20 protein-coding genes and 2 pseudogenes (1 of these 22 running past the window's edge) are annotated in these 57,671 nt (G+C 48.1%); 13 read left to right on the top strand and 9 right to left on the bottom strand.

Features of this window, described 5'->3' with window-relative positions; translation table 11 throughout:
• The 5 genes from ACGF7G_RS11815 to ACGF7G_RS11795 all read right to left on the bottom strand — a co-directional run.
• Positions 1–20,244 carry part of the coding region annotated (locus ACGF7G_RS11815) for a non-ribosomal peptide synthase/polyketide synthase (RefSeq protein WP_387465690.1) on the bottom strand (this coding region is incomplete at its 3' end). The annotated region extends 5,620 nt beyond the left edge of the window, so 20,244 of the 25,864 annotated nt are shown.
• A gap of 1,142 nt (positions 20,245–21,386) precedes the next feature.
• Positions 21,387–21,764 (bottom strand): hypothetical protein, encoded by a 378-nt coding sequence (locus ACGF7G_RS11810; RefSeq protein ID WP_387465688.1) that lies wholly within the window; start codon positions 21,762–21,764, stop codon positions 21,387–21,389.
• Positions 21,765–22,009: 245 nt separating this feature from the next.
• Positions 22,010–22,750, bottom strand: coding sequence for a hypothetical protein (locus tag ACGF7G_RS11805; RefSeq protein WP_387465686.1), 741 nt, complete (start codon positions 22,748–22,750; stop codon positions 22,010–22,012).
• Positions 22,751–22,790: 40 nt separating this feature from the next.
• Positions 22,791–23,528 carry a hypothetical protein gene (locus ACGF7G_RS11800; RefSeq protein ID WP_387465684.1) on the bottom strand — a complete coding sequence of 246 codons (738 nt, stop codon included), beginning with the start codon at positions 23,526–23,528 and terminating at the stop codon, positions 22,791–22,793.
• Positions 23,525–25,411: a lipase family protein gene (locus tag ACGF7G_RS11795; protein ID WP_387465682.1), complete on the bottom strand. Its 1,887-nt coding sequence runs from the start codon at positions 25,409–25,411 to the stop codon at positions 23,525–23,527. Before ACGF7G_RS11795 ends, ACGF7G_RS11800 begins: the two co-directional genes overlap by 4 nt.
• 831 nt (positions 25,412–26,242) lie before the next feature.
• Here ACGF7G_RS11795 and ACGF7G_RS11790 point away from each other — a divergent pair.
• Positions 26,243–26,416, top strand: coding sequence for a type II toxin-antitoxin system RelE/ParE family toxin (locus ACGF7G_RS11790; protein WP_339959306.1), 174 nt, complete (start codon positions 26,243–26,245; stop codon positions 26,414–26,416).
• Positions 26,400–26,723, top strand: a complete 324-nt coding sequence (locus tag ACGF7G_RS11785; RefSeq protein ID WP_387465680.1) for a helix-turn-helix domain-containing protein — start codon at positions 26,400–26,402, stop codon at positions 26,721–26,723. The genes ACGF7G_RS11790 and ACGF7G_RS11785 overlap by 17 nt, the downstream gene beginning before the upstream one ends.
• 76 nt (positions 26,724–26,799) lie before the next feature.
• On the opposite strand, the gene rtxA is transcribed toward ACGF7G_RS11785, so the two are convergent.
• The 3 genes from rtxA to ACGF7G_RS11770 all read right to left on the bottom strand — a co-directional run bounded on the left by rtxA (position 26,800) and on the right by ACGF7G_RS11770 (position 39,286).
• Positions 26,800–37,419 carry an MARTX multifunctional-autoprocessing repeats-in-toxin holotoxin RtxA gene (rtxA, locus tag ACGF7G_RS11780; RefSeq protein ID WP_387465678.1) on the bottom strand — a complete coding sequence of 3,540 codons (10,620 nt, stop codon included), beginning with the start codon at positions 37,417–37,419 and terminating at the stop codon, positions 26,800–26,802.
• A gap of 668 nt (positions 37,420–38,087) precedes the next feature.
• Positions 38,088–38,825 carry a cyclase family protein gene (locus ACGF7G_RS11775; RefSeq protein WP_387465676.1) on the bottom strand — a complete coding sequence of 246 codons (738 nt, stop codon included), beginning with the start codon at positions 38,823–38,825 and terminating at the stop codon, positions 38,088–38,090.
• 80 nt (positions 38,826–38,905) lie between these two features.
• Positions 38,906–39,286 (bottom strand): hypothetical protein, encoded by a 381-nt coding sequence (locus ACGF7G_RS11770; protein WP_387465674.1) that lies wholly within the window; start codon positions 39,284–39,286, stop codon positions 38,906–38,908.
• A gap of 835 nt (positions 39,287–40,121) precedes the next feature.
• Between ACGF7G_RS11770 and ACGF7G_RS11765 the strand changes: the two are divergent.
• The 7 genes and pseudogenes from ACGF7G_RS11765 to ACGF7G_RS11735 all read left to right on the top strand — a co-directional run.
• Positions 40,122–40,390: pseudogene (locus tag ACGF7G_RS11765) on the top strand (hypothetical protein); the annotation flags it as partial.
• A gap of 87 nt (positions 40,391–40,477) precedes the next feature.
• The gene (locus ACGF7G_RS11760) at positions 40,478–42,613 is read left to right on the top strand and encodes a type I secretion system permease/ATPase (protein ID WP_387465672.1); all 2,136 of its coding nucleotides are present in this window, start codon (positions 40,478–40,480) and stop codon (positions 42,611–42,613) included.
• Positions 42,614–42,717: 104 nt separating this feature from the next.
• Positions 42,718–44,133: an HlyD family type I secretion periplasmic adaptor subunit gene (locus ACGF7G_RS11755; protein WP_387465670.1), complete on the top strand. Its 1,416-nt coding sequence runs from the start codon at positions 42,718–42,720 to the stop codon at positions 44,131–44,133.
• 121 nt (positions 44,134–44,254) lie between these two features.
• On the top strand, positions 44,255–44,770 hold the full coding sequence (locus ACGF7G_RS11750) for a DUF5625 family protein (protein WP_387465669.1): 516 nt from the start codon (positions 44,255–44,257) through the stop codon (positions 44,768–44,770).
• 126 nt (positions 44,771–44,896) lie between these two features.
• Positions 44,897–45,427, top strand: coding sequence for a DUF5625 family protein (locus ACGF7G_RS11745; protein ID WP_387465668.1), 531 nt, complete (start codon positions 44,897–44,899; stop codon positions 45,425–45,427).
• Positions 45,428–45,485: 58 nt separating this feature from the next.
• Positions 45,486–46,016, top strand: a complete 531-nt coding sequence (locus tag ACGF7G_RS11740) for a DUF5625 family protein (protein ID WP_387465692.1) — start codon at positions 45,486–45,488, stop codon at positions 46,014–46,016.
• A 34-nt stretch (positions 46,017–46,050) separates the two neighbouring features.
• Positions 46,051–52,338: a S8 family serine peptidase gene (locus tag ACGF7G_RS11735; protein WP_387465666.1), complete on the top strand. Its 6,288-nt coding sequence runs from the start codon at positions 46,051–46,053 to the stop codon at positions 52,336–52,338.
• Between the two features lie 41 nt (positions 52,339–52,379).
• On the opposite strand, the pseudogene ACGF7G_RS11730 reads toward ACGF7G_RS11735, so the two are convergent.
• A pseudogene (locus tag ACGF7G_RS11730) lies at positions 52,380–52,469 on the bottom strand (hypothetical protein); the annotation flags it as partial.
• Between the two features lie 230 nt (positions 52,470–52,699).
• Between ACGF7G_RS11730 and ACGF7G_RS11725 the strand changes: the two are divergent.
• The 4 genes from ACGF7G_RS11725 to ACGF7G_RS11710 all read left to right on the top strand — a co-directional run.
• Positions 52,700–52,909 carry a YbfA family protein gene (locus tag ACGF7G_RS11725; RefSeq protein ID WP_387465665.1) on the top strand — a complete coding sequence of 70 codons (210 nt, stop codon included), beginning with the start codon at positions 52,700–52,702 and terminating at the stop codon, positions 52,907–52,909.
• Between the two features lie 181 nt (positions 52,910–53,090).
• A complete protein-coding gene (locus ACGF7G_RS11720) occupies positions 53,091–53,834 on the top strand; it encodes a type 2 GTP cyclohydrolase I (protein WP_133815382.1) in 744 nt (247 codons plus the stop codon).
• Between the two features lie 590 nt (positions 53,835–54,424).
• Positions 54,425–56,104: a ShlB/FhaC/HecB family hemolysin secretion/activation protein gene (locus ACGF7G_RS11715; protein ID WP_387465663.1), complete on the top strand. Its 1,680-nt coding sequence runs from the start codon at positions 54,425–54,427 to the stop codon at positions 56,102–56,104.
• 62 nt (positions 56,105–56,166) lie between these two features.
• Positions 56,167–57,671 (top strand): filamentous hemagglutinin N-terminal domain-containing protein (locus ACGF7G_RS11710; RefSeq protein ID WP_387465661.1); only part of this gene is annotated, 1,505 nt, incomplete at its 3' end.

The following is a 57,671-nucleotide window of genomic DNA, read 5'->3' as shown; positions in this document are numbered from 1 at the left end:
AGCAAACGACTGCTGAGACGGACGGGGCCGGTCAGTAGGTAAATCCAGCAATACCGGCGCATCAGCCAGCCTAGTGCGCCAATAATCAGATTGGGACTGTATGCGTTCAGCGGACAGCCACTGACGTTGCCAGGCGGCGTAATCAGGATATTGAATCGTCAACGGCGGCAGCGGATCTGGCTGTCCTGCCCGGAAAGCGGTGTAAAGGGCGCTCAATTCACGCATTAACACGCTGACAGACCAGCCATCGAAAACAATATGATGCTGAGTCAGCAGGAAGACGTGTTCATCATTAGCCAGTTGCACCAGCGCGGAACGAATTAATGGGCCACAGGCCAGATCGAACGGTACCTCCGCCTCTTGCGCGCACAGATACTTAAGTTGTTCATCGACCTCCAGCCCTTCACGCAGATCATATTTTTTCATCGGCAGACCCAATTCAGCCGGCAACAATTCCACCTGTGGCTGACCGTCAACCGCAACAAAGACCGAGCGCAATGCTTCATGGCGGGCAAACAGCGTATTGAATGCCTGCTGCCAGGCCGCGATATCCAGTTGACCACATAAACGTAATGCCACCGAAATATGATAGGTATCACTCACCCCATCAAACTGAGCCAGGAACCACAGACGTTGTTGAGCAAATGACAGCGGTAATTTGCCTTGACGGGATAACGGTATAATGGCGGGTAATCCGCCACTTTGCTCATCAAACCGGGCGCGCATTGCTTCAGCAAAAGCGGTCAAAGAAGAGAATTTGAACAGCGCGGACAGCGGTAATTCAATCCCCAAAGCCGCTATCCGGTTCATCATCCGCACAGCCAGCAACGAATGGCCGCCCAGGGCGAAAAAATTGTCATAGCGGCTAATTTTCTCAACGCCCAGTAATTCACGCCAGATAGCCGCCAGGGTGGTTTCCATCTCTCCCTGAGGAGCGGCGTAAATCTGCCGGGCAAAAGCCTCTTCCCCCGGTACGGGTAGCACCCGGCGATTCAATTTACCGCTCGGCGTCAACGGGAAGACATCCAGACGCACAAACGCCGCCGGCACCATATAATCCGGTAAAATCGCACTCAAATGAGTACGCAGACAGTTAACCAACTCTTCATCTGCTTCTGCAACCACATAAGCCACCAGTCGCTTATCCTGACCATCACCCTGCGCCAACACAACCGCTTCACTCACCCCTGGGTATTCCATCAGCTGGGCTTCAATTTCTCCCGGTTCAATGCGGAAACCACGGATTTTCACCTGTTGGTCATTACGTCCAATGAACACCAGATTGCCGTCCGGCAAGTAATGGGCTAAATCTCCGGTTCGGTACAGGCGGGCATCAGATTCACCGCTAAACGGATCAACCAGAAAACGTTCAGCGGTCAGTTCAGGGCGATTGAGATAGCCACAGGCAACTCCATCTCCGCCGATATAAATCTCTCCGATCACGCCTATCGGCACCGGCTGACCATAAACATCTAGCAGATAAACCTGGGTATTAGCTATCGGCTGACCAATCGGGATCCGGGTCACTCCCGGTGATAACTCTGCGATACGGTAGGTGGTGGTAAAGGTGGTGCCCTCACTCGGTCCGTAAGCCTGTAATAATTGTTGTGGCGGGCTATCACGCAAAACCTGTGCAATCACATGCGGATCCAGCACATCGCCGCCGACAATCAGGATGTTAATTTGTGGCAGAACCGCGGACAATTCTGCCGCCAGCCGGTTAAACAACCCGACAGTCAGCCACAGCACCGTGACACGATGCGCCTGTAAAACCTGCACTAACTTGTGTGGCATTAGTAACGTGTCATGGTCGATAACCACCAGCGCACCGCCGTTAAGCAACGGAGCCCAGACTTCAAACGTACCAGCATCAAAAGCCGGATTAGCGATAAAGGCAACCCGATCATCCGGCCCGATTTCGGCATATCCATTATTAATCACCAGTCGAACCACGGCACGATGCGGTACCATTACCCCTTTTGGGGTGCCAGTTGAACCAGAGGTATACATGATATACGCCAGCTCAGTACTGGAACGCGGTAAGTCAGGATTAAAGTGATCTTCTTCCGTAATAGCGCTCATCTCGCTGGCCAGGAAAAACAGGGGAATCGCCAGGTCAATCGGGATATTGGTGAGCAACAATTTGGCGGAGCAATCGTTTATCAGCCAATGTTTCCGTTCGTCCGGCACACGGGGATCGATCGGCACATAAACAGCTCCGGCCTTGAGGATAGCCAACTGAGCCACTACCAGTTCAATGGATCGTTCTAACATCACCGCAACCCGATCATCCGGACGGATCCCCTGCTCGATCACCCGGCGAGCCAGACGGTTGGCGCGGGTATTTAATTCGGTATAGCTGAGTCGATGTTCTCCATACTCCAGCGCTATCGTATCAGGGGTTTTCTCTGACTGTTGCTCAAATAGTTGGTGAATACAACATTGATCAGGATACGGTGCCTGAGTTGCGTTCCAAGTCTCCAACAACCGCCGCTTTTCTGCTTCCGGCAAGATATTTAGTGCCCGAACCGGTGTCTCCGGCCGCTGCTCAAGCACCTCAGCCAGACTTTCCAGCGCCTGTTGCATATAACCACATATCCTCTCCGGATCAATCGGTTGAGCGATTTGCGCCGTCAACCCCAGCGCATCACCAAAATCCTCCACCGACAGAGCAAATGGGTAGTTGGTCCGCTCCTGCGCGCCAAGAAATTCAACACAATGCATGATTTCATTCGAAGTCGCCGATAACGTACTGTGCCGATAGTTTAACAAGGCGCTAAAGAGGGGAATTTCACTTTGCACTCCACTGCAACGTTGAGCCAGCGCCAGTGAGGCGTGTTCATGCGTCAGCAATTTAGCTAACCGGGTATGTGTCAGTCGTACACTGTCCTGCACCGGGGTATCATCCATATCCAACCGCAACGGCAAAGTATTGATAAACAGCCCCATGCTGCTGTCAGCCCCTTCCCCGGCCTGCATCCGCCCAAACAGCACGGTACCGAATACCACTTTCGCCTGTCCGCTGGTGCGTGACAACACCTGCGCCCAGGCCAGATGACACAACGCCGCCAGACTGACGCCCAGACGCCGGGCTTGACTGCGCAGACGGCTATTCAGCGTAGCAGGCAACATCCGGTGCGATGGGGTCACCTGCGAACCATCCCGATATACCTCCGTTAACCCGAACGGCAACGTCGGCTCACCCACCTCTGCCAACATCTCGGTAAAGAAACGGGTATGTTCATCCTGACTCACCCCTAACCGGGCCTGCGCCACTAGGTTGCGGAAAGGGACCGGTGCAGGCAGACTGTTTTCCTGCCCGGCAAAGTACGCCAGAACTTCGCGGTTCATCACCTCCATGGTGGTATGGTCGCCAATCAAATGATGCTGCAATTGCTGTGCAATCCAGCGGCCATTGCTCTCCTGCGCCACCATAAAGTACAACAACGGTGCCTGATGCAAATCAAGACGATAATGACGGGGATTAAAACGGTGAGCCAATTGCTCGCCAACCGGCCCATCAACCGGATCTAATGTCAGTTCAGTGACCAACAATGGTGCCTCACGCCAGACCACCTGTACCGGCACGGATAATCCTTGCCAGATAAAAGCGGTCCGCAGGATGTCATGGCGGTTTATCACCCGTTGCACCGCTACCAAATAACTGTCCAGCAGCGCCCGGTCAGCAAAGGCCATCTGACTGACTAACAGATACGGATCCCCTTCATTTGCCAGTAGATGATGGAACAGGATACCGTCCTGCAACGGTGACAGGGCATAGATATCCTGAATATTCTCCATCCCGCCCGGCACCTGTTCGACGATACGGTCAATCTCTGGCTGAGTCAGATCAATCAACGGTAACATCTCCGGTGTGAGTGCCGTAGTCGCCGGGGTAATGACATTAGCCGGCACCACCACCGCCCGGAACTGCCCGGCTGTCTGGGCAAATTCGGATAACACCGGGGATTGGAATAAATCACGCACCGCCAGTGTTAACCCCGCATGACGCAGACGGTCAATCATCCGGACCGCCAGCAATGAATGGCCGCCCAACACAAAGAAACTGTCATGCCGGCTGACTTGTTCAATGCCCAGCAACTCACCCCAGACAGCCGCCAATGCGATCTCAACCTCCCCTTGCGGCGCTTCATAAACCTGCCGCGCTAAGGCCCCCTCCCCCGGTGCCGGCAATGCCCGGCGATCCAGTTTGCCATTCGCGGTCAACGGGAAGGTATCCAGACGCACAAACGCCGCCGGCACCATATAATCCGGTAAAATCGCACTCAGGTGAGTGTGCAGCCGATTAACTAACTCTTCATCCACGGCGGCCACCACATAAGCCACCAGCCGTTTATCTTGGTCATCCCCCCACGCCAGCACCACCGCTTCACGCACCGCCGGGTGTTCCATTAGCCGGGCTTCAATTTCCCCCGGCTCAATGCGGAAACCACGGATTTTAACCTGCTGGTCATTACGGCCCAGGAATGCCAGATTGCCATCCGGCAGATAGCGGGCCAAATCCCCGGTGCGGTACAGGCGGGCATCGGGTTTACCACTAAACGGATCAGTCAGGAAACGTTCTGCCGTCAGCTCAGGACGATTGAGGTAGCCCCGGGCCACACCGGCCCCGCCAACATACAATTCACCCACGGTACCCAACGGCACCGGCTGACCATATTTATCCAGCAGATAGAGGGTTAAATCCGGGATACGTGTACCAATAGGACTTATGATCTGCTCCACATCATGGTAAGAGAGCGCCCGGTAAGTGACGTGAACTGTGGTCTCGGTGATACCGTACATATTCACCAACTGGGGCGATGTCTCTGCCCGCCGGGCATACCACGGTTTCAGCATACCGGGATCGAGGGCTTCCCCGCCAAAGATGATATAGCGCAAACCATCCGGTAAGGGATTGGCGATATCACTGGCAATGAAGGCTTTGAAAGCACTGGGGGTCTGATTTAACACCGTGATACCGTGCCGACACACAAATTGATGCAGCTCCTGAGGCGAACGAGCAATCGCGTGCGGTACCAGCACCAATTTAGCGCCGTAGCGTAAAGCTCCCCACAATTCCCAGACGGAGAAGTCAAATGCAATGGAATGAAACAGGCACCAGATATCCTGCCGGTTAAAGTGATACCGGGATTCAGTCGCCTCAAACAAACGCAGGATATGACGATGCTCCACCATCACCCCTTTCGGCGTGCCGGTCGAGCCGGAGGTGTAAATCACATACGCCAGATGCCGTGCCGTCAATGCCGGTACTGGCAAGTTACTGTCCGGCTGATCAGGTAGGTTATTCGGGTCAAGTACCGTCAGCCCAGCCAGCGCGTCCTCTCCCAGCGCATCACGTCCGGCACTATCCGCCAGCAAAATAGCGGGGGCCGCATCGGTCAGAATATGGGCCAGACGCTCACCGGTGTAGATCGGATCCAACGGCACATATGCGCCCCCGGCTTTCAGCACCGCCAATAATCCCACCACCATTGCCGGTGAGCGTGATACGCAAATCGCCACCCGCTGGTCCGGCGCCACACCCAACGCCATCAGTTGATGGGCCAGCCGGTTAGCGCGGGCATTTAATTCGGCATAGCTGAGGATATGTTCTTCATACACTAATGCTATCGCATCAGGGGTTTTCTCCACCTGTTGTTCAAACAGCTGGTGAATACAACCCGGCTCAGAATTCGGAGGTTCAATCGCATTCCAGGTTTCCAGCAACAACCTGCGCTCCGCCGGTGCCAGAATATCAATTTTTCCGACCGGCTGTTGCGGGTTAGCCGCCATCTCCCGTAGGACAGTATGGAGATATGCCCTATGCCGCTCAATGGTGGGTTGATCAAACAGGGCGGTAGAATAATTCAGATAACCGACAATCCGGCCCGCCACCTCGGATAAATTCAGCTCCAGATCGAACTTAACCACATCAACAATTTGCCCGACAGGCGACACGGCCAGTCCCGGCAGGCTCCATTCCGTACTCTCATTGTTTTGCCAGGCAAACATCACCTGAAACAGCGGGGGATGCGCCAGTCTGCGCGGCGGTTGCACAATTTCCACCACCTGCTCAAACGGCAAATCCTGATGCTCTTGCGCCGCCAGCGCAGTTTGCCGTGTACGCGCAAGCAATTCGACCACATTCGGCGCACCAGATAAATCCATCCGCAACGCCAACGTATTAACAAAGAAACCGATCAGGGATTCCACTTCCTGACGACCACGACCGGCACTCGGTGTACCGATAATCAGATCTTCCTGACCTGACAGGCGCGACAGAACCGTTGCCCAGCCCGCCAGCAAGGTCATAAATACGGTGACGCCCTGCTGCTCACTCAGACTCTTAAGGGATTGGGTTAACTCCGCATCCAGACTGACAGGCAAGAGAATCCCGGCAAATGACTGCTGAGACGGCCGGGGCCGGTCAGTGGGCAAATCCAGCAATACCGGCGCATCAGCCAGCCGCGTGCTCCAATAGTCGGATTGGGTCTGTATGCGTTCCGCCGACAGCCACTGACGCTGCCAGGCGGCATAATCAGGATATTGAATCACCAACGGTGGCAATGGATCCGGCTGGTCCACAAGAAAAGCGGTGTAGAGGGTGCTCAATTCATGCATCAATACGCTGACAGACCAACCATCGAAAACAATATGATGCTGGGTCAGCAAGAAAACATGATCATCATTAGCCAGCTGTACCAGACTGGAACGAATTAACGGGCCACGGGCCAGATCAAACGGGGCCTCAACTTCCTGAGCAGAGAGCGCCGCAAGCTGGGCATCCACATCAGGCACCTCACGCAGATCATATTTTTTCATCGGCAAGCCCCATTCCGCCGGTAATAATTCCACCTGCGGCTGGCCGTCAACCGCAACAAAGACCGAACGTAACGCTTCATGGCGAACAAACAACGCATCAAGTGCCTGCTGCCAGGCACTCACATTAAGCTGACCACGTAAACGCAATGCCATCGGGATATGATAAGTCTCACTCACCCCCTGAAACTGAGTCAGGAACCACAGACGCTGTTGCGCGAATGACAACGGCAGCTTACCCTCACGGGATAGTGGCATGATGACGGGTAATCTGCTGCCTTGTTCATCAAACCGGGCGCGCATTGCTTCAGCAAAAGCAGCCAAAGAAGGGCATTTGAACAGCGTGGACAGCGGTAATTCAATCCCTAAAGCTGCTATCCGGTTCATCATCCGCACCGCCAGCAGTGAATGCCCGCCCAGCGCAAAGAAATTGTCATGCCGACTTATCTGCTCAACGCCCAATAATTCACGCCAAATAGCTGCCAGGGTCGTTTCCGCCTCCCCTAACGGTGCGGCATAAACCTGACGGGCAAACGCTTCCTCCCCCGGCACCGGTAGCGCCCGGAGATTCAGCTTGCCGCTCAGTGTCAACGGCAAAGCATCCAGCCGCACAAACGCCGCCGGCACCATATAATCCGGCAAAATCGCACTCAAATGAGTACGCAAATTATTAGCCAGCCTGTCATCCGCTTCTGCCGCCACATAAGCCACCAAACGCTTATCCTGTCCTTCGCCCAACGCCAGCACAACTGCTTCACGCACCGCAGAGTGTTCTGTCAACCGGGCTTCAATTTCCCCCGGTTCAATGCGGAAACCACGGATTTTAACCTGCTGGTCATTACGGCCCAGGAACTCCAGATTGCCATCCGGCAGGTAACGGGCCAAATCCCCGCTCCGGTACATATGGGCACTGGGTTCACTACTAAACGGATCAGCCAGAAAACGTTCCGCGGTCAGTTCAGGGCGATTGAGATAGCCACAGGCAACCCCATCTCCGCCCACATAAATCTCTCCAATCACGCCTATCGGCACCGGCTGACCATCAGCATCCAACAGATAAACCTGGGTGTTGGCTATTGGCCGACCAATCGGGATCCTTGTCGCACTCTGTGGTAACGCCACAATAGGGTACATCGTGGTAAAGGTGGTTCCCTCGCTCGGCCCGTAAGCCTGCAATAATTGTTGTGGCGGATGATTATCCAGAACCTGGGCAATCACATGCAGATCGGGGATATCTCCCCCGAAAATCAGGATCTTAATCTGCGGAAGAATCGGGGATAATTCTGTCACCAGCCGGTTAAACAACCCGATAGTCAGCCACAGCACTGTGACGCGATGTACTTGTAAAACCTGCACTAACTTGTGTGGCGTCAGCAACGTATCATGGTCGATAACCACCAACGTACCGCCGTTAAGCAATGGCGCCCAGACTTCGAACATGCTGGCATCAAAAACCGGATTAGCAGTAAAAGAAACCCGATCATCCGGCCCGATTTCGGCGTATCCATTATTGATCATCAGCCGAACTACGGCACGATGCGGCACCATTACCCCTTTTGGTATGCCGGTTGAGCCGGAGGTATACATGATATACGCCAACTCAGTACTGGAACGCGGTAAGTCAAGATTAAGGTGATCTTCTTGCCTGATAACGTCCATCTCACCGGCCAGATAAAACAGGGGAATAGCCAGGTCAACCGGCATATCCGTGAGCAACAATTTAGCGGAACAGTCGTTTATCAACCAATGCTGCCGTTCGTCCGGCACACGGGGATCGATCGGCACATAAACGGCCCCAGCCTTGAGAATAGCCAACTGAGCCACTACCAGTTCAACAGAGCGTTCCAGCAGCACCGCAACCCGATCATCCGGACGGATCCCCTGTTCAATCACCCAGCGCGCCAGCCGGTTAGCGCGGGCATTTAATTCAGCATAACTGAGGCGACGTTCTCCATACTCCAGCGCTATCGCATCAGGGGTTTTCTCTGTCTGTTGCTCAAACAGTTGGTGAATACAATACTGATCAGGATAAGGTGCCTGGGTTGCGTTCCAGGTTGCCAGCAACAGCCGCTTTTCCGCTTCCGGCAAGATATTCAGCAACCGGACCGGTGTCTCTGGCCGCTGTTCAAGCGCCTCTGTCAGACTTTCCAGCGCCTGTTGCATATAACCACACACCCGTTCCGGGTCAAATGGCTGGACAATTTGCGCCGTCAGCCCTAGCGCTTCGCCAAAATCTTCCACTGACAGGGCAAATGGGTAATTAGTCCGCTCCTGCGCGCCAAGAAATTCAACTCCATGCATAATTTCATTCGAAACCGCCGATAACGTACTGTGTCGGTAGTTCAATAAGGCGCTAAAGAGTGGAACTTCACTTTGCACGCCACTGCAACGTTGGGCCAGCGCCAGCGAGGCGTGTTCATGTTCCAGCAATTCCGCTAACCGGGCATGAGCAGCTTGTACGCTGTCCCGTACCGGGGTTTCATCCATATCCAACCGCAACGGCAAGGTATTGATAAACAGTCCCATGCTGCTGTCAGCCCCTTCCCCGGCCTGCATCCGCCCAAACAATACGGTGCCGAACACCACTTGCTTCTGCCCGCTGGTACGTGACAACATCTGAGCCCAGGCCAGATGACACAACGCCGCCAGACTGACGCCCAGACGCCGGGCCTGGCTACGCAGACGGCCATTCAGTATAGCGGGCAACATCCGGTGCGATTGAGTCATCTGCGAACCATCCCGATGGACTTCCGTCAACCCGAACGGCAACGTTGGTTCATCCACCTCAGCCAACATCTCGGTAAAGAAACGGGTATGCTCGGCCTGACTCACCCCCAGCCGAACCTGAGCCACCAGATTGCGGAAAGGGACCGGCGTAGGCAAGTTATCCCCCAGCCCAGCAAGGTACTCCTGAACTTCGCGGTTCATCACCTCCATGGTGGTATGGTCGCCAATCAAGTGATGCTGCAATTGCAGTGCAATCCAGCGACCCTCTGTTTCCTGGGCAATAACAAAACGTAACAGGGGTGCCTGTCCCAGATCGAGACGATGCTGACGGGGATCAAAACGTTGAGCCAATTGCTCATAAACCGGCCCATCAGCGGGATCTAATATCAGCTCAATCACTGATAATGGCGCTTGACGGCAAACCACCTGCACCGGTACAGATAATCCTTGCCAGACAAAAGCAGTACGCAGAATATCGTGGCGATCAACCACCTGTTGTACCGCCACCAGATAACGATCCAGCAACCATCGATCAGCAAAGGCCATCTGGCTGACCAATAGGTACGGGTCGCCTTCGTTAGCCAATAAGTGGTGGAACAAAATACCGTCCTGCAACGGTGACAGGGCATAGATATCCTGAATATTCGCCATCCCGCCCGGCACCTGTTCAACGATATAGTCAATTTCAGGCTGAGTCAGATCAATCAGCGGCAACATCTCAGGAGTGAGTGCCGTGGTCGCCGGGGTGATGACATTAGCCGGCACTACCACCGCCGATGATTGCTCTGCTGTTTGAGCAAATACGGACAGCACCGGGGATTGAAACAGGTCACGCACTGCCAGCATTAACCCCGCGTTACGCAGACGGTCAATCATCCGGACCGCCAGCAATGAATGACCGCCCAACGCAAAGAAACTGTCGTGCCGACTGACCTGTTCAATACCCAACAATTCGCTCCAGATAACGGCTAATGTGGTTTCTGTCTCCCCCTGCGGCGCTTCATAAACCTGACGGGCAAACGCTTCCTCCCCCGGTACCGGCAACGCCCGGCGATCCAGTTTGCCGTTTGACGTCAACGGGAAGGTATCCAGACGCACAAACGCCGCCGGCACCATATAATCCGGCAAAATGGTACTTAAATGAGTATGCAAGCGGTTAACCAACCGGTCACTCTCTTCTGCCGTCACATAAGCCACCAACCGTTTATCTTGCCCTTCGCCCAAGGCCAGTACCAGCGCGTCATTCACTGCGGGATGTTCCATTAACCGGGCTTCGATTTCCCCCGGCTCAATGCGGAAACCGCGGATTTTAACCTGCTGGTCATTACGGCCCAGTAACTCCAAATTACCGTCTGGCAGATAGCGAGCCAAATCCCCGCTCCGGTACAGGCGGGCATCGGGTTCACCACTAAACGGATCTATCAGAAAACGTTCAGTGGTCAGTTCAGGACGATTGAGATAGCCACAGGCAACTCCATCTCCGCCGATATAAATCTCGCCGATGACCCCCTGCGGCACCGGCTGACCATAGATATCCAGCAGATAAACCCGCGTATTGGCTATTGGCCGGCCAATGGGGATCCGGGTCATTCCCGGCGATAACTCTGCGATACGGTAGGTGGTGGTAAAGGTGGTGCCTTCACTCGGTCCATAGCCATTCAATAACTGTTGAGGTGGGCTATCACGCAGAACTTGGGCAATCACATGTGGATCCAGCACATCACCGCCGACAATCAGGATCCTGAGCGGCGGAAGAGCCGGGGCCAACTCTGCCGCCAGCCGGTTAAACAGCCCGACACTCAGCCACAACACGGTAATACGATAAGCCTGTAATGCCCGGACAAATTCCTGAGGCGTCAGCAACGTTGCGTGATCAATCACCACCAACACACCGCCATTCAGCAACGGTGCCCAGACTTCAAAGGTGCTGGCATCAAAAACCGGGTTAGACTCAAAAGCCACCCGATCATCCGGCCCGATTTCGGCGTACCCATTATTCATCACCAGACGAACCACCGCACGATGCGGCACCATCACCCCTTTTGGCGTGCCGGTCGAGCCGGAGGTGTACATGATATAAGCCAGCGCGGTACTGGAGCGCGGTAAGTCAGGATTAAGGTGATCTTCTTCCCTAATGGCGTCCATCTCACCAATCAGGTAAAACTGGGGAATTGCCAGGTCAACCGGAATATCCGTGAGCAACAATTTGGCTGAACAATCGTTTATCAGCCAGTTTTTCCGTTCGTCCGGCACTCGGGGATCGATAGGTACATAAACGGCTCCAGCCTTGAGGATAGCCAACTGAGCCACCACCAGTTCAATGGATCGTTCTAACAGCACCGCCACCCGATCATCCGATTGGATCCCCTGCCCGATTAACCGACGGGCCAACCGGTTGGCGCGGGCATTTAATTCGGTATAGCTGAGAATGTGTTCTTCATACACTAACGCTATCGCGTCAGGGGTTTTCACCGCTTGTTGTTCAAACAGCCGGTGAATGCATGACTGATCAGGATACGGCGTCTGAGTTGCATTCCAAGTTTCCAGTAACCGCTGGCGCTCCGCCATGGTCAGGATATCGATTTTCCCAACCGGCTGTTGCGGGTGAGCCACTACCGTTTGCAATACTGCGTACAGATACCCCACGTACCGCTCGATGGTTGATTGATCAAACAGGGCGGTGGCATAATTCAGATAACCAGCAATCCTGCCATCCACCTCAGACAGAGTCAGTTCAAGATCAAACTTAGCAATATCAATGCGTTGGTCGGCAGGTGAAACCGCTAATCCCGGCAACCGCCATTCCGTGCTTTCATTGTTTTGCCAGGCAAACATCACCTGAAACAGCGGGGTATGCGCCAGTTGGCGCGGCGGTTGCACGATTTCCACCACCTGTTCAAACGGCAGATCCTGATGCTCTTGCGCCGCCAAAGCCGTTTGCCGCACACGCGCAAGCAAGTCAGCCATATTCGGCGCACCGGATAAATCCATGCGCAATGCCAACGTATTAACAAAGAAGCCGATCAGGGATTCCACTTCCTGCCGACTACGACCGGCACTCGGCGTACCGATAATCAGATCTTCCTGACCTGACAAGCGCGATAAAACCGTCGCCCAAGCCGCCAACAGCGTCATAAATAACGTGACACCCTGCTGCTCACTTAAACGTTTAAGAGATTGAGTTAATTCCACATCCAGACTGACAGGCCAGATATTCCCGGCAAACGACTGCTGAGGCGGACGTGGCCGGTCAGTGGGCAAATCCAACAGTACCGGCGCATCAGCCAGCCTGGTACGCCAATAGTCGGATTGAGACTGTATGTGTTCCGCCGACAGCCATTGACGCTGCCAGGCGGCGTAATCAGGATATTGAATCACCAACGGAAGCAACGGATCCGATTGCTGGTTCAAGCAAGCTGCATAAAGCGCCTCCAGTTCTGATTTCAGTATCCCTAAAGACCAGCCATCGGAAACAATATGATGCTGAGTCAGTAAGAAAACGTAATCATCATCCGCCAGTTGGATCAGACTGGAACGAATTAAGGGGCCACGGGCAAGATCAAACGGAGCCTCGGCTTCCTGAGCAGAGAGAAACGCAAGCTGGGCATCCGCATCCGGCGCGTCATGCAGATCATATTTTTTCATCGGCAGGCCCCATTCCACCGGTAATAATTCCACCTGCGGCTGACCATCGACAGAAACAAAAACTGAGCGCAACGCTTCATGACGGGCAAACAACGTATTTAGTGCCTGCTGCCAGGCCACAATATCCAGCTGACCATGTAAACGCAGGGCCAACGGAATATGATAGGTATCACTCACCCCGTCAAACTGAGCCAGGAACCACAGACGTTGCTGAGCGAATGACAACGGCAATTGGCCCTCACGGGATAGCGGAACGATAGCGGACAATATCCTGCCCGGCTCATCAAACCGGGCGCGCATCGCTTCAGCAAAAGCCATCAAAGCAGGGAATTTAAACAGCGTGGACAGCGGTAATTCAATCCCCAAAGCCGCTATCCGGTTCATCATCCGCACCGCCAACAACGAATGGCCACCCAAAGCGAAAAAGTTGTCATAGCGGCTAATCCGCTCAACGCCCAGTAATTCTCGCCAGATAGCAGCCAGAGTGGTTTCTGTTTCCCCCTGCGGAGCTTCATAAACCTGACGCGCAAACGCTTCTTCCCCCGGTGCTGGTAACGCCCGGCGATCCAGTTTGCCGTTCGGTGTCAATGGGAAGGTATCCAGACGCACAAAAGCGGCCGGTACCATATAATCCGGCAAAATCGTACTCAGATAAGTACGCAGATGGTTAACCAACGCCTCATCCGCTTCTGCCACCACATAAGCCACCAACCGCTTGTCCTGACCGCCGCCCAGCACCAGCACAACCGTTTCATGCACTGCGGGGTGTTCCATCAATCGGGCTTCAATTTCCCCCGGCTCAATGCGGAAACCGCGGATCTTAACTTGCTGGTCATTACGGCCCAGAAACGCCAGATTGCCATCCGGTAAGTAACGCGCCAAATCCCCGGTTCGGTACATGCGCGCATCCGGTTCATTGCTAAACGGGTCAGCCAGAAAACGTTCCGCAGTCAATTCAGGACGATTAAGGTAACCACAGGCCACTCCATCTCCACCGATATACATCTCCCCTGACGCACCCAACGGCACCGGTTGACCTTCTGTATCCAACAGATAAACCCGGGTATTGGCTATCGGGCGACCAATGGGGATCTGGGTTATCTCCGGCGATAACGCCGTGATACGGTAAGTCGTGGTAAAGGTGGTGCCCTCACTCGGCCCATAGCCATTCAATAACTGTTGAGGTGGGCTATCACGCAAAACCTGCGCAATCACATGCGGATCCAGCACATCGCCGCCGACAATCAAGATCCTGAGCTGTGGGAGAGCCGGAGCCAATTCTGTCGCCAGCCGGTTAAACAGCCCAACACTTAGCCACAGCACCGTAATACGATAAGCCTGTAATACCCGGACAAACTCTTTAGGCGTCAATACCGTGGCGTGATCAATCACCACCAGCGCACCGCCATTTAGCAATGGTGCCCAAACTTCAAACGTGCTGGCATCAAAAGCCGGATTAGCCTCAAACGCCACCCGATCATCCGGCCCGATTTCGGCATACCCATTATTGATAACCAGCCGAATCACGGCGCGATGCGGCACCATCACCCCTTTTGGTGTACCGGTCGAGCCGGAGGTATACATAATGTAAGCCAGCTCAGTACTGGCGCGGGGTAAGTTAGGATTGAGGTGATCTTCTTCCCTAATGGCGTCCATCTCATCAGCCAGGCAAAGCAGGGGAATTGCCAGGTCAACCGGAATATCCGTGATCAACAATTCGGCGGAACAGTCGTTTATCAGCCAATGCTGCCGTTCGTCCGGCACACGGGGATCGATCGGCACATAAACGGCCCCGGCCTTGAGGATAGCCAACTGAGCCACCACCAGTTCAACAGAGCGTTCCAACAGCACCGCAACCCGATCATCCGACCGGATCCCCTGCTCAACTAACCGATGTGCCAACCGGTTAGCACGGGCATTTAATTCCGCATAACTGAGAGTATGTTCACCGTACACCAACGCTATCGCGTCAGGCGTCTTTTCTGCCTGTTGTTCAAACAGCCGGTGAATACAACACGGGTCAGGATACGGCGTCTGGGTCATGTTCCAGGTTGCCAACAACAACTGCTTCTCTGCTTCCGGCAAAATATTCAGCAACCGTACTGGCGTCTCCGGCCGCTGCTCAAGCGCCTCTGCCAGACTTTCCAGCGCCTGTTGCATATAACCGCATACCCGCTCCGATTCAAACGGCTGCACCACCTGAGCAGTTAATCCCAAAGTAGATCCACCGTCCTCCACTGACAGCACAAACGGATAGTTGGTTCGCTCCTGTGCGCCAAGGAATTCAATACCCTGCGCCACATTATCCGGCATCATCGGCTGATCATTATGCCGATAGTTCAGCAGAGCACTAAAAAGCGGAATTTCCCCCTGCACCCCACTGCAACGCTGGGCCAATGCCAGTGACGCATGTTCATGATCCAGCAATTCGGCTAACCGAACATGTGCTGCCCGTACACTCTCCTGCACCGGAGTACCATCTATATCCAGCCGCAACGGCAAGGTATTGATAAACAGCCCCATGCCGCTGTCAGCCCCTTCTCCTGACTGCATACGCCCAAACAATACCGTACCGAATACCACTTTCTCCTGTCCGCTGGTACGTGACAACACCTGTGCCCAAGCCAGATGACACAAGGTCGCCAGACTGACACCCAGACGCCGGGCCTGACTGCGCAGACGGTCATTCAGCGTAGCAGGTAACATCCGGTGCGATTGGATCACCTGCGAACCATCCCGATGTATTTCCGTTAACCCGAATGGCAACGTCGGTTCATCCACCTCAGCCAACATCCCGGTAAAGAAGCGAGTATGCTCGGTCTGACTCACCCCCAGCCGGGCCTGAGCTACCAGATTACGGAAAGGAACCGGGGCCGGCAGGCTCTCACCCTGCCCGGTGAAATACGCCTGAACCTCACGGTTCATCACCTCCATGGTGGTATGGTCGCCGGTCAAATGGTGCTGCAATTGCAATACCACCCAGCGACCATCGGCTTCCTGCGCTACCATAAAGCGCAGCAAGGGTGCCTGGCTCAAATCGAGACGATGCTGATGCAAGTTAAAACGCTGCATTAACTGGTCACTCACCGGGCCATCAGCTGGATCCAGCATCAATTCAGTCACTGACAACGGTGCCTGACGCCAAACCACCTGGACCGGCGCTGATAATCCTTGCCAAATAAAAGCAGTACGCAAAATATCGTGGCGATCAACCACCTGTTGCACTGCCGCCAGATAACGGTCCAACAGCGGCCGGTCAGCAAAGGCCATCATATAGACCAGCAGATACGGATCGCCTTCAGCTGTCAGCAAATGATGGAACAGGATGCCGTCCTGTAACGGTGACAGGGCATAAATATCCTGCACATTAGTGATCCCGCCCGGCACCTGCTCAATGATATGGTCAATTTCTGGTTGAGTCAGATCAATCAATGGCAACATCTCCGGCGTCAGCGCCGTCGTCGCCGGGGTGATGACATTAGGCGGCACCACCACCGCCCGATGTTGTCCCAACATTCGGGCAAGCTCAGACAACACCGGAGATTGGAACAAATCGCGGGCAGCCAGCGTCAGCCCAAGGTGGCGCAGACGGTCAATCATCCGTAAGGCAAACAGCGAATGACCACCCAATGCAAAGAAACTGTCATGCCGGCTAATCCGCTCAATGCCTAATAACTCGCGCCAGATAGCGGCTAATGCGATTTCCACCGCCCCCTGCGGCGCTTCGTAAATCTGCCGGGCAAAAGCCTCTTCGCCCGGCATCGGCAACGCCCGACGATCCAGTTTGCCGTTCGAGGTCAGCGGGAAAACATCAAGACGCACAAAGGCCGCCGGCACCATATAATCAGGTAAAACGGTGCTCAGGTGAGTACGCAGACGGTTAACCAGCGCCTCATCCGTGTCTGCCGCCACATAAGCCACCAACCGTTTGTCCTGCCCGTCACTTAGCACCAGTACAGCCGCCTCACGTACCGCCGGGAACTCTGTCAGCCGGGCTTCAATTTCCTCCGGCTCAATACGGAAGCCACGGATTTTAACTTGCTGGTCATTACGGCCTAGAAACGCCAGATTGCCATCCGGCAAATAACGGGCTAAATCCCCGGTTCGGTACATCCGTGCCCCCGGTTTAGGGCTAAAGGGATCCGCCAGAAAGCGTTCAGCCGTCAATTCAGGGCGATTAAGATAACCACAAGCAACCCCATCACCACCGACATAAATCTCACCGGCCACCCCCAACGGCACTGGCTGACCATAAGCATCCAGCAGATAAACCCGCGTATTGGCTATTGGTCGGCCAATGGGGATCCGGGTCTCTCCCTGCGGTAGCGCCGTAATACGGTAGGTGGTGGTAAAGGTGGTGCCTTCACTCGGACCATAGCCATTCAATAATTGTTGTGGCGGGCTATCACGCAGAACCTGGGCAATGACATGCGGATCAAGTACATCTCCGCCGACAATCAGGATCTTGAGCTGCGGGAAAACCGGGGACAACGCTGTCGCCAGCCGATTAAACAGCCCGACACTCAGCCACAACACCGTAATGCGATGAATCTGCAATGCCTGGACAAACTCTTTGGGCGTCAGCACGGTCGCGTGATCAATCACCACCAGCGCGCCACCATTCAGCAAAGGTGCCCAAACTTCAAACGTGCTGGCATCAAAAACCGGGTTAGCCTCAAAAGCCACCCGATCATCCGGCCCAATTTCGGCATAGCCATTATTGATAACCAGCCGAACCACAGCCCGATGCGGCACGACCACCCCTTTTGGCGTACCGGTCGAGCCGGAGGTATACATGATATATGCCGGCCCAGTGCTAGAACGGGGTAAATCAGGATTAAAACACGCTTCTTCCCTGTACGTGCCTGTCTCAACGGCAAGACACAATAACGGCACAGTCAGGCCAACCGGGATATCACCTTGATCATTAATGAGCAGAAATTTGGCTAAACAATCGCTTATCAGCCAGTTTTTCCGTTCATCCGGCACACTCGGATCGATCGGCACATAAACGGCACCCGCCTTGAGGATAGCCAACTGAGCCACCACCAGTTCAATGGACCGTTCTAACAAAATAGCCACGTGATCATCCGGGCAAATCCCCTGTTCAATCAGTTGATGCGCCAGCCGGTTGGCACGGGTATTCAGTTCCGCATAGCTCAGCGCCTTATCTCCGGCTATCAGCACTGTCGCTTCCGGGGTTTTCTCCGCCTGTTGTTCAAACAACTGATGAATACACAACTGGTCAGGATATACCGTTTCCGTGGCGTTCCAGGTTTCCAGCAGCAGCGTGCGTTCAGCCTCAGACAACAAATTGAGCTGCCAGACAGGGATGTCATCCTCCTCCCCTGCCGATGATGCCAACACCTGTAAATGTTCACTCATCCGCTGAACCATTTCCGCTTTCAGACGATTTGCATCGTAAATCCAGCGAAAACCACCCTGTGTATTCATCTGGAGTGTCAGCAATTCACCTAACGCGTTCTGCTCCCATGGTCTGTCATCAGGTATTACAGAGACCGCAATCCGCCACGGCCGGCTTGTTGTTAATGCCGGGATAGCGCACAGTGAAGGAGAACGGGAAAGGAGATCACGGCAAAATGTTCGATGCTGCGCCAGCCGTGCAAACTCATCATTCATCTCGTTCGCTACCGCACACCACGGCTGATCAAATGCCACCTCAACACTCATTGGCACCACCGGCACCAAACCAGACAACATACCCAGTGCATCTTTTGCCCTCTCCACACACCAGCCGATTTGGAATTCGGTCTGATGAGTCAAACGCGCGAGATAAATAGCGAATGCCTGCAACAGTGTCTGCAATGGATCTTTTTCGTTTTTTAACTTCTCATCGCCTTTTAACAGCGGGGGTTGCCAGGCACTTAACACCCATTCAGGTTCCGTTGACTCCCCGGCAGTTTCGAAAGGTAATTGAAGTGGCAGTAAAGAGGCAAGACGCTCACGCCAGAATGATTCACTGGGCGCAAGTATCTGGAGGGTATCTTTTACATTCTGGGCCTGTTGTGGGGAAAGCAGAGGCAACTGCGTGCCGGGCCTGAGTTCTGATATATCAGCAAGCTCCCCGGCGGACAATAATTTGCCCTCAAGTGTGGCGAAACCACCGATCCGAACATCCTCACTGCCAGTTGTGACCTGCCAGGCATCCTCCTCTACCGCAATCAAGGTACCGGGTGCTCCCTCAGAGCAGCAGTTCAGCCGTTGCAGCCAAGAAATCCGCACCATGCCCGGTTTCAGTAACAGTTTCGGGCAACCTAGTGAATTTAAGTAGTTTTCACCAAAATCTAACGCCCGTACTAGGGCTGAAAGCGCCTCAGCCGGCTGCTGCCAGCCCAGATATCCCCCTCCATCGGGGCGACGTGACTGAGCATAAAAACTCCGCTGTGTCAAATCCTGCGGATAAGTCACCAACTTGCTCTGATCAAGATCCCGCAGCAGCTTAATAAATCCTTCTTGAGCCGCCTGATAACATTTCAGGTTCAATGAAAACGCATTATCGTACTCTTCAATCGCTACCGGCCATTGCACGGCAATATCGCCGGTATCCACCCCCGCCTCAATGCAATGCCACGAAATGGCGTAATGTGTTTCCCGCGCTAACAGCGCCCAGGAAGTGGCATGACTGCCCGCATAACGTGGCAAGGGGCTATTGTGATAATTAAAAGCACCACCGCGAATCTGCTCAATCAGCGACGCGGGCAGGATAATCGGATTAACGATGGAGAAAAGCCAATCCACAGGGTGTTGCGCAATTTGCGCGTGTAATTCCTCAACAGAGTTCACACAAACAATCCCTTGCCGGGCAGCCCATGTTTGCAGAACAGTATCGGTAGTCAACATTGCTTGTATCGTATGCCCGGCCGCCTGAATTTGTTCGGCACAGAACACAGCAAGGGTTGTTCCACCGATCACGACGCAGCGACGTGACAGAACAGGTATATTTTTTACGTTATTAATTATATTTTCTGACGTCTGAGAGAGCAGTTCGGTTTTAAGGACACTTTCCGCTTTAATAATGTTATCTTTCATCGACTACCTCAATAAATCTGTTAGATATTTAGCAACTGTCATTCTCGACAATTATCACAAATGTGTTTTTTTATTTTCGTCCCACTTATCCTGGCGGAATTAAAAACGGGTACGTTTAAGCATCAATTAAGATACTCAAGCAATGTTTTCTCTCTGATTCTGGGTATAAATAACCGCTTCATTAGCAATTCTGTAACGATAACTTTCCTAATAACGGAATAAATTGTTCATTTATCGGACATAAATATACGTTCTATTTCATTTCTATTTTTTAGATAAGCACCTTTGATTAATGCTTAACTCCATGATTTAAACCAGAATCATCAACGACTATTCCATTAATACGAACTTACTTCGGTAACTTATTACAAAATAAGACTTCCTCGTCGAACAAAGAGAAAGTAAAATGCCGTATCAAATTCAATTTCTTATGCATTTGCAAAGACACCCTGTACATTTAATTACTTTAAAATATAAGTTCAAGACAAAATCAATTTAATTACATGTTATTCCATAATAATAAATCGCCATAATTAATGTAAAAGTTAATTATCTTTAACTCCATAAAGAAATAATTTCGAATTAAAATCAATCTAACTATATGTTATTTTATTATAATATAGCCAAGATCAACATTGATGCAATACCGTATTGATCATTAAGCAACATATTCAAGAATAGCTCCTCTTTGATATGAATTATCGGATATAAAACGATATTTATCGTCGCATGATGTAAGCAGAAATAAAACCTTATACCATTTAGCTTGTAAACATCAATGAACATTACATTAAAGCAATCCTCCGTCCACAATCAATGCCAAAGGAAGCGCCTAAAATCCACTCTGGTTTGAGGAAAAACCCTGTGTAGTTAAAAATAGTATTGTATATATCTCACTTAGATTAAGATGTTATATACCCATCAGATATATAATATAGACCGGAAAAATTTAAAACGACTTAACGATTATTAATCTATTCAATAGATAAATAATAAACTACCTAAGCAACTAATTAACAATCACAATGTAATTAATAAAAACATAATAAACACACACTTTACTATAATCATATCGTTCACGGCGAGAAATCGTCTGATTATCAGCCTGCTTGGGTTATACTCTTTTATTTACTGATTTATTTTCAACTTTTTCTATCATCACTAATACCCCCGAATAGATTACTTGTATTATATTTTAGGCTTTTGTTGAATGCGCAATAAAAAAAGACAACAATAACTGGCCAAATAAATACCAGAATAGAAATCCATAATGACCAATTCCATACATCTACAGCCAGAATCAGGCTGAATGTAAAAATAACAAGAATAAACGGTAAAAATTTAGAAATTAGAGCGAAAATGTAAATAGATACAATAACAGTAGCCACTTTGGCTGGAATACTCCACCACCCCAAATAAGCACTAAATATATAATCATTAAGCGTCAATACTTGCATCATGACAGTAAAAAAAGAAGAAAGTACAATAATCGCTATAATAATATTGCAGAACTTTATCATCTCAAACCGACCCTATAATCATTAGCTTAAATCTAAATCACGTTAATCTGACGGAGGAAGTTCATCGTCTCTAACCACCAGATGCTCATTATTTCCAATCAAGGGAGTGTAACTTAATGCAAGCCGATATATGTGGATTTGGGCCAGCACAGCCTGATATTAATATTACTGACAGTAATGTTAAGCATTGTTTTATATTTATCATGGTGAATACTCCTCAATTGCTAATCCATAAAGAAGTGATATTACTTTATTTTCCAGTAATCAATGGAATCTCTGTTTAAATCAACTCTGCCATCAGGATATTCAACTCTTGAAGGTTCTTTGCCTGGTGGAATAATAATTTTTGGCATCTTGGTTTCATCCAATTTAGGTTTATAGGTAATTTTCCATTCTGCGCCTGGAGTTAACTTTAATCTAAAGGGACGCATTCCTCCTTCTCCTCGTAGGAATACTCTGTTTGGGCGCCCGTAAACTATTTTCAGAATAGGGTAAATAACCGGGCTGTAATCTATAGTATTTATTGCTTTAGTTTCACTAAGATATGTCCGGGCCGCATCATTAATGAATACGGTTAAGCCTGTTCCTTCAGAGCCTTCCTCCTGAATAGCATCTTTCACCAAATGGAGAACATCAGTATAACCCACCGTCACAAAAGCCCGGTTGATTTTCCATTTGCACCGACCGCCACCATTAAAAGGTAATTTCGCCTGAAAGTAACCCGTTTGTGGATCGGCCTTTACTTTCAGACGAAGGCCATTATAGGTTGGCACCTTATAAGGCGACATATCGGCGTGCAGCTGATATTCAAGGCAATCTTTTGAGATATACTCTGCCGACACATGCGGCTCCGTATATTTCGGTGCGACTCCTTCTACTGTGATCCACTGATTTTCTTTAGGAGGAGAAAGTGGCTCATTTGGGTCAGCACAGCCTGATATTAATATTACTGACAGTAATGTTAAACATTGTTTTATATTTATCATGGTGAATACTCCTCAATTGCTAATCCATAAAGAAGTGATATTACTTTATTTTCCAGTAATCAATGGAGTCTCTATTTAAATCAACTCTGCCATCAGGATATTCAACTCTTGAAGGTTCTTTGCCTGGTGGAATAATAATTTTTGGCATCTTGGTTTCATCCAATTTAGGTTTATAGATGATTTTCCATTCTGCGCCTGGAGTTAATCTCAGAGTAAAGAAACGTTGTGCTACCTCACCTTGCAAGAATATTCTTTTGGGGAATCTGTTAACCATTTCCAAAACAGGGTAAATAATCGGACTATAATCCAGAGTATTCAATGCGGCGGTTTCATTGTCTGTTGTCGCTGCATCTTTAATAAATACGGTTAAACCTGTTCCTTCTGCCCCTGGATACTGGGTGGCATCTTTAACCAGACGACGAACATCAGTATAGCCTACCGTCACAAAAACCTGGTTGATTTTCCATTTGCACCGACCGCCACCATTAAAAGGTAATTTCGCCTGAAAGTAACCCGTTTGTGGATCGGCCTTCACTTTCAGACGAAGCCCATTATAGGTCGGCACCTTATAAGGCGACATATCGGCATGCAGCTGATATTCAAGGCAATCTTTTGAGATATACTCTGCCGATACATGCGGCTCCGTATATTTCGGTGCGACTCCTTCTACTGTGATCCACTGATTTTCTTTAGGAGGAGAAAGTGGCTCATTTGGGTCAGCACAGCCTGATATTAATGTGATTAACAATATCAATAAGCCTTGCTTGATATTTATCATGATAAATCTTCCTCAATTCCTATAGCGTTATCCGTATAGCGTGTTAAGGCCAACGCCCCTTGTTTATCTTGTTGAGTGCAAATCAGTGCTTGTTTCAACTGATGATCCATCTGCAAAAATAATGCATCGCGTTGCCGAATATCTGAAACAATATCAGTCCGTTCATTCAACGTCTTTTCAAATAATTGCTCTTGATCCCGGAAAAAATGGTATCTATTCGGTGCAACCAATTCTGCAAGTCGCGCACCAATATAACGGGCATATTTCAGAGAACTATGATCAGGAAAACCCAAAGCATCCTTTACGGTCGGATTCTCATTCAACGGAAACCATTTAGCCTTATCCACATTGCTTATCTGCTTAAAAAATCCCTTCTGAATCTCCCCGGCATCCTCCAGATTATTTTCCGTTTCACGGTTTAGTGACGGAATTAAATATAATTTTGTTTTAGTGGGTAAGGTGGTCCTTAGCCGAATATGATTGCTGGGGTTACGTTCTTCCAACCATTCAATAACCAGATTAATTTTACAAAAATGTACTATTTTTCCGTGATGCAAGAACACTTCACCGCTGCTGGTAAAATCCAGCAATTCAACGGGGCTGAATAGATAGCCTAGTGGTCCCCAGCAATCATACAGCCAGTTATCCAGATTTTTTTCCGGCGGTAAAGATGGGATCGGGTCATCTTCATTCACATGGCGGTAATGGGTGATATCTGCCAGTTCTCTTACAGCACTTAAGGTTAATACTCTGGGCATTCCGTAGCTATAGAAGCAAGGATTATGGTCTTTCAATTGTGCACTATGCAGTAATGCTAACGCTCCCCCTAAACTGTGACCACAAACAAATAGTTTTCTTTTTTTAGCCAAATCCAGCACATCACTAAATACTGCTATACTCTTATCACTGGGAACTCTTAACTTTCCAACCAGACTAAATGCCTCCCAGAACCCTGCATGCACTTTGCCACAGTGAATAAAATCACTGCACAATATCTTCTCATCACAACCCAACTCCAAAGGCTGGTACGTAGCATCCGTCAGGACATCCTCCGTGCTGGCTGTACCCCGCCAACTGACAATCACATCACTCTGACTGACCGCATAAAACAGTTGAGTATTGCCCTGTTTATTATCCCCTGCTTTTGAATTAATAAACTCCACTTGAGTATAACGTTCACTGAATGGCACATCATAAACCACTGGAGTCGCCGACAACTCCTCAACTTTATCCGGAAGCTTCGAAACATCCACCATCTGCCGATTAAAAAAGTGAGTCACCGAGCCTTCAGTATCAACATCCCCGCCGGCATAAGCCAGCACACTCATCAAACACTGGTTATACGCATTAACAATGGAATACTCCTTTTGATGATGCAACTGCAAAACCCAGGCTCGAAACGGGCATATTTCCAGTACATACCGTTGATTTAATGGATGAACCGTGTAGCCACTTGGCTCAGGGTCCGGAAAATGATAGGGAGGTGGAATATCTTTGGGATCCCATCCCTCAATCACCGGCAACCCATCACTAATCTGCCCGATAGTCACATAGTGATATTGGTGACCTTCCGCTTCGGCTTTTGGCTTCACCACCGACACCGCTTCACCGCGTATTTCCCGCAACGGGCGTTGTTCCATTTCATCCGCCAATGATTGGGCGTGGATATACAAGGTCACCGGATAAGCTGTCAGGTCTTCTTCCCTGAGTATCCCGAAACCATCGGTTACCCCCTGACGCACATAACCTGGAGTTCCGTAACTGATCAGACGATAAGGCAGGTTGACCAGCGGTTTATCCTGTTCATCCACCAACTGAAATTCTACCCAGTGTCTCAAATACTTCTTACAATCTAAACCTAAACGCGGATCTAATATACCCATTGGTTTGGCTTCCTTCTTTTAATCTTACATATAGGCAGCAGCCCAAACATCCTGTGCTGAAAGTCTCACAAGATTTGTTCCGTCCGGTGATAAATAACCTTCATCACTCGAAAAGCGCCCATGCTTAGGAATTAAAATAATTTATTTCTTTACCCAAGAAATAAACCCGTAAAAATCCTACTATCACAGACAAACATCACAGCTTATGCAGTGAGTAATAGTAAGTTGAACGACAGGAATACAAAAATGAATCCCAATCAATTAATCCCCGTGTATAAGGGGAACAGGATATGAATTTTCATTCATACAGGTCATATGATGAAGCCTGTTTAATAATCATTAAACAACCACAAAATAGCAAGAAAAATTTTCATTTTTTTAAATTTACAAAAATATAAATTTGTAAGAAAGTGTTACAAACTGTAAAAAATCATTAAAACCTGAATGCCAATTCAATTACCTTCAATCTAATTGAAGTATAACACGGACGTAAATACTCTATTTTTCTCAGAAAAATAACCCATAATAGATAAACAGCCTCGAATTCATTTGCATTCCCATGCAACCACCACCAAAAAAATATAACACATTAATTTTTAATTAAAAAATATATTCCCCACAGCCCATCACGATAATTAATTAAATTATCTATTTAGCTATTTCATTTCTAGCTAGCCGTTCATTAAATATCGGGAATAATGATATTACTCTTTTGCCCAATCGATTATACTCCGCTGTTGACGGGTTTCCCGTAAGGAATAAAAATGTCTTTTTGATTCAATTGAGTCTGCTTAGTTGTAAAAATAATGCCAGTTTTCAAGAAAAGCAGTCATTCGCCAATTATTTACTTATGTTTCCGATAGGAATATGGCGAACATTGATGATCGTGAACTGGCTGGATTCAAGGAGCTGGCAAAACATTACGCTGACCTTTCAGATGAAAAGATTACAGCTATGATTAAGAACAAAAAACCGGGGGAGATTTGTCATGACCGCAAAAAGTAAATTTAAAAATCCTGCGTTTGAAGCTATCCATAGCGCTGCTTCTGGATTATTTAGCGTTGGTGCAATTCCACAAGAAACTATGCGTAGCTTTGATAAAACCTGTATTGATAGTGTTAATGATCTTAAGCCTCTTGAGATCAAAGAATTACGCGAGAAACTGAATGTGAGCCAGCCAGTTTTCGCTCGTTATCTCAATACCAGTGTTTCAACGGTTCAGAAATGGGAAACCGGGGTAAAGCGTCCTAGTGGGTTGTCACTGAAATTATTATCTGTGGTTCAGAAGCATGGGTTGAAAGTGTTGATGTGATATAAGAAATAGCCCACTATTCTGTGGGCCATTTTTACTTTTATTACTGGGAGTTAATTAGCTTATAACCCATTAATCAAGCAAATCTCTTCCTGCCAATCATGGTATCTGCCCACGCCATCGTAATAGCCGCTTTCGCCTTACTATCCAGATTCTCAATAAAACCATTATCTCCCGCTGTCGGGGAAAAACCGCTCATGGCCTGGATCAAGGAATCAACCGTATTGTCTGCAAGTGTGATAAATTCACGCTCTCCTGACGGATCTTTATTACCCATCTGCGTCACCAATTTGGCACGGTTACCATTAAAGTAATCATGAAAGGTCACTGAACCTACTGATTCAAATATGCCCTGAGCAGTGTTGTCCTGAGTATGACGGTTCACTGATAACACCAGATCATATCCGCTGCGCTGGAACCACAGGTTTTGCCAGTTAATGCCGTTCAAGACAATCATATCTTCAGCGTTGATATCGCTAACATAATTATCAATCACCTCTGTGCTGACCACAAAGCTGTCTACATCCGCCCCACCCTGGAAGCTGTTCTGATAGCCCCCCAGCACCAGCAGATCTTGCCCCTCACCACCGTCAAACTGACTGAACTTCGACATCGCCGCCGCTATCAGGTGGTCATCACCTTCTTCACCATTGATCACCGCATGGTAGCCCATCAGCTTAATCACATCGTTACCGGTGCCGCCATCAATTCGGTTGTTATTACCAAACACCCTAGCAAAATCATCACCTTCATTCAGGTCAACTTGATTGTTATTGCCGATAGTCACCGCATAGTCCTGGCCTTCCCCGGTATCCACCCGATTGTAGTTACCGGAGGTGATGACGTAATCCTGCCCACTACCGGCATCAATAAAACCCTCTTCACCAAAGATAAATGCCTGATCATTACCTTCCCCCATGAACACATAGTTAATACGTCCGGCCACCACCGCGGTATCATCACCCGCACCGCCAAACATCATGTTTTCACGCCCCATCAGGATACCCAGATCGTTACCGTCTCCCCCAGTATAGATGTTGGATATACCCATAGAATAGAATACGTCATCACCACGGCCACCCCAAAAGTTGTTGTTATCGCCCAGATAAGCACCCAGATCTTTACCGTCACCACCCCAGTTAAAGTTGCTGTTGCCCATCGACATATGAATATCACCGTCTCCTTGCAAATGGCCGCTGTTATGCAGAAAATCAAACGTTTTCTCTTCCATATTAAGCAAATCTGCCGTCAGGTTTTCTTTCAGATTGGTGACTAATGATCGCATTTCTGTTTGTTTGTCTTGACTGAATATCGTCGCAAACAGGTTAGGCAGGTTCAACGCATTAAAACCAAATGTCCGCTCCGGGTTGCTACTGTCAGTCGTTGGCCGGTTGATTTGCACTTTTTCAATATCCCCTGGCTGAACCTGACTTTCTTCCTTAATTTCTTTCTCTTTTAAGCCATGACTTTCCGCAAATGACCTCACTCCATCCGCACCCATATTGATGCCAGAGCGCAAACCATCAAGCCATTTCTCCGGATCAGCAAAAGCGTTCAGCTGTTCACCACTGAATTCTCCAATGATTTCAATCATCTCTTGCAGAATAGCGACACCATCAACCGGTTCGCCTGTGCGGGAGACAATACGCCCCTCTGCGGTGTAATCTACGCCAAAGATATCGGCAAAGGTGGTGTCTGCCCCAACACCGGACAATCGGCCAAGCACTCTGTTCTTAAGCTGACGCGGCAGGTCGTGCGGGTTATAGGTGAAGGTCGTTTTCACCAGACCGGTTGCCGTAAATTGCTGAGTCATCAGACCAAACAGCGATCCCAGGTTGGTATCCAAAATCGACTGGATGTTGTCGCCAAACATCACGTTCCAGTTACCCATTGTCACCTGAATATCCGCGCCCTGACCACCAACCGCAAAGTTGAATGCCAGCGTTTCATTAGCCTGACGGAATTGGTCCGCACGACTCATGTTGCCGATGTCAGCACGATTCCCATTGCTGCTCAACCACGTGTGATATTGCTTATTCAATGTTAATTCGATATCGTTTTTCAGCGCACGGCTGCTACGTTCGTTTTGAGAATCCAGCTCAATCAGGGTGTGATAATCCACACTGCTGGTTTGATCTAAGCCGGATATATCCTGAATAAATTTTTTCGCACCGGCCAATGTCCATTGTTCATTTTGCGCGATTAACCATGTTTGTCTTTCATCGGAGCGGGCGATACCTTGCAGTACGTCCGCAATATGCACAGCGCCATCAAACGGATTGATCAGTGGTGGTGTCGGAATGGATTTATCCATCATCACAATCAGATCGTTACTGCGCCCCATGTTGAAGCTCACATTACGATTGCCAATAAACATCTGCGCACCTTCAAACGCCTGATAGCCGCCAATATCGAAGCGGTGTTTACTCTCACCATCACCAATATGAACCATCAGGTTATTGTCGCCAAAGGCCAGTGATTTAAAGCCGCCATCACCCACTTTGATGCCAACGTTCGATGTTCCCCAATTAATCGCAGTAAATTCTCCTTCTCCCACATTGATCTGAATATTGCCGGAATAACGCCATTGATTGCTGTTCGATCTATCACCGGAATGACTATTTGTCCTGGTTCTGCGCTTCTCCGGCCCGGTGAAAATATTCGAATTCTTTACAATCGCCCCTTTGGCTGGCTCATCTGCGTTGGTTATTCCCACCCGGGAGAGGTTGATGTCACTCTCAGTAATACCCCGCACGACCCGCTCTGTACTGGTCGTCAGTTCACCCTGCTCATCCCACCGGAATATGATTTTGTTATCAGATAGGTTGTTAACCCATTGGTTATTTTCATCACGGGTAAATTTACGGCCTGTCGCATCAACCGCCACTTCACTACGGCGAGCCGAAACATCACTGCGAATCCCTTGCTTATCCAACGCTGTAATAAAGCGACGGGCAAAACCGTCCCGTTTGTCATCACTTATCAGCGAACAACCTACGATACTGATGTGGCTGGGTTTATCCGCCTGACCAAAATGCAGGTTGAACTGTTTGAGTTTTACGGCCAGCTCATCGGCACTGTAACCACTCAAACGACTGTTATTCTGTTCTGATTCATCACGACCATGACCGACAATCTGCCAGCGTAATTTGCCCGATAATTTAGCCGGATCACCATAGACAACCCGGTACTGGCCGTCAGAATCAAGCTGAACAACGACGCTGGAATCCGGATGTTTACCTGCCAGATTAGCCGCAGCTTTAGCAGCGACCGGATCATTTTCTGTCTGAATAATCACCTGACCATCAAAACGCGTTTCACGACCATCGGTTTGAGGTGTAACAGTGATGCGTTCCCAAGACCCGACATTTTTATTTTCGACAACATCATTTGATGACAAGCTTTCCAGCGCCGGGATCGGCGTTTTAAATGTCAGTTTATTTACCGTCGGATAAGTAAAGATTTTACCGACATTCAACTGCACAAAGTTGACAGCTTGCTTAACGTTGTTACCTTCAACTTCAACCAAGACTTTCCTACCCTGTTTCGTCGTCACTTCCAACGTTATATGATCTTCACAGTAATCAATCACTCGCCCGGTAGCACCAGAACCTAGGGTAAAATTCCGGCCTTGCTCTTTTAATGCGCGCAGTACGTAACCCTGTTCACCATCACGCGCCTTTTTCCAGAGACCGTCGTATTTCGCAATACGACCCTCTTCAAATTTATTGAATTGAACATAGAAACTTTGGTCCTTCTGTTCACTCGCCTGAAATTTATATTTCGTGAGGTATCCTTTATGGAAAGAATCCATAAAACGGCGGAAATCATCATAGTCAGCAAACGATTTTGCCCCATAGTTAGGATCATAAAATGACCAAACTGTTTGAGCGTTGTTTTTATGTACCACCACTGACATGGCGTGATCTTCAGACATAAATGTCATGTAAGTCGATTTATTCACATTACGCAACTTATCCATGACAGATTCATAACCTTCCGCCTCATAGTCCAACGCATTATTGATGTTTGGCCCGGTCAGTCCATTGGCTTTTAACTTGCCGCCATACGCGGTATTGGCTGCTCTACGTGCAACAACTGTGGAGCTATCCATCGACTGGCTGTGCTGCATTGATAATATATCTTCAATCGCCGGGCCAATATTTTGGCGACGATATTGGTTCAGTAAAGCGGATTCAATAGAGCCGATATCTGTTCTCTTATTAATTGATGTATCGTTGTACGCTTTAATGACATCTTTCAGCCACATCATATAAGCTTTGCCGCCCCCTAAACCATGTACCCGCTCTTCAATCAAGTAACGGGCGGACAGGGCAAAACATAATCCTTGCATGAGTTTTTTAGACTCAGCAGTGTCTCCCTTGGTCAGGCGTACACTGCCAATTTCAGGAATGATTTCCCCGAGTTTTTCCAGCAGGTTGCTACTCTGACTAAAATAAAATGAATGCTCCCTCAGCTCTTTTCCATGTGCTCTGACATCAAAGATTTTGTTATCAATTTTTTGCAGTATGTCCCCTTTGGCAGCATTATGATGTTGAGAAGCAGAATGATCCGTCAACGCTGTACCTGGCGTATTCAGCAAATATTGGTGTCCGGTATTGAGCGATAAACGATTAACCTCTTGTTCAGCATGACCCAGCGCTGACAGATTTTCGTTGCTTAACCTCTGACTAAACCGTCCATCCGCATTGACAACTGCGGCAGGGTTAACCCGTCTGCCCAGTTCTACATTATCCTTTGGTTTATAACCCTCGCCAGACAAACCACTGCCATATGCCCCCACACGTTCGGGTTTAGCATGACCAGGTTGTTGAGCTCCTTTCGCATCCTCTTTTGCCTGAGCCGCTTTATTTTCCGCTTCTGCAATGTCATGTTTGCCACGACGTTCGGCGCTCTGATAGCGGGTATTAGCGTCATCTTTCGCTCTTTCTGCCCGCCATTGTTGTGAAAGCGCTTCTGCCTTTTTTAATTCCGCGTTTATTTGTGCATTGCCGGTATCTTGCATTGAACCGATAAAATGCTGCTCACTTTTCATTGCACCAGTTTCTGATGTTGCAACCGCTTTTTTGACTTCTTGTTGATTAGTGATAATAACTTGCTGGGTATTATCTAATTGTTGTTGAGACGCAGAACTGGCTTGATTTAATTTATTTTGCACGCCGTTTAACAAACCACCAGCGAAACGATTGCGCCACATGTCACCTGATGTACCATCGTAGTTGGCATAACTATCAAGAACATTCAAACCGTCAGTCATGGAAATCAGCTCATCCGTCACCCCCTGAGCTTCTTCTTTCACTGCGTCACTCTGTGCCTGACCATTCGCCCCCAACGCGTTCTGATCGGTTAGCGCCAGTTGGGATTGTAATCTTGCCATGACTGCCAGCTGTTTATCTTTTTCCTGTTCCAACAGCTGACGAGCTGTTTCCGCTTTCTCTTTATCACTTAATGCATTTTGCGCCGCTTTATCCTGTTTCACATATTCGGTAATGGCATTGGCTTGTAGTGAACTCTCAGATTTGGCAACAATATTATCCACAACATAACCCACCCCATCATTTAAGCCAGTACCTTCAAACATGATTCGGTTACTGCCCTTTTGAGCGATCAATTCCAGCGTTTCATGTTGCCACTTAGCGATACCTTTTGTCGTTGAGAATACCTCTTCACCATTCCAAAGAACCCTAATGCCATTGTTCGTGCGATAGGCATTGGGGCGATCGGCAAAATCAAAACTCAGTGAAATAACCTCCCCTTCATACAAATCGTGCAAATCCTGGTAGATCGCGGTGCTAGCGTAAGTATCAAGTTCACTGACCCGTTCCCCATGATCTGAGTCATCAAGACCATAAGCATTTGCAGGATTATATGCCTCAATACCATGAGTTGACTGCCAGCCATAGTCACCTTGTTCAAAATCACCGTTGACGATCAATGACATCTCAGCTTCTGCAACAACGTTATCCAGAACATAACCCAGCCCGTCATCATCGCCTGTGCCTTTAAATTCAACCCGGTTACAGCCCTCTTTTGCCATTAATCTCAGCGTCTGGGTTTGCCATTCTGTTTGATCACCCGACGTCGAAAATACGCGTTCACCGTTCCAGAAGACCGCCATGCCATCACCAGCAGACATGTCCAAGCGTCCTGCAAAGTCGAAACTCAATATAATAATTTCGCCCTGGTACAAATCGTGCAAATCCTGATAGAGGGTCGTGTTACCGACAACATCAAGTTCACTGACTCGCTCACCATGCCAGTCATTATCAAGACCATAATTGCTCGCAGGGTTATAGGCTTCAATACCATTGATTGACCGCCATCCCAGGTGCTCTTGTTCAAAATCACCGTTAATAATCAGATTTTTATTCTTATTCGATATGGATTTGATTTTTCGATTCAAAATGCTTTCAATCGAGTCAGTGTCCGGCGTGTCTATATCTGTCACTGAAGCACTAAGGTGATGGTTTAAGTCCGAACTGACCGGCTCAACTTGATCCATTTCAAAGCCATTAATGGCAGAAACTTCCGCTAAATTAATCGCCCCCCGGCCTTTACGGCTGCCGGATGTGTTTGATTCACTACCGTGAACCAAATAGTTAATCGCCTGACTGCCGCCCACACCTAAGGCCGTCTGTTTGATATTGTCAAAAAGGAGTGAGAATTTGTTGTCTGCAAGGTTATTTACAGCAAGGCTGTAGAAATCACCATTACCAATTTTAATCGCCACATTATTGCGTGCGTAAGCGGCATTGAACGTCAAACCATCACCGACCTGAATGTTAGCGTTGTTTTCGCCTTTCATGACCGAGACATTGAGACCATTCCCAACGTTGGTATTGATATTGCCGCTGCCCCACGCCATATTAACCGAAACACCATCCCCGACTTTGGTATTGACGTTAAAGTCACCCTGCGTTGCAGCAATATTTAAACCATTCCCCACGGTGGTCGTGATGTTAGTTTGGCCTTTAGCTACTATCACCTGCCGGCCATCACCCACTTTAGTGATAATATTTTTATCACTCCACAAAGCGTTAAAGCTGTCACCCTGACCAATTTGGGTCACAATATTGTCATCACCTTTGGCAAGCACGACATTACGCCCAGCACCGATCTTAGTAATAACATTCATTTCGCCCCAGGCTCCGGTATAGTCATCTCCATCACCGACATGGGTGATAGCATTGGCGTCGCCCTGAACCACAGTAACTTCTTGCCCATTACCAACTTTAGTAATGATATTTTCTTTACCTTTAGCGAAGTTGTAATGGTCGCCATCACCTACATGAGTCAGGATATTGGCTTCACCCCAAGCAGCGTTAACACTGGTTCCATCACCTATTTTGGTCATGAAATTGGCCTTACCTTTGGCAAAACCGATGGTAGTTCCATTGCCGATATGGGTCATCACATTACCTGTATCGGAATTGAGCAAGCCGACCATTGTCCCTTCACCTACTTTGGTCAGAATATTGCCCCGACCAAAAAATACAGCCGCAGTTGCCTCATTGCCTATATGAGTCATCACGTTAGCTTTGCCAACTGCCACTACGCCCATAAAATCATCACCCACTTTGGTAACGATATTCGCTTCACCTTGTGTCAAAACACCGGTTAAACCTTTACCTACATGAGTCATGATATTGGCTTGGCCAGACATTACTGCCAGCGTTGTACCATCCCCGACTTTGGTCATGACATTCAATTCACCGGCAAACAAGCCAATACTGGTACCATCACCCACATGCGAATAGATATTAGCCTTACCCAACATCAAAGCGGTTGTCAGATCATTACCGACTTTTGTCAGCACATTGGCGCCACCGATCATAGCGGCAAAAGTATCGCCATCACCCACATGGGTAAAAATATTAGCTTTGCCAACCATCGCTGACAGAACCATACCGTTACCCACTTTGGTAGCGATATTGCCTTTTGCCAGCATCAGGGCAACGCTGGTACCGTCGCCAATATGGGTAAACACATTGCCGGCCGCTGCCATCAGTACCAGCGCATTGCCATCCCCCACTTTGGTGAAAATATTACCCAAACCGCCCATCAACGCCCAAGCGTCACCGTTGCCAACATGAGTGAAGAGATTGCCTGCTCCCATCATGGCCGCAATCGCCGTTCCATTTCCGACTTTAGTAAAAATGTTGCCGGCCGCCCCCATCACACCCAGTATCTGACCATCACCGACCTGGGTAAGCACGTTACCTAAACCAAACATGATGCCAAGCACATCACCGTTGCCGACTTTAGTTAGAAGATTAGCGCCCCCCTGCATGACGCCCGTGGTGTTGCCGTCACCAATATGAGTCAGTACGTTTGCGCCACCGCCCATCAGCGCTAATGCATTACCCTGACCTTTCTTAGTAAGCACATTGGCCCCCCCCAGAGCAATCGCTGTGGTGTCTGACCGGTCACCACCATCACTGATATGCGTGATAATGTTAGCGCCACCAAACATACCCGAAATCAGATCACCGGCACCAAATCTGGTCAGCACATTGACCCCTCCTGACTGCACAGAAGAGATATTCCCGCTGCCTTTTTGGGTCATGACGTTAAAACCACCTGTCGCTAACCAGTTAGCATGACCATGACCTATTTGCGTGTGCGTATTGTAACCACCCTGCATCACCACCTGGCTGTCGCCATTACCTTTGTGGATCGAAATATTGCCAACCGCCAAAAGATGCGCCAGGTACAAGCCATCACCGATCCGCACAAGTACGTTAGCAGCGCCTCCTGCATTAACATCCATTGCGCCACTCCGGCTTTGGTGAACAATAACATTGGCTAAACCAGCGCCATAAAACGTCAAATCGCCCTGTTCGCCACTTTGTGTAATGATGTTAGCCGCACCTCCACCCGCAAAATTAACATTGCCGCGAGTAACACTGGATTCAATAATATTTCCACCCCCTGCACCGATGAAATTAATATCACCCGAACTCTCACTGATATCCGGTCTATTAAATTCTTCAGTATGTTCTAATTGCTTAGAAATGCGGTATACCGTATCAAACTGATATTGCAGCTTGCTTAAGGTACACCCGCCCGCTTCTATAGGGCTGTATCCATTTGCAGGAGAAAAATCTTCATTAGCCAAATCACCAGTATGATCACCCGCTTTGTACCACGCTTTGGCAAGATATTGCAGTGAACCTGTTTCAGGATCATCCGCCAATTCAACCAGTACGACTTTGGTATATGATTCTATATATGTGGCATACACATAGGTATTAGGTTGACGGTTCCATTTAACTGCGGAAACATCCACTTTCTGGCTGTCGTAAAAGACGGCATGTCCACCCATTTTCGCGTCAGAAAGCGTGATATCTTCCACATTGACTGATGTGCCGACAATATAAGTTACCCACTCATTTTCCATAACGTTTTCTTCAACGCCATGAACGGTCATCGGCTTATGATGTTCAACCGTTAAATTGAAAAGACGATAAGCATCATTAACATCTATATCGACAAATCCATTGAGTGAACAAATATTTTGCGATGCGAGATTTTCAAGATGATTACCTATTTTATACCAGGAACTGGTGTAATAATTGAGCTTGTCGGTGACAGGATCATTTTGCAGTTGAATTTTGCTGATATAAGTGTACTGATTATCGGTAAATGCAAACAGATAAGTATACGGCTCTGTCGTTGATTTAACACCTGTCACTTGCTGAGGCTCCCGGAGAAAATTACCGTCCATCATCGCCGTCGTCAATACGATCTCCTCAGCCCAAGCATATTCTAATGTTCCACCTATTCCCTCATTACGATAAATTCTATTTGCGGTTGTATCTGATCTGGTGATTTCATTATAAGCACCGACACCGGAAAAATTGATATTGCCCCGTGAAACATCAGAGTAAATTTTATTGTAACCACCAATCCCTTCAAACGTAATATCACCCTGAGTTTGTTGGTATTTGTCTTCACTTTGATGCAGGCGTTCAATGTGGTTTGATGCGCCAGCACCACGTAAGATAATATTCCCTTCTTTACCCTTACGTACAATGTGATTATCAACACCGGCACCATTAAAAGCGATATCACCACGCTCCACCCGCGAGCTGATGTAATTTGCTGCGCCTGCACCATTAAACGTCACATCACCCTGAGACCCTTGATAGGATTTAAACCAGGTACGGTCAATGTTATTACCCGCTCCTGCTCCGGCAAAGTCCAAATTACCCCTGTCTGTTTCGTGCCATAATTCGTTGTAGCCACCTGCGCCATTAAAGTCTATATCACCCGTTAAACCTTTACGCTCCAAACTGTTATAAGCGGCAACACCCGCAAAATCCAGATTACCATGGTCACTTGAATGCTCCATGAAAACAGCGCCGGCAGCACCCGAAAATGTAATATCACCATCCCTACTCTTATCAATATTTACGTAACCCGCGCCACCTTTTACTGACAGATCACCACTGGTATCTTCTATTTCTAAATATGCAGCCCCACCAACCACGGTGTCATGCCCGGTACCGGTATACACCTTTGCTGCAATCGAACCGAGGGTAATATGATCATCCCCACCACGAGCATAAATATAGCCACCAAACCCAATAGCATTAATATCATTATTATCATCAGCAGCAAAATAGTTTCCGGTGAAAAAATACTGTGTGCTACTATTTAATGATTTACCCATAAGCAATCCTTTAGCTTATTTCTTTTTCAGATCAGCAAAATAAATAGAGAGAAAACATCTTGGTTATCATTGATATCTAAGATAATTCATATAAATCTTTCAGGCATGTTCTTACCTAATAGGAGTTAATTAATGAAAGCAAAACACAATAAACAAAAAATTAAACTCAGAGGAATCCTAAGTTTATGTGCCTATAAGTTATTTTAAGTAATCCTTTGATTAATTAGGTGAATAAATTGAACGAAATAGTATAGATCATAAATTTAAAAGCAATATTCATAAATAAAAAGTCATTTTACTCCCCTGTATATTGCCTAATAACCAACATTATCGCTATTAATATGAATAAGTTAATAAAATAGAAATAAAATCAACTATGACTGTTTTTTATTCAAATATCATGCAAATAAAAATTTAATTAGTTAAGTCATTAATATTATCGATTTGGAAATATAACAAGATTTAATTTATCTCTTTGAAACAAAAAGATGTAACAAAAAAATGCTTGAGTCAATACACGAAACGCATAGAAGCAGCACATTTACATTCCAAGTGCTAAGACCGAGTCTGAATTTACGTGCTTCTGAAGTCTCTGTTCTTACAGTAGAGCTGAGGTTAGTTATACCGCCGTATTTCCCTTTTTCAGGAGATACGGCACCGGGGAACAGTCACGGAAGTATGGCAAACGAACGAACGGGAAAACCAGATGCTTTTTTAGGTTTGGCGACAATGTTGAAAATGACTGCACCCCGGACAGGGACCTGGTCCAAATTAGCCAAAAGTTCTATCTGATAAGTATCTTGCTTTAATACATAGTCTTCACCTAACAATGCATTATTCTTTCTGAAATCTTTAGCGGCGTCGGTATCAAATGTTTCATGCCCAATGGCTTTAACATGACGCTCCTCAAATAAAAATTTGAGGGCATCCATGCTCCACCCGGGTATTTGGTTATTGCCACGATCATCTTTATTATCCATGGCTTCCTGAGATGACCAGCGTTTACTCCAGTCAGTTCTGAGTGCAACGAAAGTATCTGCCTCAATAATTCCATATTCGTCTTCAAATTTAATAATATCTTCTTTAGACAGTGAGAAATTAGGATCCTGTTTTGCCCTTTCTGACTGATTAAGTACGATTAAAGGTAGAACCAATTCTTTTAATTCCAGCTCATCAAGATAACGGGCATTAGGAACAAAATGACAGGGAGCATCAATGTGAGTCCCATATTGACCGGGGAAAGAAAATTGTTGAACAAGAAAGCCATCCTTATAATCAAACAGTGTCTTAAACTCGGCTGGTTCAAACATGAAAAAGTGGGGAGAGTCTTTATCAAAGCTATGGGTCAAATCGACCCACTTCTTCGATTTCAGTAAAGTGAGTGCTTGTAAGATGTTATTTGACATAAAAACCTCATTTTTGATAACTGATGATATTTTTTATCGATATGGTTTTTCTATAATAAAAGAAAATATATAGATTTTCATCAATTTAAAGAGTTGACTATTTCTTCAAATATTCCATTTGAGTCTATTGTCTGATAGAAACCATTTTCGGTATGCATTGGCATAACTATAGTCGTATTTTTCAATATTGGTTTATTGTTAAAGAAGACAGATAGTTTGTTTCCTGCGTTTTGCTTTATAAGAAGATTAAATGGTTTACTGCAATGATCGCTATTTCTGACTTTAATGAAAATGGAATAGTAGTCACTCCCTTTTTTCGAGGTAATTTCCTCTATACATGACGGAGTTAAATGAAAAGTTTCGCCATTTGTTTTATAGTCAATAGAAAAAGGATGTTTTTTGGGGACACAACCTGAAATGTTTATAATTAACATTAAGAATATGAGCGTTAATATTCTCATCTCTCCTCCTGTTATAGTCAATCCATAGACATTTTGGAAAAATAACTTGGTACAACAGCTTACATCATTCTTCCGTAGCCGTGTAATCATTGTCAATGAAAATTTTTATATTGGCAATCTCTGTTTTTATCACCAGCGTCAAACGGGTATTTCTAAATACCTGTATTGTTATCCGCAGGCATTTTTTAATTCTTTTCAATAAGAATTATCTATTGAGTCCAATCCATTTCCTGAACAAAGTAGAACCGATGATGACAGGAATAGAATCAAGGAGCATGAAAAAATTGACTCCTAAGTTATGAGGTTCGACGTCCAATGGAACGAAAATACGCTATTCTGTCGGCTAACTGCATTTCCCCGAAGGCGCAAATAAACTTAAAAAATATGTCACGTCCGCAAAAATAACCAGAGAAGGGGGTATTGGTGCTCTCTATTTTGCTATCGGTCACATTATTTTCCATTCTATTAACTAAGAATAAGTAATACTCCGCTTCGGGGCGTCTCAACTTTGAGCGTTCCCTGGAACACGCTTTCGCCCCTTACAGGCGAAATAGCTTCAATTGTTACTTAAATTATTTTAAACTATTTTTCGATTATATAGTTTTTTAAATTGACGGCTTTGCTAAATTCAGTATTATATATAGATAATTCAATCACTTACGCATCGATTAGGTTCGGTGACCGTTGGGGTGAAGAAACCGGCGATAGTCCGGTTTCTTTGTATGTATACGGGAATAAATTTCGTGCGCACACCATTTTTTGTCGATGATTACAATTTATATTACGGTTTGCTAGCTGGAACAAAGTATAAATGGCTCAACCTTCCTGGCCTGCTTTCTTATATTACCGATGGGTGCGCAGCATCTATATCCTGTGCTATCTGCGTGACCCGCAGTTAGAACGGAACGTGTATCGCTTGCAATTCGGCCATCTTATCTCGGCTGCGGAAAAAGTTTAATGCGGAAGGCAACACTTAAGGCTCTTGCCTTTATCACCCAAATATCGCCAGTAGCCTGGTGGCATATCTGGCTGAACGGGCATTACACCTTCCAGAACGACGGGAAAATCATCGACCTTAATGCGCTTGTGGCAGGACTAAATTAACAACAAGCGGCAGTAGTCATTCTCTACATTGCCTAATGTTTTCAGTTTACAAAGGTAGGCACGTACGCAATATGGAAAAAAGAACAAATGAGTATTGAGTCGCCCCATTTTTCCCCAGAATTGGATACCGGCCTGATTTGCCTGACCATGTTGGCCAGGTTTCACAACATAGCCATATCGACCGAACAACTTTCACACGAGTTTTCTACTACCAATCAAGGGGTTACCCTGCAAGAGCTGCTGCTGGCTGCACGGAAGTCGGGGTTGAAAGCCAAGGCTGTGCGCACCACACTTGCTAGACTTGAGCACACGCCATTGCCCGCTATTGCCGTTGACCGAGATGGGACGTTTTTTATTTTGGCCAAGCTGGATCAGGAACAAGTTTTGATTCAGGATCCGCGTTCGGCGCGGCCCGAAGTTATCAGCTTCGAGGGGCTTGAGCAGCGTTGGACTGGGCAACTGGTGCTGGTGCGTTCCAGTAACGGTGTGTCCGGCGAATCCTCGCGTTTTGACTTCACTTGGTTTATCCCGGCTATCGTCAAATACCGCAAGTTGTTGGGTGAAGTTTTACTGGGGTCTTTTGCCTTGCAGCTGTTTGCCTTAGTGACTCCGTTGTTCTTTCAACTGGTCATGGACAAAGTACTGGTGCACCATGGCCTCACCACACTGGATGTTGTCGCAGCGGGGTTGCTGGGCATCATGCTGTTCGAGTCGGCCTTGAGCGGTCTTCGTAGTTACGTGTTTTCCCATACGACCAGCCGTATTGATGTGGAGTTGGGTTCGAGTCTGTTTCGACATTTAATCAATTTACCGCTGGCTTACTTTCAGGCCAGGCGCGTTGGTGATTCTGTTGCTCGTGTACGTGAACTGGAAAACATTCGTAGTTTCCTCACCGGCAACGCCATTACGCTGATGATCGATGTCTTTTTTTCCTTGGTATTCATCGTGGTAATGCTTTTTTACAGTGGCTGGCTGACGCTCATTGTACTGTTGTCTTTGCCACTCTATGCTTTGGTATCGGCGTTGGTGACACCTCTCTTGCGTAAGCGATTACAGGACAGCTTCACCCGCAACGCCGAAAATCAGGCGTTTCTTGTTGAAACGGTAAATGGCATCGATACCTTGAAGTCAATGGCGGTTGAACCGCAGATCATCCGTAAATGGGATAACCAGATGGCGACTTATGTGGCCGCGGGTTTCAAAACTCAAACCTTGTCTACTCTCGCCAATGAAAGTGTCTCACTTATCGGTAAGCTGGTGACTGTCGCTACACTCTGGCTTGGTGCCCGCCTTGTGATCGAGGGGCAGCTGTCGGTGGGGGAACTGATTGCATTCAATATGCTGGCTGGTCGTGTCAGCGGTCCTATTATGCGCTTGGCGCAATTATGGACCAGTTTCCAGCAAACCGGAGTATCGGTACAGCGTCTGGGTGACATCCTCAATTCCCGTACTGAATTGTCTCAGGCTACACGTAGTGCAGTACCGCCGCTCAAGGGGAGGGTAGAGTTTGAACAGGTGCATTTTCGTTATCGTCCCGATGGCTCTGAGGTGCTGCGCGGCATCAACTTGGTCATTGGTGCGGGAGAAATCATTGGAGTGGTTGGCCGCTCCGGTTCTGGCAAGAGCACCCTGACTCGCTTGTTGCAGCGGCTTTACGTTCCGGAGCGCGGGCGGGTTATGGTCGATGGCATGGATCTGGCATTGGCTGATGTGTCTTCGCTGCGCCGGCAGATTGGTGTGGTGTTGCAGGACAATATGCTATTCAACCGCAGCATTCGTGAAAACATCGCCTTGAGCGATCCGGGTGCTCCGCTCGAAGTGGTCATGCACGCCGCCCGCATGGCTGGAGCCCATGAATTCATTCTTGAACTGCCTGAGGGTTACGACACGATGGTGGGTGAGCACGGTACGTCACTTTCGGGCGGTCAGCGGCAACGGGTGGCAATTGCCCGGGCCTTGATCGGCAATCCTCGCATTTTGATTTTCGACGAGGCGACCAGTGCGCTGGACTACGAGTCTGAACGGGTGGTCCAGCAGAACATGCAAAGCATTTGCAAGGGACGCACGGTCATCATTATCGCCCATCGGTTGTCGGCCGTACGCGACGCTCATCGTATCCTCGTGATGGATCGCGGGCAGATCGTTGAACAGGGTGCCCACGCTGAGTTACTGGCGCGCCAGGATGGTCATTATTCACGACTGTTTCGAATGCAGCAGAGCTGAGAGTCTTCCATTTCCCGGCACGTACGATAACACCGGCTAATAACGTAACCAGAGGCAGAAGTGATCAAGACAAACATACCCCAATTCAAGGAAAATAACTTCGTATGAGTGCCACTCTTTCCTTATTGCAGCGCTATCGCCACGCGTGGCATCAGTCCTGGCGCCAACGTAAAAGCATGGATGTATCGCCGCGGCTCGCTCATGAATTACAGTTTTTACCGACGGCTTTGGAATTGCAGGAAACACCTGTTCACCCAGCGCCGAGAATTTTCATCTGGAGCATCATGGGCTTCGCTTTATTGGCATTGCTTTGGGCTTGCATCGGCAAAATAGAGGTAGTGGCGGTCGCTCCGGGAAAGGTCGTTCCCAGTGGCAAAACCAAGCTGATTCAACCCAGCGAAACGGCGGTAGTCAGAGCGATCCATGTCAATGACGGTCAGGCGGTGAAAGTTGGCGAGTTATTGATCGAACTCGACCCGACTGCGGCAAACGCCGATGTTGGTCGGATCCAGAGCGAGTTGCTGGCTGCGCGTATCGACAGTGCGCGGAGCACAGCCATGCTTGATGCGATCAATCAGCAACAGCCGCCAGCGTCGCTGGTAGGAACGATTGCCAACGCCAACTCAGAGCAGGTGCTCAGTGCCCAGAGTTGGCTTCAAGGGCAATATCAGGAATACCGTAGCAACCTGGAGTTGGTGGACGCTGAAATCCGTCAACGCAGCGCCGAAATCCAATCTGCTCATGCTCAGGTGGCTAGCCTGCGAAAAACGCTGCCGATTACCACGCGATTGACCGAGGACTACCAACGGTTATTGACGAAACAGTATGTGTCGCAGCATGAATATCTGGAAAAAGAGCAAACCCGGTTGGATCTGCAACGTCAGTTAAGTGTGCAGCAGGCCAGTGTCTTGCAGCACACTGCCGCCCAAGAGGAGGCGCGACGTCGGCGTGAAACTGTTATTGCGCAAAATCGCCGTGCTATGCTTGATCTGCAACAGGATGCTAACCAGAAAGAGGCGATTTTGAGCCAGGAATTGGCGAAAGCCCGTCATCAGGAAACCCTGACCAGCCTCAAAGCACCTGTGGCGGGTACAGTTCAACAACTCGCTGTCCATACCGTTGGTGGTGTGGTGACAGAGGCTCAACCACTGATGGTTATCGTCCCCGCAAACCAACCGATAGAAGTGGAAGCTATGCTGGAAAATAAAGATGTGGGGTTCGTACACACAGGTCAATTGGTCACCGTCAAGGTGGAAACCTTCAATTTCACCAAGTACGGCACTGTTGATGGTGAAGTGCTCAGCGTGTCGAACGATGCCATCGAAAACGAAAAGCGTGGACTCATCTATAGCACCCGTATTCGTCTGAAGTCTGATCACTTGTTGGTCAATGGTCAGCGAGTTGCTCTGTCTCCGGGCATGTCGATCACGGCAGAAATAAAAACCGATCAGCGTCGGGTGATCGATTACTTCCTAAGCCCATTGCAGCAGCATCTGGATGAAAGTTTGAGAGAGCGGTAAAAGAATGAATGCTTGGTGAGGGCTTTTCTGTGGACCCGGTTCGTCATATTCATCGTTTTTTGGGTTTGAGATAAGTTGCTGTTAATGTTTTTCGCAGTCTTACTTTGTTTGGAGTGACATGGTGAAGGTATTACGTGTGCATGAAAGGTTTAAAAACTGGCGAAACATTATTATTTTTATGAGTTGCATCTTATTAATGGCATGCTCTGAGCGCATTGATATCTGCAAACCGATTGATGTGTCGCATTCTGGGCAATTTGTCAAGATTGATTTTGAAATCAGTAATGTTAAAGCTTATTCGTTTGCCCTGTTATTTACGGCTGGGGATAGTCGTGAAGAAAAAGAAAAACGAGTTAAGTTGCTCAGTGCCCATGTTGATGGCGTTGCTATTCCTATTTCGTTTCGCTTGGTTAAAGACGGCAAGGTTCTTTTTGACGAGGAAATAGATACGGTGGGTGCACGAAGTTGGGGGGAGAGCATATATTACAAAGAGAAAAAAATAAATACGCTGCGGCGCCACATTGAAATATTTCAGTTCACTCCAGGACATTACTCTGTGGTAATTACCACCTTGAAGGATATGCCTGAGTTTAATGGCATTGAGAGTTTTGTACAGCTCACGCCTTTTCCGAATTAAAAGTATCAGCATGTATCCACCATACTTCGAGGCGTATTTATTCCCCTGCTCCGCAGGGAGATAATAAATTCATATTGAAATACGACAAGTATAAACAAAGGAAATATCAAAATCTGGAGTGATGTGATGAAAGTTTTACAGGTACACCAAAGGTTCAAAAACTGGCGTAACATGATTATTGTTTTGAGTTGTGTCTGGTTAGTGGCATGCTCTAAGCACATTGATGCAATATACAAACCGATTGATGTGTCGCATTCTGGGCAATCCGTTGAGATTAACTTTGAACTCAGTAAGCGCAAGGCTGGGGATTATCAGTTTGCCTTGCTGTTTGCGAAGGGGCGTTCTTATGCTGAAATGGAAAGGCGACTTGAGTTATTCGGGAGTATTGATAAGGACGGGGTTACAACCCCAGTTTCTCTTCGTCTGGTTAAAGACGGCAAGGTTTTTTTTGACGAGAAAATAAACGCAGTGGGGCGCGGTTGGGGGCGATCCTTCTATTACAAAGAGAGAAGTATAAATACCGCGGTGCGCAATATTAAAATACTGGAGTTACCCCCCGGACGTTACTCTGCGGTAATTACCACACTGGAAGATGTGCCTGCTTTTAATGGCATTCAGAGTTTTGTAGAGCTTGCGTATTTTAATCCGAAGATTTAATAAGATTTAAAATGGTATCAGTATGAACAAAGAAAATATAAAAATTTGGAGTGACGTGATGAAAATATTACGGGTACACGAAAGGTTTAAAAACTGGCGAAACATTATTATTTTTATGAGCTGCATCTTATTAATGGCATGCTCTAAGTACATTGATACTATATATAAACCGATTGATGTGTCGCATGCTGGGCAATCCGTCGAGATTAATTTTGAACTCAGTAAGCGCAAGGCTGGGGATTATCAGTTTGCCCTGCTGTTTGAGAAGGGGCGTTCTTATGCTGAAATGGAAAGACGATTTGAGTTATTCGGGAATATTGATAAGGATGGGGTTACAACCCCAGTTTCTCTTCGTCTGGTTAAAGACGGCAAGGTTTTTTTCGATGAGAAAATAAACGCAGTGGGAAGCGGTTGGGGGCAATCTTTCTATTATAAAGAGAGAAGTGTAACTACGGCTGTGCGAAACATTAAAATACTTGAGTTACCTCCCGGACGTTACTCTGCGGTAATTACTACCCTAGAGGATGTGCCTGCTTTTAATGGAATTGAGAGTTTTGTCGAATTCACCTATTACAATCCGAAAATTTGATTTGCTTCTGTAAAAAAACAAGGAAATAACAAGTATGGAAAAGAAATACACTGTAACCTATAAAGTTGCTCCGATGGGGGCTACGTATATTTATCAGGCCGATAAGGGCGATCACAAAGCGGGAGACGTACATTCTTCATCTGGTGGTCATATGTGGTATGTAATAAATGACGGGAACGGAAATGAAATAAGTTACGGTTTCGAGTCAAAGTATGGTGAACCGTGGGGTGAAGGGCAAATAACGACTCATGATAATGCTGCCTACCAACAGACCTCTTATGAAGTTACCGTAGCCTTGACTGAAGCTCAGTATAACAAGTTAGCCGCATTTTCGGAAAATCCAAAGGGAATAGGTGGATTTAGGGATACAGAATACAGTCTGCACTCCAACAGTTGCGTAGATTTCGTATTTTTTTCATTAACATCAATTGGATACAATAAGCATGGTATGCAAGGAAATCAGTTTCCCGTAAATAACATTACTCCTTTGAGTAATATGTTAAAATATAATGGAGCTGAAATTATTCGTAACAATCTGGTTCGTGATGGTAAATATTATGAGTATCATATAGCAAGAGATGTCGTTAAAACTTTATACCTGACCCCGGATGAGAGTAAGCGTGTCCCTACACCATCGACAAACTTGATTAACATTGATATCAATTCCTCTCCACAGCCGCAGAAACATATTCAGGGAGAAAACAAAGCCCAGCAGGATGTTGCTAACGGTTATATCCAAAATTCAGCAACACATAAAATATCTGCTCTTGGAGATATCCTCAATAAAACAGACTTCACCTCAACCCAGATGGCCGGCCTTGCCACTGGTGGCATTCGTCCCGGTGAAATGCAGCTTGACCCCAATGTACGACCTAACACTTATCTGTCGGAGTTCTACAAGCCTTTCTACCAACCCGGGGACACTAGCAAGCTGGATTTTGGCCTACGCAATGCTGTGACGTTGAACGGCTTGTCGGCGATGACGACGTTCAACACATATGTTGACCCGCTGTTATTGGATCTGAGCGGCAATGGTGTGCACATGACCGACATTCGTGACGGAGTGCTATTCGACATGGACAACAGTGGTACGCTTAAGCGCAGCGGTTGGGCTGATAGTAATACAGGAATACTGGTGATCGATGATGGTAGCGGTCAGATAAAAAATGCCAGCCAGGTGTTCTCTGAATACTACGGTGGTAAGGCCGGAATAAACGGTGCCGCTGGCGAGAAAAAATTCAAGGATGGTTTCGGTGCTTTAGCCAGTGAAGACGCCAACAAGGATGGAGTGATTGATGAACGAGATCCGATCTGGAGCCAGTTGCGGGTCTGGGTTGATGGTACACACGATGCAAAAGTCGATGCGGGCGAACTCAAAACACTGGCGGAATTGAGTATTACCCAGATAAACGTCCGGGCTTCGAACAAAACAGAAGTCCGTGATGGGAACAAAGTCGTTGCCAGTGGATCGTTTACTATCAATGGTAAAACTCAGGAAGTGTTGGCCGTCGACTTTCTTGGTGACCCCGTCAGTAATACCTTGAGTACTGAGGGAGCAGGCACACGAGTGACCTCCACTCACAACGACATCACAACCACGGCTTACGCCAGCCAGAGTGAAACAGATGAAACCTTAGATGCGGGGCAACTGGGGGTGAGCAATCTGTATGGTGGTAGCGGCAATGATACGTTGATTGCGGCAAAAACCGGTAGTTGGCTGGTCGGGGGTGCAGGGAGCAATACTTATGTAGGTGGCGCTGGCGATGATGTTTTTGTCATCAGCGCTTCTGACGATACGAAAAACATTCACGGCAATGGAGGGCACGATACAGCAATCATTGTTGGCAACAAAGGCATAGAACTGAACATGGCCGAGGCCGGTTTAACTATGGCTCAAGGCGGGAGCGGCAGTGATGTCATCAGAAGCGGTGGAGCCAATGGTGTCTTTATCAAGGGGGGCTCCGGCGATTCGGTTCTGGTCGGTGGAATGGGTAACGACGTTCTAGTCGGCGGCAGCGGGCACAACACCATCATTGGTGGCAGTGGCAAGTCGGTTATCTATGCCGGTCCTCAGGGCGACACAATCTATGCTTCCGAAGGCGGTAGCATCATTCATGCAGGTGGCGGTGCCGATAAGATTTTTGGAGGCTTTGGTGACGACGTTATCGAAGTGGGTCACGGCAATGCCACGATTGATGGGGACGGCGGGGTCAACATAGTCAGCCTACACGGTAACCACGGCGATTATCGAATCACCCGCACCGACAGTGGGTATGAAGTGGCCGACAAGATTGCTGGGCGTGACGGCACAGTAACGCTGAAAAATATCCAGAAACTCAATTTTTCGGATATTTCGGCGGTTGATTTACAAATACCTAATGCTATGCCTGTCGAGGATGTCCTCACCCACGGCAAGGACGGCAAGGTTTTTGATCGTACTCAGGCTCATCTGATTTCCGCAGAAAGTCTGCTGGCTAACGATCAGCACCTCAACAGTCAGGGAGGTCTGCGCATTGCCAATGTTGGGGATGCGATAGGCGGTACGGTCAGCCTTACAGCTCAGGGCGATGTCTTGTTTACGCCGGATGCAGATTACACAGGTGTAATTAGCTTTAAATATGGTGTAACTGATGCAGCTGGTAATCCGTCAGCATCGGTAGTCGATCTGAGTAGTGGGGAAACAGCGCCGATGCGCGCCGTTGCCACATTACTGACGCCGGAAGTGCCTCTCGATCCATTGGCTGCCCAGCAATGGTATTTGAGCGATGCCAACATTCTGCCGGTCTGGAAGGACTATACCGGCAAGGGGGTACGCATTGGTCAGTTCGAGCCGGGCGGCCAGTTCGCCACCGCGCCCGAAATCTTTGATATCAATCACCCCGACCTTGCGGCGAATGTTGACAAAGCTTGGTTGCAGACTCAACAAACCAATGGCACCTTGCCGAACGTGGTGTCGAACCACGCGACAATGGTGGCGGGTGTGATGGTCGCGGCGAAAAATAATACAGGGGGCGTCGGGGTTGCCCATGATGCTACATTGGGCGGCTATTATCTGGCCAATAGCGGTGCTGATCTTGCGGGACTGGGGCATATGGTCAGTTTTGACGTTGCCAACAATAGCTGGGGATTTACCAACGATTTCGTGCTCAGCAGCTTTCAGGACGGCTCTATAGATACTGCCGCATCGCTGAGCATGAATGCGCAGTACGCGGCGGCTAATGGTCGTGGCGGATTGGGTACCGTCATCGTGGCGGCGGGCGGCAACCATCGTGCGGAAGGCGGTAATGCCCAAGGGTCGCTGACCAATAACAACCGCTTTTCGGTGGAAGTCGGTGCGATCAACGCACAGGGCGATTTGTCGACTTTGCAGATTGGCTCTTCACCGTTCTCCAACCCGGGAGCCAGCCTATTGGTTTCGGCACCCGGTAGCAATGTCGTGTCGACCAGCTATATGCTGAAAACCGATCGTGGCTCAACCTTCGGCAATGACTACACCAGCATGCAAGGCACCAGCTTTGCCGCTCCGATAGTCTCCGGTGTTGTTGCGCTGATGCTTGAGGCCAACCCGAACTTAGGCTATCGGGATGTGCAGCAGATCCTTGCTCTATCCGCTCGCAAGATCAACGATCCCTCTACCGAATGGAGCGATAATAACAGCCACAGCTGGAATGGCGGCGGCATGCATACCAGCAACGATTATGGCTTTGGTCAAGTCGATGCGCGGGCCGCTGTTCGCTTGGCCGAGTCTTGGATGACCCAAAGCACCGCTGCCAATGAGTACGTCTATAGCGCATCCAGCGGGCCTCTAGGTAAAACCTTGGCAGCGGGTGAGACGTTGACGTCTTCCATCGCCATGAATGCCGGTCTGAATGTCGAGCATGTCGAGATCGATTTTGACGCTCAGGTAGGCCGCCTTGGCGATCTGACGCTCAAACTGATCTCTCCTGATGGCACTCAGAGCATATTGCTCAATCGTCAGGGTAAGGTGCCAGACGGCATGCCGGGCGCGAGTGCGACCGATCTGGGTAGCAGCCAGTCGGGGACGTTCAAGTACAGCTTTATGTCAACTCATGATTTTGGTGAACGCTCGGTTGGCAACTGGACCCTACAGGTGACCGATGCGAGTTCCGGCCTGCCGGTCACATTAAATGCCTGGTCGCTACGTTTGTACGGCAGCAAGAGCACTCCGGATGACACTTACTTTTACACCGACGAATATATCCAATCGGTGGTCGAACAGGCCAACCGCACGGTGCTGGATGACGCGGTCAATGGCGTGGCGGGAGGGCGTAATACCTTCAATGCGGCGGCTGTTTCGCGGGATACCTCAGTCAACTTGCTGACCGGTGTTGCCAGTATTGGCGGCACAGCATTGACGATAAAGGATCCGTCGAGCATTCAGAACATCGTCACCGGTGATGGCAATGATACGCTGGTCGCTGGTAATGCCGATGCATTGCTTGATGGTGGGCGTGGGAACAACACGCTGGCAGGCGGTGCGGGCAAGGACTTTTTTGTGGTCCACCGCCGTGAGGCAGGCAGCGATGTTATTAGCAACTTCGAGGCCGCTCGTGGCGAAATCATCGATCTGGTAGGATTTCGTGGAAAAACGTTTGCCGATCTGCGGCTGACACAGCAGGGGGCGGATGTTAAGGTCGATCTGGGTAAGGAGCAGAACATTGTCCTGAAAAACCAGACACTCGCCGGGATCGGTGCGGCGAACTTTAAGTTCCAGGACACCTTTATCGCCCCGATGGCTTACACAAGTAGCGACACCTCAACGCTCCAGCCACAGGAAGGTCTGGGAACCGTGATCCTCAAGGGCGGCGGCAAGGGCGTTATGCTCACTAGCGATGCTCAGGGTCAGATGAAATTTAGCTTGAATGGGACTATCTATAGTCATGACAGTGCGGTATCAGATGTTTTTGTGGTGGCTGCCCAATTAGGCGTTAAGGACTACAAGAATGCATTACGTGGGTTCCGTCACGGCATTGATAAAATTGATTTGCGTCAAACCGGAATCACTGATTTCAGCCAACTAACCATCTCTAAGAGCAATCGTGGCACGATTAACGGCCTGTCACAAATTCATGGCATTGACGTTATCTTTAATGGGGCCAGCGGTACTGATTCAAACGTGAAGCTGCTGTATCTCGATACCCTGGATACTTCGCAGGTTGATGCAAACGATTTCCTCTTTGCAGAGCTTGGGCCGGATTTGGTCCCAACGGTCGGGCCAGTGGTGACGCAATCTCCCGATAAACAGACGGTTACTGTACCGGGCTCATTGACACCAATTGTCGCTCCCCTTGATGTTGACAAGCCTTTACCGCTTCCCTCTATCGACCGGAAGCCGATTAGTATTCCCCCGAGGAAGCCGGTTAGCATTCCCCTTATTGACTGGAATCTGACTAAAATTTCTTCTATTGATATTGACCGGCAGATGATTAGACTTCCCCCTGTCAAACTGGAGCCGGTTAGCATTCCTCCTCTTGAACTACATCCAACGTTCACCGCTCCGAAAATTGAGCCAGCAGTGGAACCTACACCACTGACCACTGACCCCAATTCTATTACGGTCGGAAATCCTTTTGCCAAGGTTACTTTGGGGGACGAGAGTAAGACTATCAATGTGGAAGCTATAGGCGGCACAGTAGTTGCAGGCAACGGTGATAATAAGGTGAATGTGACGGGACGGGAGTCCGATATCACGCTAGGTAATGGTAACAACGTCATTATCGGCAATGTCAAAACACTAACAGTCGGACATGGTAATAATCGCATTACCAACACGGGAGTTTTTACGAAGGTGAAAGTCGGGGATGGTAATAATAATATCGTGGTCAGCGGTAGTACGCCGACGGTAGAAGTCGGGGATGGTAATAACAATATCGTGGCTAGCGGTCGTATGCCGGAGGTGAAAGTCGGGGATGGTAATAACAATATCGTGGTCAGCGGTAGTATGCCGACGGTAGAAGTCGGGCATGGGGTCAACGACGTGGAATTTAGTGGTGAGATGGGGAACTTGGTGTTCGGAAAGGATATCAGCCCTGATCGTCTGTGGTTCCAGCATGAAGGACAGGATCTGCAAATTTCGGTCATTGGCAGCAAGCAGGAGGTAACACTGCATAATTGGTATGCCAGTCCTTCCGAACGACCAGATGACATCATGGCCGGTGACGGTCATCGGTTGATGGACAGTAATGTCGAACACCTTGTTCAGGCTATGGCTGCATTCGCGCCGCCGGCACCTGCGACCGCAATGCTCAGTGATGTCGAGCAACAGCGGCTGCAACCTGTGCTAGCCGCCAACTGGCACTGATCAGTAACAAGACCCGCGATGGTTATCGCGGGTTTTCATAAGTCGGCCAGTTTGCCTGACTGATGTTCCAGCTGTTGTATAAAAACTCTGGCGCACTGAACCCGTAACGTACGTAGCTTTTTGTTACCCCGTTATTAATTCCATTCTCATTAACCGTTAATTAAATGTTATTGTTTGCTTGTAATATTACGTTTTTATCATATTTAATGTAATAAAATTACATGATATGGAAAATAACCGCTTTAAAGTGGTCAGATAAGTAGTAAATTTTCATTTTGTGCGGTAAAATTTTAAACAATTTACAGATGGATTATTTTTGGGATTCTGCTGCACAGCGGGATCTTTTTTAGGAGGGTCTAATATGTCTGCATATCGTAAATATCCTCGGCACCAGATTCTTTTACGTCGTATTGGTGCTGTAACTGTAGGTGTGTTGGCGCTACCCGTTATGTTGTTTCGTTGTGATCGTGCCCGTTTTTACAGTTATTTGTACCGTGTATGGATAAAAACCAGCGATAAGCCTGTATGGTTAGAGCAATCCGAGCTGGTTGCTCAAGTCAGAAATAACTGATGTTTGGCGGGGAATCGGGTTCCCTGCTGTTGATATATAGTTAAATAGTTAAACGCCTTGCCTGTTTATTCTGGCAAGGCGTTTTGCTTTATCCTGAATCGGAAAAATCACAAAGCTCAATTGCTATGGTCAGTGCAGATGGGTATGTTACTCCCACACAACCAAATACAGGACGAATATGATGCATAATATTGAGCTGGAAAATGTGATTAACCAAGAGCTGAATGTTGGCGAGTTTCAGGATTATGCGCCCAATGGTTTACAAGTTGAAGGGCGTACTCATATTCAGCGGGTCGTTACCGGTGTCACAGCTTGTCAGGCGTTATTGGATGAAGCGGTTCGTCATCAGGCTGATGCAATTATCGTTCATCATGGCTATTTTTGGAAAAATGAACCAGCGGTGATTCGTGGCATGAAACATCGTCGTCTAAAGACGTTGCTCTGCAATGACATTAATTTATATGGCTACCATTTACCGCTGGATGCCCATCCATCACTGGGAAATAACGCGCAACTGGCCCAGAAGGTGGGGGCGAAAGTTATCGGGCTGATTGAGCCATTCGTACCGTATGGGGAATTTGAGCAGCCAATAACGCCGATTGAGTTAGCTTCACGCATTGAACAGGCGCTGGGTCGCAAGGCATTGCATGTGGATGACAATGCTCCTGCACAGATTCGTACTCTTGCCTGGTGTACCGGTGGTGGGCAGAGCTTTATTCAACCGGCGGCTGAATTTGGTGTTGATGCGTTTATTACCGGTGAAGTTTCAGAGCAGACTGTTCATATCGCCCGTGAAATGGGGCTGCATTTTTATGCGGCGGGCCATCATGCCACTGAGCGTTATGGTGTTAAGGCGTTAGGTGAGTGGTTAGCTGATAATTATGGGTTGGATGTGACTTTTATTGATATTCCCAATCCGGCTTGATCAAGTTTTTCTAATTCGATAATAAACGAAGCCCACCAGAGTGGGCTTCAAAGCTTTTGACAAACTTTTCATATTTTCATAATTAACGTTGTTTTATCCGCTTTATAGAATTGTGAATTTTGATCCTGATGATCCGGCTACACACGCAAGCGGTGGCTACGTTTGATAATTTAGAGGGCAGGATAACGTGTATCTGCTCTTGAAAAATGAGCATACACTAAGGAAGATGGCGAGATCAATTTTTACGGTGATTTCAGTCGCGCTGGTATAACCTCAATTCCCACTAAGTCATTTCCCCAATAGGTTGTTGACCAACCCATTTAAAAACATCCCCAAAGACATAAGCAGAAGGCTACACACCTGCCAGGCTAGGGACGTAATACCATTAATAAATTTAAAAAACTGCTATTGGTTTATAAAATTATCTCCATTCTTATTACCATTTCATGGCATTTAATACATTTCATTCCCCATTGTCAGGATTAAAGAACCAGATCTTGATCACATTTCATACTATTCATTCAGACAGGCAATTAATACCAAATTAGAATAGTTTAATAATGTCACTATCAAATTATTAACTATTATCTATGAGAAAATTATTTATTCATCACCGAAGTCTGGCAGGGCTTATTCTGCTGGCAATTTCCGCACTGGCACAGGCTTCAATCCCTGTCAGCCCTGCGGATCAAGAAACCATCACTCAACAACAAAAAGCCGTGTTGCAGCAAGCCCAACAGCAACGGGAAGCGCTGCGTCACAATATCCCCTTATCCCCTCAACCCGTTTTAACACCGAGTGCATCTGAATCTGTTTGCCACACCATTCAACGGATTGAATTTGCAGGTGCAGAAAGCCTGTCAAGGTCAGTCAAACAGAACTTGATCCACCCTTATTTATCTCATTGTTTAACTTTACAGGATATTAATGGGCTGATGCGTAAAGTATCGAATGCCTATATCGAACGAGGTTATGTCACATCCCATGCCAGCCTCAAAACACAGGATTTATCCTCCGGTACCCTTATTATTACCGTGAATGAAGGCAACATTGAGTCAATCAGCCTTGATGATGAAACACCCCTCTCACTCAAAATGGCCTTTCCGGGCATGGTTGGAAAAACACTCAATCTGCGGGATATTGAGCAAGGCATGGAGCGCTTGAACCGCCTGCCCTCCCAACAGGTGACCATTGATATTCAGCCAGGAAAGCAACCTGGCTATTCTGCGGTTATCTTAAAACGAACTTCGACACGTTTACCGTTCAGTGCCAATTTGGGTGCGGATAACAGTGGTCAGAAAAGCACAGGCCCCGGACAAATCAATGCCAGTGTGAACCTAGATAATCCATTACATCTTGCTGATCAGTGGTCATTATCTGCCAGCCATAACAGTGATTTTCGCAATAGCCACCAAAACCGAAGCCTCACTTCTAATGTAACGATCCCTTATGGCTACTGGCTGTTCAGTTATCAATATGCGTGGAATGATTCCTTCCAGAATATCCTGGTTGACTCACCAGCCTATCGCTACGAAGGCGACGGCCAGACTCACCGGCTAACAATAAACCGGGGGTTATACCGTGATGGCGAACAGAAGCTGGCGCTGGATATGGGATTGACGCGCCGCCAGACAACCAATTTGTTGGCAGGAGAGAAATTATCCATCAGCAGTCCGGCACTCAGCACTATTAGCCTTGGTATTAACTACAGTTCCGCACTGGCAGGGAGCTATATCACATTTAACCCGGCAATAAGCCACGGTTTACCGGTGCTCGGTGCGACAAAAGATGATCCTCATTTCCCGGATGCACCACGGAGTCAATTCCGTAAATTTAGCCTGAGCGCCAGCTATTTTATGCCAGTTACAGATTCCATTTATTACCTTTCATCCATTTACGGCCAGACCACGCCGGACAACCTTTACGCCAGCGAACGTCTCTCGCTGGGTGGGCAATATTCCGTCAGGGGATTTAAAGAACAATATCTCACTGGCAACCGCGGCGGATATTGGCGCAATGAGCTGAACTGGCGAATTTCAGCGCTGCCTGTACTGGGTGAACTCTCCTTAACCGGTGCGCTGGATACGGGATGGTTACGGGGAAAAGCCAGACAAATTGATGGTGGTAATATCACCGGCACCGCGCTTGGCCTCTCACTGAATCACCGCAGGTTCAATCAGGCGATAACTGTTGGCAAGCCACTCACTCACCCTGACCACCTGAAACCGGATCACTGGGTGGTTTACTGGTCTGCATCACTCATTTTGTAATGATGCAAGACATAACCTATTGAAACAAAACATTTCCATTGCAATAAAATAAGGACTGATACATGAGTCAACGTAGCACCTCTGTGACAAGGGTCACGAGTTATCTTTTAATTTACCTTACCGCTGTTTATCCCCTTCATCCCGCTATGGCGGCTGGGATAACGCCGGATAACGGCCACATACAGGTACAAAATCAGGGTAATGTCCCGGTGGTGAATATCGCCACACCGAATGACGCGGGGATATCCCACAACACTTATCAGGAATTCAACGTTGCCACTCAAGGTGCCGTACTCAATAACGCCACTCAGGCGGCCCAATCACAACTGGCCGGGCAACTTAACGCTAACCCGAACCTCAAAGGCAACGCGGCGGAACTGATTATTAACGAAGTCACTGGCAACGGACGCTCTGAACTGCAAGGTCAGTTGGAAATTGTCGGCAATAAAGCCAACGTGATGATTGCCAACCCTAACGGTATCACCTGTGATGGCTGTGGCTTTATCAATACTGCCAGCGCCACTCTGACCACCGGTAAACCCCAGTTTGATAAACAAGGTGCGCTGGAAGCACTCGAAGTGAAACAGGGCCAGATTACCATTGGTAGCAAAGGGCTGGATGGCAAAGCGACGGATTATGTCGATATCATCAGCCGGGCAACGGAACTAAATGGAAAAATTCAGGCTAACACACTCTCTCTGACGCAGGGAGCCAACCGCATCAGCTTAAAAGACGGCACGGTTAACTCTCTCGCTGGAGAAGGCGCTAAACCGCAATTAGCCATTGATACCAAAGCATTAGGCGGCATGTATGCCAATAAAATCCGGCTGGTGGCCACTGAAGATGGTGTTGGGGTGAATTTGAAAGAGTTAACCAGTGACCAGCGTGATATCACTTTAAACGCTAACGGTAAAATCGAATTAGGCAATACCAATGCTAAAACCGACTTAAATATTATCGGCAAAGAAACGCATATTGCCCCGAATATTACCGTGCAAGCAGAGCGGGATATGACTCTGGCAAACACCACGCTGGAAAATAAAGGCCGCGTAACCGCCGGCCGGGATATGCGGGTATTCAGTGACACCGTGCGCAATACCGGTGATAAAGCGCTGCTGCAAGCCAACAATAATCTGTGGATACAGAAAGATGCGCAGGGAAATAAAGGTCAGTTAGTCGAGAACAGATCGGCGACAATAAAAACCGTCAAGGGGGATTTGGTTGTCAGGACAAAAGATCTGAATAATACCCGCGATGTCTTTGTTATGCAAAATAAGCCGGTAACACTGGATTTTACAGACAGAGATATGACCGTATTTAATGATGTCAATATTTTTGGCAAGCCCTATGCTATAACAGCAGAGTTGACACCACTTCCTGACAAATGGTTCGGTCATGCCTATTTCAGTCGTCTTAGTTTTGAGGATAACAGAACAGAAAAAGCTTATTTAAATAATGCCAGAATGAAAAGCAGGGTATTAGAAAATTCTCTGCCCGGTCTTATCCTCTCGGGAAGAAATGCTTATATTAACAGTGATAACTTATCCAATCAGATAAGTAAAATTGT

The sequence above is a fragment of the Photorhabdus sp. RM323S genome (genome assembly GCF_042879375.1).
Lineage (GTDB): Bacteria > Pseudomonadota > Gammaproteobacteria > Enterobacterales > Enterobacteriaceae > Photorhabdus > Photorhabdus tasmaniensis.
Note: the sequence above shows the minus strand (reverse complement) of the source record. Positions and strands in the feature narration are given on the sequence as shown.

Excerpts from the sequence above, each read along its gene's own strand:
- ACGF7G_RS11775 (WP_387465676.1), bottom strand. The coding sequence starts at position 38,825 with ATGTCAAATAACATCTTACAAGCACTCACTTTACTGAAATCGAAGAAG.
- ACGF7G_RS11720 (WP_133815382.1), top strand. The coding sequence starts at position 53,091 with ATGCATAATATTGAGCTGGAAAATGTGATTAACCAAGAGCTGAATGTT.
- ACGF7G_RS11745 (WP_387465668.1), top strand. The coding sequence starts at position 44,897 with ATGAAAGTTTTACAGGTACACCAAAGGTTCAAAAACTGGCGTAACATG.
- ACGF7G_RS11715 (WP_387465663.1), top strand. The coding sequence starts at position 54,425 with ATGAGAAAATTATTTATTCATCACCGAAGTCTGGCAGGGCTTATTCTG.
- ACGF7G_RS11770 (WP_387465674.1), bottom strand. The coding sequence starts at position 39,286 with ATGAGAATATTAACGCTCATATTCTTAATGTTAATTATAAACATTTCA.
- ACGF7G_RS11805 (WP_387465686.1), bottom strand. The coding sequence starts at position 22,750 with ATGATAAATATAAAACAATGTTTAACATTACTGTCAGTAATATTAATA.
- ACGF7G_RS11800 (WP_387465684.1), bottom strand. The coding sequence starts at position 23,528 with ATGATAAATATCAAGCAAGGCTTATTGATATTGTTAATCACATTAATA.
- ACGF7G_RS11740 (WP_387465692.1), top strand. The coding sequence starts at position 45,486 with ATGAAAATATTACGGGTACACGAAAGGTTTAAAAACTGGCGAAACATT.
- ACGF7G_RS11735 (WP_387465666.1), top strand. The coding sequence starts at position 46,051 with ATGGAAAAGAAATACACTGTAACCTATAAAGTTGCTCCGATGGGGGCT.
- rtxA (WP_387465678.1), bottom strand. The coding sequence starts at position 37,419 with ATGGGTAAATCATTAAATAGTAGCACACAGTATTTTTTCACCGGAAAC.
- ACGF7G_RS11785 (WP_387465680.1), top strand. The coding sequence starts at position 26,400 with ATGACCGCAAAAAGTAAATTTAAAAATCCTGCGTTTGAAGCTATCCAT.
- ACGF7G_RS11810 (WP_387465688.1), bottom strand. The coding sequence starts at position 21,764 with ATGATAAAGTTCTGCAATATTATTATAGCGATTATTGTACTTTCTTCT.
- ACGF7G_RS11760 (WP_387465672.1), top strand. The coding sequence starts at position 40,478 with ATGAGTATTGAGTCGCCCCATTTTTCCCCAGAATTGGATACCGGCCTG.
- ACGF7G_RS11795 (WP_387465682.1), bottom strand. The coding sequence starts at position 25,411 with ATGGGTATATTAGATCCGCGTTTAGGTTTAGATTGTAAGAAGTATTTG.
- ACGF7G_RS11725 (WP_387465665.1), top strand. The coding sequence starts at position 52,700 with ATGTCTGCATATCGTAAATATCCTCGGCACCAGATTCTTTTACGTCGT.
- ACGF7G_RS11755 (WP_387465670.1), top strand. The coding sequence starts at position 42,718 with ATGAGTGCCACTCTTTCCTTATTGCAGCGCTATCGCCACGCGTGGCAT.